This is a genomic window from Streptomyces sp. NPDC057939, assembly GCF_042887545.1.
GTDB lineage: Bacteria > Actinomycetota > Actinomycetes > Streptomycetales > Streptomycetaceae > Streptomyces.
Map to the genome: position 1 here is coordinate 57,546 of NZ_JBHVPG010000007.1, position 54,542 is coordinate 112,087.

The following is a 54,542-nucleotide window of genomic DNA, read 5'->3' on the forward strand; positions in this document are numbered from 1 at the left end:
CGGCGCCGGCCCCCGAGTCCGCTGGCAGGCGGTCGGCGGAGACGGAGACGCTGCGGGAAGCGGAGGGGGTCGGCTTCGGGAGGGTCAGCGAGGTGATCCTCACGCCGTCCCTTCCCGGGTCGTCGACCTGCGTACGGGACGTCGGATCGGAAGCGTTCGCACTCCCGGCGCCGACCTGCTCGGTCCCGCACGCCGTGAGCAGCACAGCGGTCGCGGCGAGAGCCGACAGGAAGGGAGCGGGGCGGGCACGAGCCGTACGGAGGGAAGCAGTTCTCAGCATCCGTTCATCTGATCAGGACGCGAACCCCGCGCATGTGGCGGAAGGCACAGTTCCTGTCATAGGGGTGTCACAGGTTCGGGGCGGGGCGGGTCGGGTCGGGTCGGTACATGGCCGGTGAGCGCGGTCGACGCCCGACTCCCGACTCCGGACGTCCCGTCCGCGTACCCGGGTGGCCTCTCGGCGGGGAGCTCGTACCGCACCGGGCAGGATGAGCCACATGACGAACGAGGGGAACATGGATTTCGCGCTGCTCCGTGGTGCGACGGGCTATTTCGTGCCGGCTGATGGCCCGCTTCCGGATACCGACCTGCGGGCGTTCCGAAGCGCTCTGTTCGCCGCTGCCCGAGTCGTCGGGGGCCAGGTGGGCGAGATGGAGGTCCAGACGTACCCGCGAACCTTCCACACCGCATCGGTCGTGGATCGCACGGGCGAGAGCGTCGTTCTGTGTCACGGCCATCACCCATGGATCGCCTTCGCGCAAGAACGTCGCAATTGGTACGCGGAGGAATTCCTCCACCCTCCGTCATGGGCATCGTCCTTCACCGAGGCAGGTTTCGCGGTTTTGAGCTACGAGCAACTCGCCACGCCTCTTTCCTCCATGGACACTTCGGTGCTCACTCGGGGCGAGTGGCGCCGGATTCGCTCCTACGGCATCGCCACGTTGGGCGGAGTGCTCTTCAACTCATGGGATTGATGCCCAGCCTGAGAGGGTGTCCGTGCGCGCCGATCCCCCACTTTCAACAGGGTCCGGTGCGCAGTCGTCGCCGGCAGGTGGTGGACGATCGCCGGAGGGCACGGCCCGCTCGATGCGCCGGAACGCATACGGAGCAGACGTACGCGCGCGGCCTCACACCAGGGATCTCAGCACGTCGACCTCACAGCCCGGCGCGAACGGGTCGAAGCCGTGCTCGATCAGCCAGCGGACTCCCAACAGGCTCCGCAACGACCACCACGCGTTGATCACGTCGAGGTCGACGTCGGCGCCGTAACCGGCGAGGACGTCGTCGAGGTGCTCCTCGTGTCCGAGGGTGAAGGTGGCGAGGTCGTACAGAGCATCACCCCGTCCCGCCTCGGACCAGTCGATGATGCCGGTGACTTCGTCGCCATCGACGAAGACGTGCGCGATCTGAAGGTCGCCGTGCGTGAACGCCGGAGTCCAGGGTCGGAGCGCGGCCTCGGCGACCCGGCGGCTACGGGTGACCAGGTCAGCGGGCAGGAGGCCGTTTGTCACGAGCAACCTGCATTCGTCGTCGAGCTCCGTCGCCAGGGCGACGATGCTCCGTCCGGCCCGGCCGGGGCGGGGCGGCAGCGGCGCGTCGTGCAACTGACGGATGGCGGCGCCCGCCGCGGCCCACGCCGCCGACGATCCGGTCGACGGCCCACCGAGGCGCCCGAGAGTCGCCCCCGGGAGCGCAGCGAGCGCGAGCACGGGCGGCTTGCGCCACAGGACTTCCGGGGTCGGGATCGGCGCGAGGGACATCGCCTCGACCTCGACGTCGATGCGCGCTCGATCGGCGTCCACTTTCAGGAACACGTCGCCGACGCGCAGGGTCGCGCGCGCGGAATGGGCAACGATGACCTCGACCTCATCCATGGGCGCCCAGTATCCCGGAGGTGACCACCGATGTCGCCGGATTTGTCGCATGCGCCTCCTCAGCCGGCCGCGTCCCGCTACCCGCCAACCTCATGCTCGACGCAGACCCCTTGACCGGATCAAGCGCGCCGGTTGATCAGGAACGGATGGGGCGGGAGCGCTTTTCGTTCCGTCAGAAGGGGGGCACGAGATCGCCGCGGCCATCGCTGTGGGGACCGCAGTCCCCGGGCTCATCCTGGAGAGGGTCAATGGCGGTGACCTGGTGGCCCCATGCCGTGAGGCACTTCCAGGCAACGTGCCGGTTGAAACTGTCGCTGCTGGTCTCCAGGATGCGGCGCGCGTGTCCGGCGAGGTGATCGCGACGCCGGGCAAGCGCGGGGTGTTCGGTGAGGATGAGCGCGGCGACGCCGGCGGCTTCGCGCACGTCCATGTGGCTGTCCCGCAGAAACGGCGCGACGGCACGATGGAGCATCGGACGCAGGTCCCGGAAGGCCGCCATGGTGTCGGGGGTGAGGCAGCCTGGGAAGTACTGCTCCATGCGATCGAGAGTCTCGTCGGAGGCGTCGTAGGCCGTGGAAGCAAGCCAGTTCAACATTGTCGCGCGGATGGGAACGTTCCGATAAGGCCGGAGGGTCATGGCCGCCGGGTGGGAGAGGATGCCGGCGACGTACATGGCGACCGGTGCGGCCGCTTCGTAGACGGTGTGCTGGTGACCGACCAACTCGCCAAGTTCCGACAAGGCGGCGACCTGCACCTTGGGATCAGGCTCCAGCAACCGCGCCAGGACTTCGGGAAGGTGTTCACCGTTCCCGGAGGACGTCTCGAACGAACCCCGATCAGTCTCCGCCAGGACTACCCGGTAGGGCGGCAAGTCGGCTTCGAGGGGCTCACCGTCCTTGGAACCGCTGTGATTCACGGGCCAAACCTGGACCGGCCTTCTGACACCACTCCCGTCCGGGCAGTTTGCAGCCATTCGCCCTTCCGGATGCCCGGTTCACCGGGTTCATCGCACCCGAGACACCTCCCGGGGTGGCCCGACGCGCTGACGGCTGTGACCGTCAGTGCTCCTCGTCCGGATAGTTCCAGTCCAGCACCACCTTCGCCGACGGCGCCACCTCTTTCACGTACCAAGCGACGGACTCCTCGAATTTCGGGCACCAGAGGTAGGAGCGGCTCACGATGATCGGGAAGTCGGTCTGCCCCTCGACGAACCAGCCATCACCCTCCTTTTCCACCGCCACCCGGACCTGGTCGGCGATGCTCTCGTCCCGCATCAACTCTCGGATCTCCCCGACGATCGCCTGCGCCTGTGCCTCGTCGACGACGTTCGACACCCGGAGATTGAATCCAATGTTCACTGACATGCCGGCAGGCTAACCGATCGATTCCGGTCGTCCAGTTCGCCCAGCCATGGGCGTTCCTTCGTGCTGGTGGGTGTCGCGGGGGTTGGGGCAGACGGGTTCACTCCCCACCGAGAGGCGCCCCGGTGTCAACGGACAGGCAGTCAATGGACCTTGAGGCCTATGTGGAGCGGACCCGGACCGGCCCGTGCTTCGTCTGTGCGTACCTGGCTACCGCGAGCAGCAGTTCCACGCACTGATGACGGAGAACGGGGTCCTTGCCCTGTCGCCGGACCAGGCGGTGCGATGGCCGCAGACCTGCGCGCGGCGGTCACCGCACGGGGCGTACTCAGGCCGGGATGATCGGGTCCCGTCACAGTTCAGTATTAGCGCCCCACCCGGCTCGGCGAAGGCGGGCCCGTCGGTGCACCGGCGACAGGCGGACAGTATGAAGTGCGGCAATTCCGTGACGACTTGGATGCTGCTGGGGACATCCCGCAGCAATTGGGCCCCGCAACCACCGTGGGATCGACGAGGCGGTGACGGGGCTCGCGCAGGACCTGGCGACCACCACGGGTAACGGCCTGGTGGCCCCGGCGGTACGCGAATCGAGCCGCCGACGAGCATTCGTCTCCGTCGAAGCCACCCGGGCCGTCGTCGTCGTTCAGTACCTCGGAGTGATCGCGGGGCCGGCTCTGGTTCACGGTGCCTGGCGTCGGCGTGCCCGTCGGCGCCCCTGTCCGGGTGACCTCGATGCCGCGGCCGTACCGGCACCGTCCTCCCGGCGTCGCCGCCGCGCTCGGCCTCCCGGCCGGGGGCACGTGCCGGTTCGCGGGAATTCGATGCCCGGGCACCGATGAGTTCTGCGGCATGCGGCGGTCCAACCCTATGCAAGCCCGAGATGCCCATCAGCCGCCCTGGAAGGGTGAAGAAGATGAAGTACATGATCCAGATGAACGTGCCCGCCGATCAGTGGGACGCCGTCATGTCCGGATACTCCAAGGAGGACATGGAGGCCATGTTCGCCCACATGAACGCCCTCAACGAGGACCTCACCGCCGCCGGGGAGTGGGTCGACGGGCAGGGCCTCGGCGGGCCCTCCCTGGTCAGGACGGTACGAGCCGGAAGCGACGGGCGCCCTCAGGTGACAGACGGTCCGGCTCACCCGGGCTCCATCCTGGCCGGGTACTGGGTGGTCGACGTCAAGAGCGAGGACCGCGCCCTGGAGATCGCCGCACGGGCGTCCGCGTGTCCGGGAGCAGGCGGGAAGCCCAGCAACGACCCGGTCGAAGTGCACCCGATCCCTGCGGACCCGACCCAGGCCTGAACCGGGCGCGCCCCGGAGGCGGAGGGCCCTGATCCGCGCCCGAGAACCCGAACAGCGCCCGGCACGGGCCGGCGGGGCGCGGGCTCGGGGCGGGCCGGGGCCGTACGGGGCGCAGGGGCGCGGGCTCCGGGCCGGCCGGATGGGGCCCGGGCTCCGGAGCCGGCCGACCTCCGCCGGTCTGCCGGGGTGGGTGACCGGCGGCGGCGGCACCTCGTTGTCCCGGCATGCGTGTGCGTGATGCTGCTGGGGCTCCGGAGGACGGGAGTCGCGTCGTAGCGGTGTGCCGCCGCAGGCGACGGGCGTTTCCCCCCGCGTCCCCTGGTGCTGATGCGGGTGCTGTCGGGCGGCGGGGCAACCGTGGAAATGACACACCGCGTTTGTGGGGCCGTATTGCGGCAACACTCCGTAATTGCAGGCGGTCGGAACCCGACGGAAGGCAGGAATGTGGCCCTCGTTACCCAGCTCGACCTCGTCGCACCCCGCGTCCTCCTCGCGACCCGCGCCTCCGTCGGGGCCCGCTCCCTTGTCGCGCTGCCCACCCCGGCCCTCGCTCCCCCGCGCGACGCAACCCCGTTCCCCGACCTGCCGCCACCGCCGCGCCGGCACCCCCTCACAGGGCGCGGGCGGCCGCAACGCCGCCCGCAGCCGTCGGCCCTCCTCACCCTCGACCCCACCAGGACCTCGCGATGAGCACCGTGCCCCACAGCCCGCTCCAGGTGTCGTGCGCCGTCGCTCACGACATCGTCCGTGTCCAGCTGTCCGGCAACCTCGACCACACTTCCGCCCACGTCCTCCTGGGCGCGGTCAGCCGTGTTCTCGTCGAGCATCCCGGCCTCCGCGAGCTCCGCCTGCACTTCACGGGCGTCGATGACGTCGACTCGACGGGACTGGCCGAACTTCTGATGATCCGGCGGCAGACCGACGCGTCCGGCATCCGGCTTCACCTGGAGAACCGGCCCCTGCGCCTCGAACGCCTCCTGCACCTCACCGGAACCCTCGACTACCTCACCGACGCCGACGGCCACGACGCCGCCGTGTCGGAGGAATCCCGAGGGGCCCGCTCCGGCAACGCCGACAGGCACAACTGACGGGCACAACTGACAGGCACATCCGACACCATTGGCGCGGACCGGCCCGCACCGGCGTCCGCCGGCCCGCATCGCCACGGCGCCGCGGGTCCCCGCCCGGTCAGCCGCCCGACAGGCGGTACGCGTCCCGTGCCAGGGTGAGGGCGATCAGGTCGCGGGGACGGGAGAGGGACGTCGAGGTCAGGTGTTCCAGCCGGCGCAGCCGGTTGAAGACCGTGTTGCGATGGCAGTACAGCCGGCTCGCGGCGCGGCCCGCCGAGCCCTCCGCCGCCAGCCACGCGTCGAGGGTCTCCAGCAGCATCGCCCGGTCCGCCGGGTCGAGGTCCAGCAGGGGGCCGAGGACCGCGTGGACGAGTTCCGCCGAGAGTTCGGGCTGGCGCACCACCAGCGCGGTGGGCAGCCGGTCGGCCAGCTGCACCAGTACCCGTTCCTCCTGCCCGCAGGTGCGAAGCGCGGTCTCCGCCAGTCGGCGGGCCCTGCCCAGTTCGGTCAGACCCCCCACCACCGGGCTGATTCCGCCCGGTCCCGGACAGCGGTCCGCGAGCTCCGCCGCGAGGTCGCCCGGTGAGGAGTCGCCCAACGCCACCACGGCCAGTTCCCGCTCGGTGCGCATCCGCCAGAACAGTCTCATCCCCTTCGCCGCCGCCACCCGGTGCACCGATTCGCCCCGGTCCGCCGGTAGCACCACCACCACGTACCGTCCCTGTTCGGGCAGGTCCAGGGCGAGTGCCACCTGGGCGGCCAGGGCCGGCGCGCTGTCCCCCTCCAGCAGGGCGTCCAGGAGGGCCTGCACCCTCTCGTCACTGCGCCGGCGCATCTCCACCTCCGCGGTGCGGTAGGCCTCGGCGGTCGCGGTCGCCTGCTGCTCGATGCCCGCCCACATGGCCCCGGCCGCGCGGGCCAGTACGGGCAGCGCCTCCGGGTCCTTCTCGGTGACGATGTCCAGCAGCGCGTCCCAGGTCAGCCGCCCCGCCCGGCGGTAGGCGTAGAGGAGGAGGTCCAGCGGGAGGCCCTGCTCGGCGCGCCGGCGTCCCAGCTCCTCGGCGTACGCCAGGTCCTTGCGGGGCGCCGACCGGCGGGCGGCGAAGGCCTCGATCCCGTAGTGCATGGCCTCGCTGATCTGCTGCCAGTGCTCGTCCCGCGGAACGGCCAGGTCGAACAGCGGCGAGTGCTTCGCCAAATCCTCGATCAGGTGGTCGGTGAGCCCGGGGATGTCGGCGATCAGCACGTCCGCCGCCGACAGCAGGACCGACCATTCCTCTTCCGTGCGCGTTCTGCGTCCGCCGCCCATGGCCGCCGAGAATGTCATCCGCCGCCGCTGCCGTCAGGGGCGCGCGCATCAGGTCTGTGCAGGTGCACAACGCGTTCTGGTTCCGGCTGGTCATCGGCAGCGATTCCGCATCCGGGCGTGGACGGGCGCCCCGGGCCGGTGTTGGGGTGTGCGCCAGCACACAGGCCGTACACAGCCCCTGCGGAGGCCCCTCGGAAGACCGTTGGGGGCCGTTGGGGGCCGTCGGTGGCCGTTCGGAGGAAGGAGGAGGACGTGGGTTCGCTACAGGTGCGCGCGCTGTCCGTCGGCTACGGGCCGGTCCGGGCCCTGCGCTCGGTGTCGCTCGACGTGCCGGCCGGCGCCGTGGTAGTCGTGCTCGGCGGGAACGGCGCGGGGAAGTCGACGTTGCTGCGCGCGGTGTCTCGGACGCTCGGGTTCCACCGCGGCGCCGTGACCGACGGGAGCATCACCTTCGACGGCAGGCCGCTGGACGGGCTCGGTCCGGACCGGGTCGTCGCCGCGGGAGTGGTGCAGGTCCCCGAGGGGCGACAGGTCTTCACCCGGATGACCGTCGCGGACAATCTGCGGGCCGGCGCACTGGGCGGCCGGGCGGGATCCCGGGCCGACACCGCCCGCTCCCTCGGCCGGGTCCACGAGCTGTTCCCCGTACTGGGCCGGCGGGCGCGGCAGCGCGCCGGGTTGCTCTCCGGCGGCGAGCAGCAGATGCTCGCCCTGGGTCGCGCCCTGATGGCCCGTCCACGCCTGCTGCTGCTCGACGAACCCACCCTCGGGCTGGCGCCCAGGATGGCCGCCACCATCGCGGAGACCATCACCGAGATCAACGCCTCGGGCGCCTCGGTCCTCCTCGTCGAGCAGAACGCCGCACTGGCGTTGCGGCTCTCCTCCCACGCGTACGTCCTGGAGGTCGGCGAGGTGACCCTCGACGGCCCGGCCGCCGAGCTGGCCGCCTCGGACGAGGTGCGGCGCCGCTACCTCGGCATCACCGACGGGGACGGATCGGAACCCGCTCCCGTCGGGGAGCGGCGGGAGCTGGGCAGGTGGTCGGCGTGAGCGCGCAGCCGTCCCCTCCCCCGCCGCTGACCGTCACCGACGTCACCGTCCGCTTCGCCGGCCTGACGGCGCTCGACTCCGTGTCCTTCACGGTGGAACCCGGTGGCGTCCACGCCGTCATCGGGCCCAACGGGGCGGGCAAGTCCACCTGTTTCAACGTGCTGTCCGGCGTGTACCGGGCATCCGCCGGCAGCGTCCGCTTCGGCGACGCCGAGCTCACGGGCCTCGCTCCGCACGCCGTCGCGGACCTCGGCATCGCCCGCACCTTCCAGAACCTGGCGCTGCCCCCGCACACCACCGTCGCCGACAGCCTCCTGTTGGGTCGGCACCGGCTGATGCGCTCCGGGTTCCTGGCCGCGGGTCTGCGGCTGCCGGCGGCCGCGCGGGAGGAACGCCGGCATCGCGAACGGGTCCGGGAGATAGCCGAGTTCGTCGGGCTGGAGGGGGACCTGGCGGCGCCCGCGGGTTCCCTCCCATACGGGAAGCAGAAGCTCGTCGAGCTGGCCCGGGCGCTGTGCATGGAGCCGCGGTTGCTGCTCCTCGACGAGCCCGTCGCCGGGATGACGGCGGACGAGAGGCAACGTACGGCGGCCGTCATCGCGGGCGTGCGCGACGGCCTCGGCATCTCGATCGTGCTGGTCGAACACGACATGGGGGTGGTGATGCGGCTCGCGGACGCGGTGACCGTACTCGACTTCGGCAGGCGCATCGGCGGCGGAACTCCCGCGCAGGTGCAGAACGATCCCGCGGTGGTCCGCGCGTACCTCGGGGAGGAGGAGCCGGCAGCATGACCACTTTCCTCGAACTGCTCCTCGGCGGGCTCTCCATGGGCTCCGTCTACGCGTTGATCGCCCTCGGCTTCGTGGTCATCTTCAAGGCGACCGAGGTGGTCAACTTCGCCCACGCGTCACTGCTGCTGGCGGGCGGGTACGTCACCGCGACGCTGCACGAGGCACTGGGCTTCTGGCCCGCCCTGCTGACCGGCGTCCTCGCGGCGGCGGTGGTGGGGTCGGCGATCGAGTTCCTCGTGATGCGGCGCTACCGGGGTCAGGACCAGAGCGTGCTGGCCATCGTCACCATCGGCGTCGACATCCTCCTGATCACCGACCTCACCCGGCGCATCGGCACGGACGTGCTCTCGCTCGGCGATCCGTGGGGCGATCGCGTCGTCCACCTCGGGCCGGTCACGGTGCCCCAGACGAGGATCGCCGCGATCCTCGCCGCCGCCCTGCTGATCACGGTCTTCATGCTCGTGTTCCGCCACACCTCCTGGGGCGTGGCCATGCGCGCCGCCGCCGAGCGGCCCGAGACGGCCGCGCTGATGGGCGTACGGCTGGGTCGGGTCTCGCTCGCGGCCTGGGCGGTGGCCGGAGCGCTGGCCGCCGTGGCCGCGCTCTTCCTGACGGTCTTCCCCACTCCCGGTCTGGAGCGGGCCACCTCCCTCGCCGCGCTCAAGGCCTTCCCGGCCGCGATCCTCGGAGGTCTCGACTCCACCTCGGGCGCGCTGGCGGGCGGTCTGATCGTGGGAGTCACCGAAGCTCTCGCCACCGGCTACCAGGGGCAGTTGGCCTTCCTCGGTCGCGGCATCGGCGACCTGGCCCCGTACCTGGTGATGGTCCTGGTCCTGCTGGTCCGCCCCGCCGGCCTCCTCGGCACGAAGGAGCTCGCCCGTGTCTGAGACCCGCAGCGCCGTGCGCCGCGACATGGCCGTCGCATCCGGGGCGGGTGGACGGTCGCGGTCGGTGAACGTCCGTGGCGTGTCGGCGGCAGCCGCGGGCCTGGTGCTCCTCGCGCTGCCGTTCTACCTCGACCGGTTCTGGTTGCAGGCAGGGCTGTTCGCCATCGCCGCCGCGATCGGGGCCATCGGGCTCAACCTGCTCACCGGGGCCACCGGTCAGCTGTCGATGGGGCACGCCTTCTTCCTCGCCGTCGGCGCGTACGGGTACAGCGCGCTCGCCGGGGACGGCGGCGCGGCCGGCGGCCACGCGACGGTCGGGCTCGGACTGCCCGGTTGGCTCGCCGCCGCCCTGGCCGTCGCCCTCGCCGGGGCGGCGGGCGGTCTCTTCAGCCCCATCGCCGGCCGCCTGCGCGGGGCGTACCTCGGCATCGCCACCCTCGCGCTGATCTTCATCGGCCAGCACCTGCTGTTCAACGCGACCAGTCTCACCGGCGGCTTCAACGGGCGCGCCGTGGAGCCGCTGTCCCTCTTCGGATTCACCTTCGACGACACCGAGACCGTCATCGCCTCCGTCCCCTTCCACTCCGCGGAGAAGCTCTGGTACCTGGCCCTGGCCGCTCTCCTCGGCGGCGCCCTGTTCGCGCGCGGGGTCCTGCGGGGCCGGCCCGGGCGGGCCATGAACGCGCTGCGAGACCACAGCATCGCCGCGGGGGTGATGGGGGTGGCCGTCGCCCGCTACCGGGCCGCCGTCTTCGTCCTGTCGTCCATGTACGCGGGGCTCGCCGGTGTCCTGCTCGCCCTGATCTTCCAGCGCACAGTGCCCGACTACTTCGGCATGGTCCTGTCCCTGGAGTACCTGGCCATGATCGTGATCGGCGGTCTGGGCACGGTCCGGGGCGCCGTCGTCGGAGCCGTCTTCGTCTCCCTGCTGCCCCAGCTGCTCACCCGCTACAGCGACGCCCTCCCGTTGGTGTCCGCACCCGGAACGGGTGGGGTGTCGCCGGGCGAGGCGTCCCGCTACCTCTACGGCGCGGCGGTCGTCGCGGTCGTCCTGTTCCTGCCCGGCGGCCTCACGGGCATCGCCCGGAACGTCCGGAAGCGCACCACACCCCCGAAGGAGCGAACGTGAACAGAAGAAGGCTCTCTGCCGCGGCCATGGCGGCCGCGCTCGTCCTGACCGGCGCCGCCGGGTGCAGCGGCAAGGCCAAGCCCGACGGGGGCGCCGCCGGGGACAAGCCGGCCGCGGGCGGGGTCAAGGCCGGGGTCGGGGTGAGCGACAAGAGCATCCGGCTCGGCTCGCTCACCGACATGACGGGCGTCTACGCGTCCCTCGGCAAGAGCGTGACCCAGGCCCAGCAGTTGTGGGCGAAGCAGACGAACGCCGGCGGCGGCATCTGCGGCCGCACCATCGAGTTGACGGTGCGCGACCACGGCTACGACCCGCAGAAGGCCCTCGCCGCCTACACCGAGCTGGAGCCCACGGTGCTGGGCTTCACCCAGTTCATCGGCTCCCCCTTCGTTTCGGCGGTCAAGGAGCGGATCGACGGCCGGGACAAGGGCCTGGTCATCCCGCAGGCCTGGTCCGCCTCGCTGCTGGGCAGCCCGTACATCCGTACGGTGGGCGCGACGTACGACGTGGAGACCATCAACGCCGTCGGCTTCCTCCTGGACCAGAAGCGGATCGCCTCGGGCGACCGGATCGGGCACGTGTACTTCGAGGGCGACTACGGCGAGAACGCGCTGACCGGGGCCAAGGCCGTGGCCGCGGAGTCCGGGTTGACCGTCGTCGAGCAGAAGATCAAGCCGACCGACAACGACATGACGGCGCAGGTGGCGGCGCTCAAGCAGGCCGGGGTCAAGGCCGTGGTGATCAGTGCCGGGCCCCGACAGGCCGCCTCGCTCGTCGGGGTGGCCGCGGCGGGCGGCTGGAACGTGCCGATCGTCGGCAACAACTCGGCCTTCGCCCCGCAGTTGTTGGCGACGCCGGCCGGTGCGGCCCTGCAGAAGGACTACTACGTCGCCTCCTCCGCCCTGCCGATCGGATCCACGGAGGCGGCCCCGGCCGCGCTGGCCGCCGCGTACAAGGCGGAGTACCCGGACTCGGGGCTCGACAACGGCGTGGTGGCCGGTTTCACCGCAGGCGCCCTGTTCGGCGAAGTGCTGAAGAAGGCCTGCGCCGACAAGGACCTGACCCGGGAAGGTATCCGTGCGGCGCTCCTGAGCCTGAAGTCCTACGACAACGGCTTCGGCATCACCCACGACTTCTCGGACCCGAAGGCGCCCTCCACCCGCCAGAGCGTGATCCTGAAGCCCGACGCGGGGGTTCCGGGCGGCATGAAGGTGGTGAAGGAAGCCGCGGCCGCGCCCGCAGCGACCAAGTTCACGCCCGCTCCCTGAGGTACCCGGGCGCAGGGTTGTGTGGCGGGTTCGGGCGCCGGGTGGTCGGGGTGGAGGTCCGGGCGCAGGTTCGGGCGCAGGGTCCGGCGCAGGGTCCGGCGCAGGTTCGGGTGATGCCGCTCGATCCGGCGTCCGTGAGCGCAGCCCGAGCTTCTTCGCGCCGCCGCGCGCGGCGTCCGCGGCTCGGTTGATCTCGGCGGCCCGGCGGCCCTGTTGAAACCGGCACCGACTTCCGCTGCACGGGGATTGACGATCCGTCAGGTTGGGGCGCAACTTTATATCGGAACTCCGATATAAGTCCCGGGAGCCGCCATGACCCCGCGCCGCCACGCAGCCGAGCCCTCCGCGTCCCGATCGCCCGACGACCCGCCCCGCGACCGGCCCGGCCCCGGGACCGGGACGCCGTCGGGCGGCGCGGAGCCGGGTCGGCAGGAGCGGCGGAAGGCCGAGACCCGGGGCCGGCTCATCGACGCGGCGGCCGAACTCTTCGCCCACAACGGCTACCACGCCGTCTCGGCCGAAGCCGTCGCCGACGCCGCCGGGCGGACCACCGGCGCCCTCTACAGCCACTTCGGCGGCAAGGAGGGTCTGCTCCTGGCCCTGCTGGAGGTGTGGAAGGAGCGCACCGCGCAGGATCTCACCGCGGAGATGGCCGCGAGTGCGGACCGCGAGGACCCCTCCGTGCACCACTCCGCGATGTGGCGCAGCCTGACCCGCCCGCACCCCGAGCGCGGCGACTCCTGGCTGCTCCTCGAAGCCGAACTCTGGCTGCACGGCGCCCGCGGCCCGCTCGTCGGGACCCGGCTCGCCGACCGCTACGCCGAGGTCCGCGCCCGGCTCGGCGAGGGACACGCCGAGCGGTCCCAGGCTGCGGGAACCCCGCCGGCCCGCCCGCCGCAGGAGACAGGCGCCCTGATCCTGGGACTGCTGCTCGGTCTGGCGATGCAGCACCGCCTGGACCCCCGCGCGGTCCCCGACTCGCTCGTCGTGGACGCTCTGGGCGTCCTGCTCGCGGCGCCCGCCCCGGCTCCGGACGTCCCCACGCCGCCGAAGCCCCGCAACTTTCGCAACTCCCGCAACTCCCGAAGGGACGTGGACGCGTGATACCCACCGGTGAAGTGGACCTCCTCGAAGACACCTGGGCGGCCGGGGTCCCGCACGAGCAGTTCGCCAGGCTGCGCCGTGAGGACCCGGTCCACTGGCACGAGATCCCGGGCCCCGGCAGCCACCAGGGCTTCTGGGCGGTCACCCGGCACGCCGACGTCAAGGCGGTCAGCCGCGACCCCGAGCTCTGGTCCACCGAACTCGGCTCGTTCATGGTCCGCGACCAGAGCCCGGAGTCGTTGGAGAGCCTGCGCCTGGTCCTGCTCGGTATGGACGCCCCGCGCCACTCCCGCTACCGCGCCCTGGTCAGCGCGGGTTTCACTCCCCGAGTGGTACGCCGCCTGGCGGCCAGGATCGGCGAGCGGGCCGCCCGCCTGGTGGAGGAGGCCGTCGTCCCGGGCCGCGAGATGGACTTCGTCCCCGAGGTGGCTGCCAGGCTGCCGATCCAGACGATCTGCGAGATGGTCGGCGTGCCGTCCGAGGACGAACAGCTGATCTTCGAGTGGAGCAACCGGATGGCGGGCGGCCAGGACCCGGAGCTGTCCGCCGGCCGGCACGACAGCGACCTCGCTGCCGCCGAGATCTACGCCTACTGCGACGCATTGGCCGCCGATCGTCGTGCCCACCCGCGGGACGACATCCTCTCCACGCTGGTCCACGCCGAGGTCGACGGGGACCGGCTCACCCAACACGAGATCAACATGTTCTTCGTGCTGCTCTGCGTCGCCGGCAACGAGACCACCCGCAACCTCCTCTCCCACACGGTGCTGGCCCTGGCCGAACACCCGGCCGCCCGCGCCGAGCTGGCGGCCGCCCCGCACGACGAGGCGCTGTGGGCCTCCGCGACCGAGGAGTTCCTGCGCTGGGGCGGCTCGATCCACAACTTCCGCCGCACCGCCACCCGCGACACCGTCCTGCGTGGGCGTCCGATATCGGCGGGCCAGAAGGTGGTCACGTTCTACACCTCCGCCAACCGCGACGAGGAGGTGTTCTCCGACCCGTTCACGTTCGATGTCCGCCGCACCCCCAACGAGCACCTCGCCTTCGGCGGCGGAGGACCGCACTTCTGTCTGGGGGCCGGCCTGGCCCGTACGCAGATCAAGGCCCTGATCCGTGAACTCCTCAGCCGGCAACCGGACTTCGAGGTGACGGGCGAGGTCCGCCGGCTCCGCTCCGATTTCATCAACGGCATCAAGTACCTACCCGTACGTTTCGGTTGACCCGGTTGATCATGGCCCGATGATTTGTCGAGCGCCAAGAGGTGAGTGCGCGTGAGGGTGCGGCTCCCCCTCGGACTGTCAGTGGTGAGCCGTAGCGTTCATCGGGTGAGTGATTTCCATGAGCTGATGATTGCCGTCGACCTTCGGGAGGAGATCTCCGAGGCCGAACTCGCCGACCTGCGCTGGCACCTGGGGATGGGGCCCCGGCCCGAAAGCCTGTCCATCGTGACCGACTTCCCGGTCGTGGTGGAGGACGACTCGGGTGCCCCGGTGATCGAGGACGATCCCTACCCCCTCCTGGCCGAACAGGGCCCGGCATGGCGCGTGGGTGGTGTGCTCTTCTCGGCACTGGCCAGTCGCGCGGACCTGCCGCGGAAGGGTTGGTCCCTGACGTCCCGACAGGAAATACACCCCGACCAGTTCGAGAAGGTGGGCGAGTTGCTCTGCTGGCTGGCCGGACGGGCCGACACATCACACCTGCGCGAGAACGGCGCGGTCCGGGTCGGTTTCCTCAGGTTCCAAGAAACCGATGTTCCGGCCGCGCTTCGGGTCGAGGACGGGCAGGTCAATTGGCGGGGCTGAAGGGATCGGGGACGGCCTGATGCGGGGCGTTCTCCATTGCTGCCGCAGGACGGGATCCCGTGACACGGCTGCGCCCTTTACGTGTTCGTGCCGTCGCGGTTACCTGGAGTGCACAGGTACGAGTCACGGGGGTGGCCATGGCGGGCGGGCAAGGGGGATGGGCTCGCGGGCTCCGGCGGACCGCGGTGGCGCTGACCGCGCCGCCGTTGGCCGCGGCCCTGGCCCTCGGGGTGGCCCGGGAGTCGGCGTACGGTTCGCTGGGCAGTTGGTGGTTCTTCCTCGGCGGGCTGCTGCTCCCGCTGCTCCTGCTCGGCTGGCACGCCGCCGTCGCGACGCGACGCGGAGCCTCGCTCATCGCGCTGTCCGCCCTCCCTGCCGGCCTCGGCGCCGTCCTGGCGCTCGTGTCCGTGGGGCACAGCACGCTGGAGGAGCGGGGCATCGAGATCAGCTGCATCGTGCTGAAGGTCACCGAACGCACCGAGACCGACTCCTCGATGGACGCCGAGGGCCGTTGGACCCACACGACCCGGACCTCGTACGACCACCGTCTGGACTGCCCCGCGGGCGGCCCGAAGTACCTGAACACTCCCTCACGGCTTGCGAAAGTCGGCGATTCCCTGGCCGTGGTGCACGACCCGCAGGGCAAGGTCTCGCCGCGGGCGGCCGGGGACGTCCACGGTCAGGGAATGCGTACCGCGGCCGCGGTGGCGGTCGGTACGGCCGTCCTCCTGGGACTGGTAGGCGGGATCCGGGAGGCGTACGAGAAGCGGCGCCGGGGGCCGCGTCGGCCGACAATGCGATGAAGTGCCTGCCCGACGGCGGCGCCCCTCCTCCACCCCCGCCCCGCCGCCGGCCGTCCGCGAGAATCCTTCTCAGTGCGGCTGAGGCACGCTCAGGACGACCGTCCGGCCGTCCGGGTCGGTCAGGGTATGCCTACCGGCCTTCGGTCCGGCCGCACCGGCCGCGGGCGCCGTCAGTCCGAGGCGCAGGTAGCCGGTTTCGGGCCGATGGGTGGCCGGGTACAGCTCCAGGACGGTTCCGTCGGCAAGGGTCATGGCGTAGTGCTCGACGCCGTTGCCGTGCTTTTCCGGTACGGGATCGAGGCCGAGGCCGGCGTAGAAGTCGCGGCACTCCTCCAAGCGGGTCGTGTGGATGACGAGGAGATCGATGGTCATCGAGCGTCACCGACCCCGTTCGCCCGGCTCTCGGAAGCCGAGGCGCGAACACGGGGGCGGGGCCTCCACCACCCGCGGGTCAACGCCGAGGTGGAGATCGTCATGAGGACGACGATCCCCAGCGACACTCCCCAGATGATCCACCACAGCGGGCGGACATCACCCTGGATCTCCGCCATGACGAGGGTGAACCCGCCGCAGAAGGAGGTGAACAGGGCGATCGCATTCGGGTACCGCGCAGCGAACTTGAACATTCGTCTCTTCCCCCCGGTCAGAACGCTTGCAGCGGGGTGTTGGCGCATGGCGTGAACCATGCGCGCACCGCCCGCTCTTGTGTCCGCCCCAAGGTATACATACCTTTGGCGGTATGCCAAGCAAGCAGCAGCAGGAGTCCGACGAACTCGACGACCGCGATCTCGCCTATCGGATCGCCCAGGCGGTCTTCGACCGTCGGACGGAACTCGGTTGGTCCCAGAAGCAGTTGGCGGAGGCTGCCGGTATGCGGCAGCCGCACGTCTCCCGGCTGGAAGCCGCCAGGAACCTGCCGAGCCTCGACGTCCTGAGCAGGGTCGCGGAGGCGCTGGGCACCGACCTCACGGTCTGCCTCGTGCCGCGTACGACCGGCCACGCGTCCGCACCTGCCGCCTCCGCGCCCCGGAGAACCGCAGAAGGGGTCTCGAGATGATGCACTGGCGCAGCTCCGTCCGCGAAGTGAGGCACCGTCACCACGGAGACATGTGGTACGTGGCCGCCGCCGTCACGATGCTGATGCTCGCGCTCACCTACCGGACGACGCTCGGCCTGGTGGCCTCCGCCATCGGCGGGATGCTGATGGCCACCTCCACCCTGATGCAGATCCGCCACCGGTGGGGACCGCCCTGCACGGAATGCGTGAAAGCGATGCCGCTCAACCCGGGGGAATCAGCCCGGGAGGACCTCGGCGCGCGATGGGCGCTCAAAGCGTTCCACACGGTCGTGTGCCCGCTTCCGATGTTCCTGCTGGGTTCCACCGCGCACTTCGCCCTCCTCGTCCTGGGCTGTCGTCCGCTGTACGAACTGGTCGGGATGGAGGACGCGGAGAGCATGGCGAGCGTCTTCCTCGGTCTCGGGCTGGGCTTCACGGCGATCACCAACTGGATGACCCGCACGCACAACCGCCTGTCACCTTGGTGTCCGTACTGTGAGGACGACGAGTCGGCGCCCGCCGACCCCGACGGTGGGCGAAGCCGGCCCCTGGCGACGTGAACCGCACCGGCGGGTGCGGGCTGCTCGTGTCGCGAGGGCCCGCCGCGAGGGTCGGTGGGCCGACACCGGGCGCCCGGCCGGCAGCGGCGGGGTGGCCGGCTCGGTGACGAATCCAGCGAGGGAGGCCGCCCCGGGACCCGAGCCCTGTTCTCAACCAGCGTGGCCGATGCGCTCTCGCGGCGTCACCTCGGGCGTGCGGCGCCCCTGCCGGACGAGGCCGCGAACGCCGACGGCCAACGCCCAGACCAGGAGCGGGAGGGCCGCGACCCGTTCCATACCGCCCATGCCGAGACCGAGGTAGTGGCGGGAGAGGAACAGCCCGAGGGCCGCGATCGCCGTGACTCCCAGCAGGCCGGTGCCCCACCGCAGGGGGGTCGGTACGTCATATGCCAGGGCGAACCCCGCCACGACGAGACCGATGTTGCCCGCCGCCATGATCAGGAGGGCGCCCAGGACGTGCTGGTTCTCGTTGACGTCCGCCGGAGCCAGCCCGGCCAACACGAATCCCGCACCGGCGGTGGCGAGCAGCAGACGGGCCACGCCGGCGGCCCTGCCCCCGCGCCACAGGGCACGGCCACCGGTCAGGGCGACCCCGACGACGAGCAACACTCCCAGGGCCACGAAGGAGCCGTTCATCAGGCCGTGTTCGGGGGAACAGACGTACCGCGGTTCAGGGTCCGGTTGCAGGGCGCAGTGGGCGTTTCCCAAGTCGCTGATGTTGTTCCGGGCCCAGCTGTACGGTCTGACCCAGGCCTGCTCGGCGATCGTGTGGATGGCGAAGAACTGCACCACACCCGCCACCCATGCCAAGTACCCGATCCTGCGCTTTACTTGTCCACCTTCCGTCACGCGAATCCCGTGCGGACAGCCGACCATGTGGCGCCGGGCTCAGGCACTCCGACGAACCCCCTGAAACGGGGTGGGGCAGACCCGACCGCGACACCGTCCGAACGGCCCCGAGCCCGCGATCGTCATGGGCGAGGCGATGGACGACCCGGCGACATCTCCCCGCACGCGGACGCTCGCCTCACGGCACCCAGCGCTCCGGCACCTTCTTGAACTCCCGCACCGTCCCTCGGCGTCGGGCAGCCGCCAGGCGGGCGGCCTGCTCAGCGACGGGCGCGAGGTCCGTGGAAGTGCCGCCCGTCTCCGGTGGCACGGCGCGTTCGCCCATCAGTTCCACCCGGCGGGCCTGCTCCGACAGGAACACGTCGGCGGGCAGGTACCAGGAGGCGGCGCCGGTGACGTCCACCTGGCGGAGCAGCCCCTCGGCGGCGAAGTGCAGCCGGTAACCGAGGTACTGGAGGTCGTCGTCGAAGAGCAGCGTGCCGACCACCCGTCCCCGGGCCTGTCGGGCCCAACGGGCCAGTTTGCCCACGGCGAGCGGCAAACTGCGGCCCCGGCCGATCGACGCGGCGTATCCGTCGGCCTCCACCCCACCCTCGACGAAGCGGCCCGTACCGGTCACGGTGATGGGGCCGGGCTCGACGCCGGTACGCAGTTCCAGACGTCCGTCACCACCGCCGTCCGAGGTGTGGCGGCTGCACAGATCGAAGTAGCGCGCGGTGTTGACCGCAGCTGTCTCCAGGGTGGCCGCGACCACGGTGACCCGGGCGGCCGGATTGCCGGTGAGCAGGGCCTCGGCCGTGGCCAGGGCATGGTCCCCGCCACCGGCCACGATCCAACGGTCGGCGGCCGTCGCCGCGAGGTGCCCGTACACCACCATGTCACCGAAGCAGAGCGGGCCGGCGGCGTCCGCTTTGGCCCTCAGGAAGGCGGCGATCGCTCGGATCGCTTCGATCGAAGCCGTGAAAGGGGCCAGCAGCGCCGGATCGAAGCGGTCCAGCAACGCCAGCAGGTCCGCCGGACCGCCTCCCTGGTTCAGTACGTCGACGAGTTCCGCCGTCGGCTCGCTCGCCGCCGGACCCAGCCTGACCAGATCGGTCACCAGTACACCCACGGCGGATTCGAAGGAGTGCAGCGCGGGGCTGGTGCCGGGGAACAGCTGGGCGGGCAGGCCGGGGGCCAGCGTCGGTATGCCCTCGACGTCGATGATGAGGCTGTCGGTGGCCCCCGCGGGGTGAAGGACCGCGACCAGGCGGCGCTGCTGGTCCACAGCGAGCTCAGCGGTGCCGTTCAACACCGGGCCGGAGGTTGCCAGCTGGTCGAGCCACATCCGGACCGCCATGGCGGGTACGCGCTGGGTCGGAGCGGCGTACGTATAGGGGTCGAACCCGTGGCGGTCCAGGCGTCGCAGCTGGTCGGGGGTGTGTCCGAGGTCCGCGAGAACACCTCGGTGGAACAGGCTGCCGCGGTCGTCGACCAGCAGGGCCCCCGACGGGCGGGCGAGGGCCGCGGGCCCGCCCCCGATCATGATCTCCATCGGCCGATGGACGTCGTCGCTCATCGCCGCTTCCCCCGCATCAGTGATCATGCGCACCAGGGTAGCCGCGCACCCCGATCCGCAGGCGAGCCCGGACCATCCCACCGTCCGCCACGGAGCGCGGAGTTGCTCCGCCCCGCAGAGCCCTGGGCGGGGTGGAGGGTCCGGGCGGAGGCCGGTGCGGTGCGGTGCCGTGTTCCGCTGGGGCGGGCCCGGTGGGCCGGTGGGCCGGTGGGCCGGATACAGCGCGAGGGCCCGGATCCTGTTGGGGATCCGGGCCCTCGTGAGCAGTAGCGGGGACAGGATTTGAACCTGCGACCTCTGGGTTATGAGCCCAGCGAGCTACCGAGCTGCTCCACCCCGCGTCGATGTCTCAACCATAGGGCACGTTCGGCCCGGCCGTCGCCAGGTTTCTCGCCCCGTGGGGTCGGCGGCTCGCCCGAACGGCGACCCGGCTGATCGATGTCGAGCAACAAGCGGGCGCACCGCCCACGCGGCCCGCGTGCTGCGTGCCTCGGGACGCACACCGCCGGGATCTCCGAGATGACCGTTCAAACAAGCGGTGGGCGCCCCAGACGGGTCATGCGCCACACGGTGCGCCACCTCATCGGCTTGCGGGGGCCGCACGGCTTCCTGACGCCCTCGATGAAGCCGCCCCACCACGCCCGCAGGCCGGTCAGGGACCCGATGCGCGCCATGGTGAGGAAGATCCACACGCCGAGATACAACGGAATCAAGAGGGCCGGGAGCCGCCGGCGCGCGAGCCACACCCGGTTCCGGGCCGTGAATCGGTAGTGGGCCGCGTGCCGCGCCGGGGATGTCGCCGGGTGCTGGAGGACGAGCTCGGGTTCGTAGAGGATCTTCCAACCCTCGTCGAGCGCGCGCCACGCCAGGTCGGACTCCTCGTGTCCGAAGAAGAACTCCCCCGCCCACAGGCCGGTTTCCTTGAGCATGGGCATGGAGAGGGCATGGCCGCCGCCGAGGAAGGCGGTCACCAGGCCCCGACGCATCGGATCGTCCGTGCGCAGCCGGGGCACCCAGCGGCGCTCGGTGCGTCCGTGTTCGTCGGCCACCCGGAATCCGACGATTCCGAGCCGAGGGTCCGACGCGAACAGTTGCCGCACCCTTCGGAACGTGTCCGGGTGGATGAGCAGACCGTCGTCGTCCAACTCGATGACGACGTCCACCCGGCCGGAGTCGCGCAGCATCTCCAAGCCGACGTTCCGGCCCCCCGGACAACCGAGATTGACCTCAAGCGGAACCTTGGTCACGTTCTCCGCCACCTTCACGTCGGAGAGGGGCGTCGAATTGCCGACGAGAACCACCTGCTCCGCCGGCGCGTCCTGCATCTCCACCGAAGCGAGCAGCTCCTCCAGTTCCCGTGGGCGCGTGCCCATGGTGACGATGACAACTCCGATACGAGGCAGCGGCATGGCGGCGAGCTCCAAGGGTCGGCGAAGCGCCGATGTTAGCGTCACCGGATCGGGTCGGCTCACCACCTCACCCACATGCCCGCGCCGTGCCACCGCACGTCAATCAACGCACGGGGCAGCGGCAGCGCGAGGTTCGGGGGCGGCGCGGGTTCACGGGGCGATGAAGCGGGTCGCGCCCACGAACGGGCGGTTCGCCAGGGGTTCCTCCCTGACGCTCTCCCCGGTCCTCGGGGAGTTGATCATCATCGGTTCGCCCTTGTCGTTCCTGCCCACGTAGATGCCCACGTGAGTGACGTTCGAGGTGCTGCTGCCGAAGCCCGCGATGTCGCCCGGCCGGAGGTCGGACGGCGAAGTGATCCGCTCGCCCTCGGCCGAGCCGGCAGGCGCCGCACCGCCGCCCGCGTCGAACTGTGGCTGGCTGTCGCGCGGGATGGTGATTCCGAGGGCGGAGTACACCTGACTCGTCAGCCCGGAACAGTCGTATCCGAAGCCGGCCGTGCCGGACCACAGGTACTCCAGACCCAGGAACTTGCGCGCCTCGGCGACCACGTCATCGCCGGTCACCCCCGATGTCGGAACCTTCGCGAGGTCGTCGCGCCGGAAGTAGATCGGGGTGCCGTTGTTGGCCCGGGCCTCCACGATGAACGGAGCGCCGGCGACGGGCTTCACGGCGAACTCCGTGTTGTACGAGTACTCGGTGCCTCCCTTGGACGGCGCCCCCGCCGCGAGTGCTTGACGGGAGGCGTAGCCGCGGGCCGTCGGGCCGGTGACGCGCTCCACGGTCGTGCCGGACGGTGCCTTCTTCCGGAGCTTCGTCAGCTGCCGGTCGGGCAGCCAGCCCGGGTAGCCGGCCGTGTTCCGCGGCGTGGGCTGGCCGTGGACCACCACCTTGTCCCAGAGCACGCCGTCCTTCGTCGTCGTGTCCACCACGGTGACCCTGCCCCCGTACAGGGCCTGCGTCTCGCCCGGAACGTCTCGGCGCAGATTGATGTCGTGGGCCATCGCGGCGAACCAGCCCCTGATGTCGACGGGATTGGTGAGCGCCTTCGCGTCGACCGTCCGTACCTTCTCGGGGGTCTCCCAGATCTGGGCGACGGAGACGTCCACGTAGCAGGTCCCGGCCCCCTTGCAGGCGGCGGCCGATGCCGCAGAAGGGGAGGTGTCCGCGACGGGCGCGTGGTGTGCCAGGGGAACCACGGCCATGACGGCGCTGATGGCGACGGGCAGCGTGAGGTTCGATAGGGACATACGACGATTGTCCTGCGCGGGCCGCAGGGAACCAGGGACCGATCGGCCGTCCATGCGGCTGATATCGGACGTGCGGGCCGCGCGCATCCCGGTGTCCTGGTACAGGGGCGGCCCGCCATCCCTTCGCCCTCACCTGGGCGGAGAGTGCCGGGCAGCGGTCGGTGGGGGCGTCTCCGGGACGGCCACGGCCTGGGAATCAACACCGCGCGCGGTCGATGGTCGGACCGGGCCGGCCTCTCCGCGGGTCGCGCTGTCTCACATGGTGACCTGCGGAAATGCCGACCGTTCGGACGTACGACGCGGCTCCTGGCCGTTGCCCGTGGCGAGGTATGGTCGTGCGGTCTCGGACGGCGTTCGGACCGTCCTTTCGATCCAGGGGAACCACCATGACTGATCTGAACTCGCTGCGGGCAAGCCTTGCGTCGGGTGAGCACGAGTTCGCCGACACCTTGGCGTTCGTCGCCGCGCACTACGACTACCAGCCGCAGGCCTTCCGCAACGGTGACCTGGAAAACGCGGCAGGTACGAACGAAGGGTCCTGCAAGACGCTGGGACTGGCGCTGCTGGAGGGGCTGAGCGACCAGGAGGCACTGTTGGCATTCGGCGAGTACTACCGCGGCGTGCTGGCGACCCCGGACGACACCGATCACGGGAACATTCGCAACCTCATGGCCCATGGCCTGGGCGGGGTGAGCTTCGCCGGCCGGCCGCTGACCCGCCGGAGCTGAACAGGGATATCCGGGCCGGCGCCGACGGTCACCTGCGCCGCCCGGCCCTGAAGGCCTCACCGCCTGCCGCCTTGCGCCTCACAGGGATCCGTCTTCAAGAATCGGCCGCCTGAAGGGCGTATGCCGGGTATGGGCGGATCTGCCCGTCGTGGTCTCGCTGGTCGAGTGTGCCGATGGGGGTGAAGCCGTTCTTGGTCAGAACCCGGCCGGAGGCGGGGTTCTGTGGGTGGTGCATCGCCTCCAGCCGGGACAGGCCGGCGGCCGTGAAGGCTTGGCCGACGGCGTATCGGGCGGCTTCGGTGGCGTATCCGCGGCCCCAGGTGTCATCGCGGAGAACGTAGCTCAGGGAGGCCGCCCGGAGGACGCTTTTCAGACGGTAAGTGCCCTGGCGTAGGAAAACAGCCGGTCCACTTCCACGAACCCTGACGTGTCGTAGAGGGCGTTGGCCGCCGTGCGGTCCCTTTCCTCACCGGGCGCGGCATCGTCGTCGACGTAGAGGATCACCTCCGTGGCACCGAGGTCGGCCGCCACGTCGAGGGCCGAACCCAACATGGCCCGGCCCAGGCCTCGCCCCCGCGCCGCGGTTGCCACCTCGATCCACCACAACACGGCGGTCCCCTGGAGCGGCAGGCCCACCACGGCTTCGACGCACACGAGGCCCCGCTCTTCCACCTCCAGTCTCCGGGCCTGTCGGCCCTCCGGATCCGGTCCCACACGAACGTGGGCCAGACGGGGCAGGCCCTGGGCGGGAAGGGCGGCGCGCATGTACCGCCACAGCCGCTCGCCGGTGAACCCGGCGCGCTCCAACGCCGCTGCGGTTGAAGGACGGTGGACCGTCGGGAGGGCCTCAAGACCATGCGAGAGGGCGGAGGCGAACTGGAACGCCTCCACGCGGCGCGCCCCGAACACCCTCAGGACATGACGGACCAGCCGTTCGGCCAGGGGTCCGTCCTCTCGGCAGTGCAGCCACAGGAGCTGACCAGTGTCGTCCTCGGGTCGGAGCGCGTACGACACGACACCCGTCACGGCCCGATCGCGGTCCACCGCGACCCAGGTCTGCGGCTGCTCCAGTGCGGCCCACCACGCACCGTCGACCGGGGAACGGCCCGCAAGGGCCTCGGCGAGCATGGCCGGGTCCGGTACCGGTTGGCCTGGCAGTCCCTCGGCCGTCGACAGCCGCAGCACCGCCGCCTCGTCACCGGGATCGTAGGGACGCAGGACCACCTCGCGCACGGAACTCATGAGTCCAGACCCTGGCCAAGTCCAGCTCCCGTGTCCAGAAGGCCGCGCGGGCGCGTCCTCACGGCGTCCGCACCCGGCTCGGCCGACGAGTTACGGATCGGAACCAAGCGCCGACGCCCGCGCCACGGACGCGGCGTCGCCCCGCCCCTGCGGATCGCGGCGGGGGCGACGTCGCCCTCAGCGTGTCGGGCCGATGCCCGCAGGGTCTGTCGGGCTGCGTCATGGCGGCTCGCCGGCCGACCAGGGGGTGCCGGTGCCGTCCTCGCGCCTCACCGGGCGGCCGGAGCGTTGACGCCCCGGCCGCCCTGCCGGCTACCGTCGGGTGTGTCAGGCGGACAGCGCCGCCGAGACGACGGAGCGTGCCTCTTCCTGGACCTCCGCGAGGTGCTCGGGTCCGCGGAACGACTCCGCGTAGATCTTGTACACGTCCTCGGTGCCCGAGGGGCGGGCGGCGAACCAGGCGCGTTCGGTGCTCACCTTGATCCCGCCGAAGGCCGCGCCGTTGCCCGGGGCACTCGTCAGCACTCCCGTGACCGGGTCTCCGGCCAGCGCGTCAGCGGTGACCTGGTCCGGGGACAGTCGGCCGAGCACGGCCTTCTCCTCGCGCGTGGCCGGTGCGTCGATCCGCGCGTACGCGGGTTCGCCGAACTTCGCCGTCAGCGCGGCGTACCGCTCGGAGGGGCTCTGTTGCGTCACCGCCAGGATCTCCGAGGCGAGCAGGGCGAGGAGGATGCCGTCCTTGTCGGTCGTCCACACCGAGCCGTCGCGGCGCAGGAACGACGCGCCCGCGGACTCCTCGCCGCCGAAGCCGAGTGCGCCGTCGGCCAGTCCGTCCACGAACCACTTGAAGCCGACGGGTACTTCGACCAGTTCGCGGCCGAGGTCGGCGGCCACCCGGTCGATCATCCCGGAGGACACGAGCGTCTTGCCGATGGCCGCGGCTCGCGGCCATCCCTCGCGGTGGCGGTAGAGGTAGTCGATCGCGGTGGCGAGGTAGTGGTTGGGGTTCATCAGGCCGCCGTCCGGCGTGACGATGCCGTGCCGGTCGGCGTCCGCGTCGTTGCCGGTCGTGATGTCGAAGCGGTTCCTTCCCTCGATCAGCGAGGCCATCGCGTACGGGGAGGAGCAGTCCATCCGGATCTTCCCGTCCCAGTCCAGCGTCATGAACCGCCAGGTGGGGTCGGTCTCCGGGTTGATGACGGTCAGGTCCAGGCGGTGCTCCTCGGCGATGCGCCCCCAGTAGGCCACGGAGGCCCCGCCCAGGGGGTCGGCGCCGATGCGTACGCCCGCCGCGCGGACGGCGTCGAGGTCCAGCACCGAGGGGAGGTCGCGGACGTAGGCACCGAGGAAGTCGTACCTGCCGGTGGTGGCGGCCGCGAGGGCCCGTGCGTAGGGAATCCTCCGCACCTCCTTCGAGCCGGCGGCGATGATCTCGTTGGCCCGCTCCTGGATCCAGCCGGTCGCCTCGGAACCGGCGGGGCCGCCGTGGGGCGGGTTGTACTTGAACCCGCCGTCTCCGGGCGGGTTGTGGGAAGGCGTGACGACCACTCCGTCGGCCAGAGCCCCGGCACGGCCGCGGTTGTGGGTCAGGATGGCGTGGGAGACAGCGGGGGTGGGGGTGTAGTGGTCGTCGGCGTCGATCAGGACGCTCACGCCGTTCGCGGCGAACACCTCGATGGCGGTGACCTTCGCGGGTTCGGACAGCGCGTGCGTATCGGCGCCGAGGAACAGCGGTCCGTCGACGCCGCGGTGAGCCCGGTATTCGCAGATGGCCTGGCTCGTCGCGGCGATGTGGTCCTCGTTGAAGGCCGTGTCGAGGGACGAGCCCCGGTGACCCGACGTTCCGAAACTGACGCGTTGGGCCGGATCGGCGGTATCGGGGTGCAGGGCGTAGTACGCGGTCACCAGGCGGGACACGTCGATGAGGTCTTCCGCCCTCGCCAACTGCCCGGCTCGCTCGTTCGGCATCCGTTCGCTCCTACGGTTTCGGTCGGGACTCCGGACGGGGTCCGCACGGCTCCATGATCGTCCGGGCGGGCCATCGGGCCGGGCCCGACGCCCCGCCACATCGTCACTCGACCTACCCAGGAATCCGGTGCCGGCACGCCCCGGATCCGGATCGATTGCCCTGTGTACGTTTTGCGGAGTATGTGACGGTAATAACGCCTATGCGTTTACGTATGTCCTTGCTGCCCGATCGTGGGTCGAAGCACCGTACGCATCACGAGTGTCACACCGCGTACAGAACGGGGACCGGCGCTCACCATCAGTTCCGAGGGAGGAACCCCATGGGCAAGATCCGCAGCGGAGTCAAGGTGCTTCGCGGCATGAAGCAGGAGGCCGACGGCAAAGCGCTGATGGACCCCCGACTTCGCACGGCGGGACGGCGGCTCATCGATCAGGGGCGCAGCGAGATGCACCGCAGGCCCTACGGAACCGAGCAAGCGGGGCTGTGAGCCCGCCCCCGGAGAACGGCCGCGAAGGGCAACCGGACCTGCCGACCGGGGCCGGGACGGCAGGTGAAGCCGCTCCAGCCGGCGTGGAGCCGGTGCAGAGCATCGGCGCTCCGCAGCCCGCCCTGGCATCCGAGCTGCCCCCTCATCGGACCCCTTCGTCCGCCCGGAGCCGCCGAGCCCGCCCCAAAGCCGCCGGCAGTCGCCCTAGGCGGATCGGTCACCCCGGGCCGGGGCGCCCGTAGGTCCGCTTGGCGTCGGTGTCGGCGCCCCTGAGCATGATCTCGAAGCCGTCGTCGGCGAATTGGCGGACGATGGTGGATTCGAAGTCGCCGACCTTGAGCTGCTGGATCACCCGGTTCCCGTCGCGGCGGCAGATCCCCTTGTACGGGCGGCCGTCGTCGTACGTCGCCACGTACTCCTGGCCCAGGGTGAACTGCTCGACGTGCGTCCTGGCGGGGGTGGTGGTCGTCAGCGTGTAGTGGTCGCCTTCCTGCTTGATCTCCACCGTCTGCCGGGACGATGCCATGGCCTTCCGGTCGGCCGGGTCGACGCCGATGGATTCCAGGTACTCCTCGTAGCCCTCGCTGCTGGTCAGCCCGTACGTACCGGTGACATTCAAGAACGCGCCGCTGCCGGACAAATTCGGCCCCTCCATCGTGATCATGACGAGTGCGGCGGTGGTCGGGCCGCCTCGACCGTCATGATCCGACCACCGAAGCCGGTGGGAACAGAGGGAAACGGGCCCAAGTCGGGCAGGGTCCGTCGGCCACGGCGCGGCGACTCCGGCGGGCGGCCGGGCGGGGTCGGGCCTGACGTCAGGCCGGAGGTCAGGCCGGAGGTCAGTCCCTGAGTCAGGGCGGGAGTCAGGGCGGGAGTCAGGCCCGACGCAGTGGCGCTCGTGCGGGTTCGCGTGCCGCTGCCGTACGCGGACGTCTCACCCGCACGGGGGCGCGCTCGGCGGACCTCATCCGGCTCACCGTACGAAAGGAGGACACCGTCGCGCTCCCTCCGTTCCTAGCGTGGCGGAGGAACACCGAGAGAGCTGCCCGCCCCGGCGGGCCGAAAGGAGATCCGATGAACGCATTCGACCTGGCCGAGGCCTTCCGGTTCGCCCCCCGCGTCGACACGGTGGGGTCCCGCGCGGCCGATTCCGCGGCTTCCGGTACCCGCGACCTGTCCATCCCCGACTGGATGACCACGGGGTGTGCCGACCCGGGCGCCGACCGTCGGCGGCAGGACGGCCGATAGGGCGCCGGCTCCGGGAATCGGGGCGCGGCGCCACCACGCTCCGTGCACACGCGCTCCGATCCCGGAGAGACCAGGAGGGACGGGGAGGAGTTGGGATGGGGGTGACACGGGGAGGCCTGGCGACAGGACAGGGACAGGGACAGGACCACCGAACGACATGCGACGACGAGTGTTCGACCCCGCGCCGGGCGCACAGGCCCGCATTCCCCTGAGGCCCTTCACCGCGCGTCCCGGAGCCTGCGGGGGGCTGCTGGAGGAAGCCGTGTTCCTGGCCGCCTCGGACCTCCTGGAGCCACGGGGCACGGACGGCCGTGGGGGTGCAGCGAGCAACGGGAGCACCGGCCGTGAGCGGTCGCTGCGCTCCTACGAGATCCGCTCACGCACCCGCCCCACGCCCAGCGGTGTCTTCAGCGGCATCGCACCCGTGCGCTTCACCCGCGTACCGACGGGCGCCGAGCGGCTGGTGCTGGGCACGGCCCACCGGGCCGTGACCGCCCCGAGCGGGCTCTGGCTCGCTCAGATCGCGGACCGGATGCTCGACGACCCGGACGTCCTGGACCGCGTCGGCGTCACCACCGACAACACCGTCCGTGCCGTCGACGGCAGGTTCGAAGTCGAACACGCTCCCGTGGGAGGCGTCGTCGGCGTGCACAGCGTCCGCGACACCCCGGTCTCCCGGATGCTGCTGCGAACCTGCGCGGACGGCAGACCGGCCTCCGACGTACTCGCCCACCTGCGCGGGCTCCTCGCCGGCACCACCGATCCGGCCCCGGAGCGCACACCCGGCGACCGAGCGGCGAACCACCTCCCGACGGAACACCGGCCGACGGAGCACCGACTGGCAGAACACCGGTCGACGGAACACCGACCGGCAGAACACCGGTCGACGGAACACCGACCGAGGGAGCAGCGGCCGACGGGACAGCGGCCTGCCGGGGATCGGGCAGCGGACCGCCGGTCGGCCCACGACCGCACCGCCCGTCAGGTGCTGCTCCAGATGATTCGGTCCGGTCTCCTCCTGACCGACCTGACCGCCGGCGGGCCGCCGTCGCTGACGCTCGCCCGGATCGCCTCGTTCACGCGCCCCGGCGACGCCTGGTCCGTCCTGCCCCAGGTCCGCGACCTGCTCGCGCGGGCCGACGCGCATCCTCCCGGAGGGACGCGTCGCATCGAACTGCTGCGCCGGGCGGAGGAGTTGCTGAAGGATCCGGACCCGCGCGGTCGGCCCCTGACGGCCGACACCCGGGCCGACGCCACCATCGTGCTGCCGCGGCGGCTGGCCGAGCAGGCCGCCGAAGCCGCCGGCGTGCTGTGGCGGACGGCGCACACGAAGCCCCCGCTGGCCGAGTACCACCGGCGCTTCGTCGGGGCGTTCGGCATCCACCGCATGGTGCCCCTGACCGACCTCCTGGATGCCGCTGCGGGCCTGGGCCCGCCGGAGCCCGGCGACGGGCTCGGCGCCTCCGACGAGGCCGCGCCCGGCCGCTGGGCGGCCCTGGCCCGGCTTGCAGCGCATCCCTGGCCGGACAACGAGGTGGTACTCACCGAGGAGCTGGTGGATCGGCTCGCCTCGCCCCGCACCGAGCCCCCGCCGCGGTCGGCGGAGATCCACGTCCGCGTCGTCCGCGACGGTACGGGGCCGTTGCGGCTGGCCGTCTGCCCGGGCGCGGGATCCCAGGAGGCTGGCTCCGCGGCCGGCCGGTTCGCCGCGCTCGGACTCATGGACGATGCCCCGGGGTCGCCGCCCGACCGGCGGGCCGTCGGGGACGGGATCGGCGCACTCGTCGCCCGCGTCGCGTGTCGACCGCTGACCCCCGCGGCGGCGGCTCTCGCGCCTCCCGCCGACGCCCCCGGGCCGCGCATCGTCGTGGGCGTCCCGGCGCGGCCCGGCGACCTCACCCCCGCCGACCTGTACGTCGCGTCCGACGGGCGCCGTCTCGTCCTCTGGTCGCCGCGGCACGGCCGCCGCGTCGTCCCCGTCGTGCCGCACCGCCTGACCCCCGACCTGCTGCCCGCCCCGGTCCGGCTGCTGCGGCTGCTCGGGCAGGCGGGCACCCGCCCCTGGCGCACCTGGTCGTGGGGACCGTACGCCGAACTGCCCTCGACTCCGCGCGTCCGGCACGGGGACGTGATCCTCGCCCCGGCTCGCTGGACGCTGCCCTGGACACTCGCCGAAGCGGTCGACCGACCGGCGGAGTTCGCCGCCCGGCTGGACGAATGGCGTACGGACACCCGGCCGCGCCCGCCCCGGTACGTGACGGTGGAGGAGGCCGACCGGTTGCTGCCGCTGGATCTGGACGACCCTCGCGACCGGGAGATCCTGCGCACCCGGACACGGCACGGGGTACGGGCGGTGCTGGAGCCGCTCGGAGCCGCCACCGACCCGGCGGTCGTACGGGGTCCCGACGGCGCGCACCTGCTCGAAGTGGTGATCCCGCTGCGCCGGGTCGCGACCGGGAACGGCCCGGTACGCCTCGACCCGCGCTGCGCGCCCCGCTCCCGGGCCCGCGACGGCCGTGAAACCGGCGACCGCCAACCCGGCGGCCATGAAACCGATGGCCGTGAACCCGATGGCTGCGAAACCGGCGGCCGTGAACCCGACCGCGCGACGGCCCCATGGCTGTCGCTGGCCGTCCAGGTGCCGGGTGAGCGGCAGGACGCCGCGCTTCGCCGGCTCGGCGACACCCTGGGAGGTCTGCCCGCGCAGGACGCCGCCCGGTGCTTCTGGATCCGCTACGCGACCCCCGGTTTCGGCCCACACCTCAGGGTCCGCTTCGGCGGCCGGCCCGAGGTCCTGGAGGACGTCCTGCGGCCGGCGGCGGAACGCTGGGCACGGGAGCTGCGAGCCTGCGGACTGGCCGGTTCGACGCGGTGGGAAACGTACGTTCCGGAGGTCGAGCGGTACGGCGGCCCCGCGTGCCTGGCGGCCGCCGAAGCCGTGTTCGCGGCCGACAGCGCCCTGTCCCTGGCCGCGCTCGACGCCGACGCGTTCGGCGGCGCCGCGATCCCCGCGGAGGACCGGCGGATCCTGCTCGCCGCGGCGGGTGCCGTGTCCGTGGCCCGTCTGGTGGCCGACGGTTCCCCGCGGGCCGTCGCTACGGCCGGGCTGAGCCGTGACGTGCGCCTGCGCCGCGAGGCGCTCCGCGGTCCCTTCCACGCCCTCCTGCCCGAGCCCACGGTCGGGGGCACGGCCCTGAGAGGGGCTTGGCTCGCCCGTGACACCGCGCTCGCCGGCTACGGTGCGGCGCTGACGGGGGCTCGCCCCGCCGGCGGTCCGACCGCGGCGGGGGCTTCCCCCGGCATCGCGGAACTCTGCGCCTCCGATGTGGTCCACATGCACGTGAACCGGCTGCTCGGCCCGGACCCCGCGACGGAGCGCCTCGTACGCTCCCTCGCCTCGGACGCCCTGCACCGGGCGTGACCGGGTGAGCGCCGTCCGCGAGAGCGCCGCCACGACCGTACTGGAGGTCGCCGACGCGCTGGCCGATCCGGTCCCGATCGCACGGACCCTGCCGGCCGAGCGCGTCCACACCCTCGGCGACGGGCTCGCGGGCACCGCCCTGCTCCATGCCCGCCTCAGCACGGTCGACCCGGCCGGCGTTCCGCGCGCCCTCGCGCACTGGGAGGCGGCGGCCGCCGCACTGCGTCGCTGCGGTTCGCTCGGTGTGGACGGCGCGTTCCGGGGCCGTGGCGGCCTCGCCGCGTCCCTGATCGTCGGAACCGGATGCCTGCCCCGGGGCACGGTCCCCGCCGACGCGGTCCGCGAGGGGACGCGTTGGCTGTCCGCCCGTGCCGAGGCGCTCGCGGCGTGGGGCCCGCCGCCGCACCCGGCTCCGGTGTACGACGTCGTCCGCGGGCTCAGCGGCATCGGTCGGCTGCTGCTCGCAGCGTCGGAGGGCGGCTGGGCGGACGACGCGGCTCCGGGACTGACGGCGGCCCTGACCCTGCTGACCGGGATGGTCCTCGACGCAACGTCGAACCGGCCGGGCAGGTCGACCGGGGCTCCGGACCCCCGTGTCGACACCGGCATGGCCCACGGGATCGCCGGCCCGCTGGCCCTGCTCTCCCTCGCCGGGTCCGGAGGCGTTTCCGTACCCGGCCGGCGCGACGCGGTCGAGTCCGCCGCCGACTGGCTGTCGGCCCACCGGGCGGGCGCGTCCTGGCCGCCCTGGGCACCCGGAGGCCCGCCGGACGGTCGCCGCGACGCCTGGTGCTACGGGGCGCCGGGCATCGCCCGCGCCCTGGACCTGGCCGCGAACGCCATCGGACGGACCCGGTACGCGGACGCGGGACGGGCCTCGCTGCGGGCACTCGCGGACCGGGCTCCCGACTCCTGGGACACGCAGGGGCCCGGTCTGTGCCACGGCGCCGCCGGAGTGCTCCAGGCCGCGCTGCGGGTCCGCTGTGGCGTGCTCGCCGACACGGCCGCCGAACGGACCGTGCGCCTGCTCGCCGAGGAGCGTCGGACGGGCCCCGACGGCCACCGGGACAGCGGTTTCCTCACGGGCGCGGCCGGAGCGGCCCTGGCCCTGGCGCAGTACGCGGACCTCCCGACCCGCCCCGCACGCACCCCCTGGGACTGCTTGCTGCTCCTGGCCTGACGAACCTGCGGCGGACGGGAGGCCCGCCGGCCCGCAAGGTCGTCAGGCCGGGAACTCGTCAGGCCGGATGGTCGTCAGGCCGGATGGTCGTCAAGTCCGACCTGCTACGACTGCAGCAGCTCCGCCTGCAGTTGGGGTGCCAGACGCTGCTGGGAGCCCGGGTCGAAGCCCGGTTCGGAGGTGGCGGTCGTCCCGGTCGTCTGGAAGGCGCTGAGAGCGATGGAGTCGCCCGCGTTGAGCTGGAGGATGGTGGACACCGCCTGCGAGGGGTTCTCGTAGGTCCCGATGGCCTGGTCGTCCTCGGCGTAGACACCGCCGTTGACGGTGATGCTCAGTGAGCGGGACGCCAGGGCCGGCTGGCTGCCGAAGCCCCACACGATGCGGCCCTGGATGAGGTAGCGGCCGGCGGTGTTGACCGTGAGGGTCGACGTGCCCGGATCGAACATCGCGTCGGTGTCGTAGGTGACCCCGGTGAAAGTGATCCGGGTCGGAATACCGTTGGGGACGGCCTGCGTCTCGGTGCCGTAGACACTCGCTCCGACGTCCACGGTCTCCCCGATGGGCCCGCCCGGGTCGGTGGGGCCGCCGGGGCCCGGATCCAGACGGTGGCCCGCGGCGACGGACCCGTGGGGGGCGGCGGTGGCCGTGGTCCCGGTCATGACGGGCACGGTCACGATCAGTGACGCCAGGGCGCAGCCCAGGACCCACTTCCTCCTTCCGGCGCGCGGTCCGAACACCGGCCGACGGGTCTGTGCGGAAGCCATGCTCCACCTCTCGATCGCATCTGTTGAGGGCTGTCGCTCATTGGCGCATTCGCGCACTCGCTCATTCGCGGTTCATGCGTTCATGCGTTTGTACGTCCACGCATTCGTGCCATCGGCCGGGACACCGGCTTTCTTGATGCGATGTCCGTCGATTCATCCGAGTGGATCCACGCTCTTCGGGCGCCGGGTGCGTCGACGGGACGACACGCCGTCCTCCCGCTTCTCCCCCGTTCCGTCGATTTGCGCCGGCGTCCTGAGGGGCTTACCTGGAGGGGAGGGGGAATCGAGCGCGTCCGCAACCAGAAGGAGCGGAGCATGGAGACCATGTTGGCCGCACGGCTGTCCGTCGAAGGTGGCGGCCTGACCGTCGAGGAAGTACCCGTGCCCGCCCCCGGTCCGGGACAGGTGCTGGTCGAGGTGCGGGCCGCCGGGGTCTGCCTGTCGGACGTGCACCTCATCCAGGGCATGCTCAAGCCACGGCCCCTGGTCGGCGACAAGGTGACGTTGGGACACGAGACCGCAGGGGTGGTCCATGCCCTCGGCGAGGGCGTGACCTCCCTGGGCGTCGGTGACCACGTCGTCCTCCAGGCCGGCGAGCTGCGCGACGGGGTCCGCTGCACCCGGGGGGTGAACTGCGACGGAGGTTGGGCCGAGTACGCGCTCGCCGCCGCCGACGCGGTGGTGCCGCTGCCCCCGGAGATCCCCTTCGAGGTGGCCTGCATCATCCCCGACGCGGTCTCCACCCCGTGGGCGGCGATCACCTCGCGCGCCGCGGTGCGGCCCGCGGAGGCGGTGGGCGTGTGGGGCGTCGGGGGGCTCGGAGCCCACGCGGTCCAGTTGCTGCGTCTGGTCGGGGCCTGCCCGGTCATCGCGGTGGACCCGCTCGCCGAGGCCCGTGAGCGGGCCCTGCGGCTCGGGGCGGACGCCGCCCTGGACCCCACCGACCCGGATTTCGGCGCCGGGCTCCGTGCCGTCACCGGCCCGCAGGGCATCACCACGGCCTTCGACTTCGCGGGTGTCCCGGCGGCTCGGGACCAGGCACTGGGCAGTCTCGCGGACCAGGGCAAGCTGGTGCTGGTGGGGCTCACCGACCAGCCGCTGACGGTCAAGGACAGCACCTGGTTCTGCCGGTTCGGGCAGCAGGTCATCGGCCACTACGGGTCGCGCCCCGAACACCTCGCCGAACTGGTCGGTCTCGTGAGCAGGGGGCGGCTGGATCTCTCCACGTCGGTCAGTGGCGTCTTCCCCCTGGCCGACGCGGCACGGGCCGTCGAGGCGCTGGAGAACAAGGAGGGCAGTCCGATCCGGCTGATCCTCAAGCCCTGACGGCGGGCCTGCGACTACTTCAGGAGCCGGAAGCCGGGCTGCCGGGCCCACGCCCGGAGGAACTCCGCCGAACCGTAGACGCCGGGCCACGGGTCCGTCAGCGTCGCGACGATCCCGGGAAGGCCGGTCACGATCGGGATTTGATCCTCGAGGAGTTCGACATTGGCGATGCCACCGATCACGTCCATGACGGCGGCGGTCAACAGGGCCGTGACCACGTGGTCGACCGGCTTGTTGCAGCAGGCGATGACGTCGACGGCGTGCGTCGGGGTGAAGCCGATGAGGGACTCCTGGTCGCCTTCGTCGGCGTGCTCGGACTCGAAGATGTTCTCGTCGCCGATGCCGGGGCCCATGAGCGAGACCATCACGGGCCGACGTCCGTCGACGCCCCCCGTGTCCGCCACACCGAGGCTCTCCGCGCGAACGTTCAGGTCATACCCACCGACCCGCTTCTCCTCGAAGTGGGATGCGGATCGGACAAGGAGTTCCCGGAGCCTCTGGATCCCCGTGGGTGGGACCGGCCCCGGCAACTCGATCACCAACACCGGTCCGCCCATGGAAAGAGCCTAGCCGGCCCGGGTGCCCGTCCCCAACCGGTTTGGACTTGTCCGCCGGCCGATCGTGGTCCGGGCTGCTGAAGCATGGTGGCGGGCGCGGCCCGTCGAGGGCATGGTCGGCCCGCGATGCCATGTGCCAGGGTGGCGCTATGAATTGGCAGTCCGAGAGCCCTGAACTCTGGGCGTTTTTGGGGTCCCTGCGCCGCGGCGACATCCTGTCCGGCACCGTCGCGGCGATCGAGCGGTTCGGAGTCTTCGTGGCCCTGGACGACGGGCCCGCCCATCCCCTCTTCCCCGGCGTCGGGTTCATCGTCGTTCCCGAACTGTCCTGGCGGCACATCGACGCTCCCACCGATGTCGTTCGGGTGGGCGGGCGTGTGGCGTGCGAGTTCCTGCAGTTCGACACCCACAACGCGGAGGCAAGACTGTCCTTGAGGGCACTGGAGCCCGACCCCTTCCGGAGTTTCGCCGACCGCACGACGGTGGGCCAGGAACTCCGCGGGACGGTCGCGAAGGTGCTTCCCTTCGGCATCATCGTCGGCCTCGGGGACGGGATTGCCGGGCTGGTCCCCTTCGGAGAAGGCCCGGGCTGCCCTGCGGTGAGCCCGGTGGAAGACGTCGAGGTCGGCGAGAGCATCGCCGTCGTCGTCACGAAGATCGACCCGCCGACCCGACGGGTTCTCCTCTCCAGGCCAAGGACGCCACGACCGTGGCCCGACGTCCTTCGCTGCCGATTACGGGCAGTCGCCCCGGCTGCCGGGGTGCCGAGTTCGTCCCATGACGCCGACTCCCCGCGGATGTAGCGTTTTCAGCAGAACGAAGCCGGGCGCGATCAACGTTGTGACACGGCGCGCCCACCGAAACGGGGAGAGCGTGGGCGGCATGGTCGAAGCAATCACCTCCAACACTTCCCGACGCGGCCTGAAGCACCGTACCGGTATCGCAGTGCCCTTGTTGCTCGCGCTGCTCCTGGGCGCGTTGGCGGCCCTGGTCCTGCTTCCCCAGGCGCAGCATCTGCGTTCCCTGCGCGACGGCGTGCGGGCTGATGCCACCGTGCACTCGGGGGGTACGTGCGTGCTGGGAAGGTGCAAGGTCAGGTTCGAGGCCGACGGCCGCACCGTGGTGGCGAACCTGCCGCCGGGTAGCGGTGGCGGTAAGAATCCCGCGGGCACGCCGGTCGCCGTCCGGTATCGGGCGGGCGATCCGCAGACGGTCGCCGCTGCGAACGACGTCGACGGCGGTGCGAGTGTTCTCGTGGCAGCCGTGGCCGGCGGCGCCGCACTGCTCTTCCTCGCGCTGTCGGCCCACCAGGCAGTCACCCTGGCGCGGCGGAAAAGGAAGGCTTAGGAGCTGCTCGGCTCAGTCCTTGCGCGCGGCGATGCAGTGCGTGAGCGCAGTGGACGCGACAAGGACACCGGCGGCGACGGCGAGCATGCGTCCGGCGGGTGCGACGAGTTCGCCGGAGTTCGTCGACGTGGCCATGAGTCGGAACAGTTGGTTCACCGGCGGCAGGTTCTTGGTGAAGACGGCGAACATCAGCAGGGCGAGTGCTGCGGCAAGGGCGTAGCCCTGGCGTCGGAAGACCGGTCGGGAACACAGCACGCCGATCGCGATGCCGGTGAGTGCGCAGGTGAGCTGGGCCTCCGTGCCCAGCAGGAGGTCGACCGGCCGTACGTCGTAACTGCCCAACCACAAAGGGAGGAACAGGCCGACCGCCATGAGGGCGAGGCTGCTCAGGAGAGTGGTGCCGATGGCCGCGAGCAGGACCTTGAGGGATCGGCCGGCGGTGACGACCATGATCGCCCGTTGGGCTGCGTCGTCGAGGCTCATCAGCGCCACGGTCAGCCAGGTCGAGCAGATGAACAGGGCTCCGGCCGAGGAGGCGTAGGCCGGGGGCAGCGGACCGCTGCCGCTGACGGTCAGCACGCCCATGAGTCCCATGAACAGAAGCACCGGTGCGAGATAGCGCTGGGTATGGAGCGCGATGGCGAACGTGTAGCGGATGAGCGCGATCAATGCCTGTCCCCGTCCTGGTGCATGGAGGTGTGCGTGCGAGGGCCGGCCACGGATCCCTCGGCCACCCATACGACGGACCAACCGTGCTGGAGAGCGGTGAACAGCACGGCGTCCGACCCGTCCCGGTCGACCCGCAGAGTGACTCCCGTCGGCTCTCGGTGCGCGGACAGCACGCCGTCCAACTGCTCCCAGGCCGGGCTCCGGGGATCGGGCCGCCCGGCGGGGAGGGTGAGGACGATGTCCGCCGTGGGACGGAGCGCCTGCGGCGGCTCGGCCTCGGCCGGAGCAGGCGTCACCCGCCCCTGGTCGACGACGTAGGTCCGCGTGGCGCGGGCCCGGGTGACCGATTCCCGATGGTCGGTGAACAGTACGGTGCCGCCCGCGCCCGCCACCTCGGACATGGTCTCGGCCAGAACCGTGTGAGCATCGGTGTCCAGGCCCGACCACGGCTCGTCGAGGACGAGCAGGCCCGGGTCGACCATCAGGGCCTGGGCCAGGGCCACCTTCTGTGCGTTGCCCTTGGACAGGCTGCGCAGTGGGGCGGCTTTGCCCCCGACGAGGGAGAACCGGTCCAGCAGGGCGTGCGCACGCCGCACGGCGGCCGCCGTGGTCAGGCCGCGCACCCTGCCGATGTGCGTCAGGTACGCCATCGCGGACATGCTCTCGTTCGGGGAGAAGCGGTCCGGGACGTAACCGACGACCGCGGGTCTTCCGAACACGGCGCCGCACGTCGGCCGGGACAGCCCGACCGCGACCCTCAACAGCGTTGACTTCCCGGAACCGTTGCCGCCCGTGAGGGCCACGATCTCGCCCGGGGAAGCCGACACGTCGACGTCCTGGAGTATCCAACGCCCCCTGCCGTAACGCTTTCCCACGGCCTCAAGACGAAACAACGCTTCTCCTCTCCGGGCACCGACCACTCCGGTGACGCGCAGGCTACAAGGCCGGGGGTCGTTCAGCGGCCGAGTGCGACGCGCAGCGTGACTCCGTGGCGGCTGCCCAGGCGCCGTACCTCCCAGATCGAGAGCGCCGTCACCGAAAGAGGCCCGCCGAGCAGGAAGGTGTACAGCACTTCGGCAGGCGCGGCGACGTCGGGGCCGATGAAGAGTTGGAAGGCGAGGTGCGACCAGACCAGCAGGGGCGGGAGCAGCGCCGGAAGCAGCTGGTGCACGTCCGAGACCCGGAGACAGTTGATGAGACAGAGGTAGGAGGCCAGGAAGGAGAAGGGGATCGAGCCGAGCAGCAGGACGAGCGCTGCGACCCAGCCGATGGCAATGGTCAGGACGGTGAGCAGGGAGGAGGGGAATCCCCTGCCGATGAACGCGGAGTAGAAGTCCATCAGGTCGTCACCGGTGATCAGGTCGCCCTGGAGGGTCTCGAAGGAGACCCACGTGCAGATGGGGCCTATGAACAGCATGAAGCCCGCGCTGATCGGCCGGCGCAGGCGCTCGGCGAAGTCACGACGCCGGCGACGCCCAGCACCTCGACCGAGGCCGGTTCGGTACCGCCGCAGTCCGGTGCGTCCGAGGCGGTGGTTCCCAGGTCGCCCGTCCCTGTGACGAGGGCGCCGGCCGGGGCGAGGAGGCCTTCAGCGTCCCCTGACACGTCCACCCCCTCGTCGTGGGAGAGGAACAGGATCCTCATTCGCCACACCCCCCATTCGTTCCACGGCATCGAACTCGACGATGCGATGCGGTTCCGTCCGATCCGGAAGGTTACTCACCGCTGAACGAGCCCGTGGGGGCCCCTGCCCGGACGTCGTGCTCGGTGGGGACCGCGCGGGTCCCTGCCATGTCGTCCCGTCTGGGGCCGATCGAAGGACGCCACGTGGGTGGTTCGGTGGTTTCACTGGACGGGTCGGTGCAACGGCCCCCGACCCCTGGGGCCCACCAACGAAGCAGGGCACCGGCGGGTTCCATCGTCCGGGAGGACATCCGTCGTCCCGGAGGACCTGACCATGCGCGCCAGGGCGGTGGGATCGAGTGGAGCGCCGCCCGAAGGGCGGCTGGGCCGAGATGTGGGACGCGTGGGCATCCGCCTCCGTTCCGTGCCCGATCTCCCTGCCCGCGGCCACCCGCGCGCGGGGCTTTCGGCGTACCCGAAACCCGTACGGCCCGGCCATCCGTGCAATGACCGAAAGGCAATGAGTCACATGCAGTACGAGACCGACACCGAAGAAGCTCGCACGCCCGCTCCGGCAGGGCCGGGGACCGATGGCGCCGTCGCCATGGCGCGGACCACCGTCACCGTCGGCTCCCACGTCCACACCGCCCTCGCCGCCGGTCCGCCCGGTGGCGAGAAGGTCCTGCTCCTGCACGGCTTCCCACAGTTCGCCGACTCGTGGTCGGATCAGCTCACCAGCCTCGCCCGGGCCGGGTACCGGGCACTCGCCGTCGACCAGCGGGGCTATGCGTCGGGCGCGCGGCCGGAGGGTGTGGCCGACTACGCCGTCGACCTCCTCGTCGCGGACGCCCTCGCGTTCGGCCAGAGCCTCGGCGGCGGACGGTTCCACCTGGTGGGCCACGACTGGGGCGGTCTGGTCGCCTGGGCCTTCGCGACCGAGCATCCGGAGCTGCTGGCCTCGCTGACCGTCCTGTCCACCCCGCACCCACGAGCCCTGGACGCGGCCCTGCGGTCCGATCCCGACCAGGCCCGCCGCAGCTCCTACGTCCAGCGTTTTCGGCAGCCCGCGGGAGTCGCGGAGAACGATCTGCTGGCCGATAACGCCTCCGCTCTGCGACGTGCCTACGGAGACTCGCTACCGCCGCACCGCGTCGACTCCTACGTCGCCCGGTTCGGTGAGCCGGGCGCGCTGACCGCCGCGCTGAACTGGTACCGGGCGCTTCCCGAGGCGCTTGCCGTCCCCGGCGACCGCATCCGCGTCCCGACGTTGTTCGTGTGGGGTGACCAGGACGGCGCGTTGGGACGGACGGCTGCCGAAGGCACCGGGGCGTGGGTCGACGCCCGCTACCGGTTCGAGGTACTCGAAGGCGCGGGACACTGGCTGCCCGACGCGCACGCCGACCGCGTCGATCCTCTCCTCCTGGCACACCTCGCGGCCAACGCCGCCGGTTCCTGAACCGTGCGGCCCCACGTGAGGCGCCCCCGCACATGGTGCGGGGGCGCCTTCTCCTCCCGGCCGTCCGAAAGGAGGTGCTCCGATCCGTTGTCGCCTCGGACGTGGTCGAGTCACCGGGAGGTGACGTCGCTCAGGCCCTGCGACGAGGGACCGGCCGGGACGCGTCGTCGGAGTTGCGGTTGCATTGGCAGTAGGGGCAGGCACGTCGGTCTCGTGCGGGGAGCGCGGGCATCGCCACGGGCTGCATGGTGAGGAGTGTCGCTGCGCCCCTTCGAGGGCCGGCGGCGAGGGTGGTGGTTGTCATGGTGGCCTCCCGGGAGAGGGTATGGAAACACCTCCACAACACCACGAACCGGTTCGCCCGGCGTCGCCCCATCGGACGACGCCATGGATGACCCGGGAGAGCGGACGGACTCGGAGGCGTTCGGCGCGGTGATCGGCGAACTCGTCGCCGGGGCCGGTGCCGGTGCCGGTGTCAGTGCCACCCGTGGGCAAGCAGTGCGACGTGCGGCAACCGCAGTTCGCCGTTCGGGGCGAGGAACGGGGCACTGAGCTCGGTGGCCTGCCGCACGATGCGGGTGACCGCCACCGGATCCGCCGGCGGGGTCAGCAATCCGGTCTCCAGCATCCGGGTGAGCCCGTCCGACCAGGAGGCCTGGCCGACCCGGTGGTCCCAGGCCAACCTCCGGCAGGCCGCGCCCCGCAGCCCTGCCCCCGCCAGGAGTTCCACCATCCCGGCAATGTCTCCGGGGTAGCCGGAGTCCGGTGGCCGCATGCGTGCGAGCGGCACTCGTGGGGCGCCGGCGGCGCGGAGGGCGCGCCCCAGGATGGTCTGCCCGGCAGCCGGGATGTCCGTCCAGCAGGTCAGGGCCACCCGTCCTCCGGGGCGTACGACGCGGCGCAGCTCGGCCAGCACGGCCCGGGTCGGGCCGGCGTGTCCGAGCACGAAGTTGCCGACGGCCGCGTCGAAGGTCGCGTCCCGGAACGGGAGCAGGGGCAGCGCCGCGACCAGTGTTCGGGCCCGGGGGGCCGCCTCGCGGGCGAGCCGCGCCATCGTCGCCGAGGAGTCGACGGCCGTCACCCTGGCCCCGCGGTCCGTGGCGGCTCCGGCCACGGTCCCCGGCCCGGTGCCGACGTCCAGGACCCGGGTCCCGGGACCCACTTGGGCGGCATCGAGGAGGGAGGTAACGGGCCCGGCACATGCGGCTCCGAGGGTGCGTGCGTACAGCGCGGCGTGTTCCTCCCAGATGTCCGGGGTACGGGAGTCCTGTCGCGTGTCCGCCATGGCCATCCTCCGTCCGGCCGGCGCGCGGGTGACCTCCCGCGGGGTGCGGGGCCCGGTCCTGCCGCCTCCGCCAGCACACCAGGCGCGGGCGCCCGGCCGTAACGACCTACTGGAGGAACGGGCGGAGGAACGCCGGAGGAACGGGCGGGGGAACGGGCGAGCGGACAGGCCGGCGGACGGCTTCGGTCGTACGGGTCAGCCGACGATGCCGACGATGGCCGCGTTGCTGAGGTTGGCCAGCGTGCCCGCGAGCAGGGCCAGGAGGCCGAGGCGGGCGACGTCGGCCCGCCGCTCCGGAGCCAGCGCGCCGAAGGAGCCCAGTTGGATGGCGATCGATCCGAAGTTGGCGAACCCGGCGAGGGCGAAGGTGGTGATGAGCACCGTCTTGGGTTCGAGCGAGGAGATCTGCGGGCCGAACGAGGCGTACGCGACGAACTCGTTGATCACCGTCTTCTGCCCGAGCAGGCTACCCACCGTGGAGGCTTCGTCCCAAGGCACTCCGATGAGCCATGCGACCGGTGCGAAGATCCACCCGAGTACCTCCTGGAACGTCAGGCCATCGACGCCGAACCAGCTTCCGACCACGCCGAGGATGCCGTTGGCCAGGGCGATGAGCGCGACGAACGCGATGAGCAGGCAGCCCACGATGACCGCGAGGCGCCCGCCGCTGAGCGCGCCGCGTGCGAGGGCGTCGATGACGTTGGCCGACTCCGTGTCGCGGACGCCCCGGATGTCGCCCTGCTGCTCCGCCTGCTCGGTCTCCGGGTAGATCGCCTTGGCGATGACCAGCATGGCGGGCGCGTTCATGACGCTCGCCGCCAACAGGTAGGGCAGTGGGGCGCCGAGCAGCGAGTATCCGACCAAGGTGGAGCCGGCCACGGACGCGAAACCGCCCGTCATGCAGGTGAACAGCTCCGAGCGGGTGAGCCGTCGCAGGTACGGCGCGATGAGCAGCGGTGCCTCGGACTGGCCGAGGAAGATCACCGTCGTGGCCCAGATCGACTCGACCCGGCTGGTCCCGAGTAGCCGGGAGATGGCCCCGCCGACGATCTGCACGATCCACTGGATGACGCCGACGTAGTAGAGCAGCCCGACGAGCGCGCCGAGGAAGATGATGACCGGCAGCACGCCGATGGCGAAGGGGACGGAGGAGCCCTTGGCCAGCGATCCGAAGAGGAACTCCGTTCCCGCGGTCGTGTAGCCGATCACCTTCGCGATCAGGTCGGCGAACCAGCGCAGGGCTTCGCGGCCCGGTTCCCACTTCAGCACCAGCAGGGCGAACCCCACTTGCAGGGCGAGGCCGAGGCCGAGCGTGCGCCATTTGATCTGTCGCCGGTGGCGCGAGATGGCGTAGCACAGGCCGTAGATCACGAGAAGGCCGAGCAGGCCCTGCAGCCGAGTCATCGGACGCGAACTCCCCCATCGGGCCGAGCAGGCCCCTCGTGGCCCGACGGGCTCGTGTGTTTGCGTGCTTGTGCACTTGCTTGCTTGCGTGCGTGTTTGCCTGCGTGCTTGCGTGTGTGTTTGCCTGCGTGCGTGCTTGCTTGTGGCGGGCCGGAAGGCAGCGGGCACACCGGGTGGTCACACGGCATGCACGGCCGGTCGGGCCCGCACATTCGGAACCTACGAGACAAACCACCCTCGGGGTCTCAGGACACGCCCGACTCCTCCCCGGGCAGGTCGGTACAGGACACGATGGGCCGCCGATCGGTGTCGCTCGTCGCGGCGCCGCCGGTGGGCGGGGTGCCGTCGGCCGGGGCGCGCCGACCGGGGCCTCACCCGTGGCCTCTCAGGCCGGGCCTCTCAAGCCGGGCCTCTCAAGCCGGGCCTCTCTCGGGTGAGGTGTCCGGCGTCCTCGACCAGGGCGAGGGAGGCGTGGCGCCCGTCACGGGATCACGCGGCAAGCCCGCCGATCCGGATCCTCTCAGGGTTCGCCGTTCCGTCGGCGGGCTCCGGGGAAATGCCGACGGCCTGCTCCAGGGCCCCGCGCACGGCGCGCTCCGCGGCCGTCCGTGTGTGCGGCGCCCTGTCCCACCGGCGGGCGACGTACCCGTCGGGCCGGACCAGGACGGCCCCGCCGGGGCCGATGCCGTACCGGGCGGGGAACGTCGCGCGGGGATCGCGCAGCGTGCCGTTCGGGCCGCCGATCCGGTGCACGGCGAGCGGAACGCCGAGTCCGGCAGCCGCCCGCCGTCCGGCGGACGGCCAGCATGCGCCGAGGGGACCGGCGAGCAGGGTGAATCCCGTCCCGAAGAGGTCGAGCACCGATAGCCGCCCGCTGTCGTTCCGCAGCCACAGGTGCGGGGCCCGGCTGCCGGGCCGCCCGGTGGGGTGGTACGGGTCCTCGCAGGGGCCGGCGTCCGGGCCGCCCGCGGGGTCGGGGTACAGGTAGCCGAGTTGGAGGGTCTCCGGGTGCAGTGCCTCGGGACGGCCGCGGGCGGTGGCGAGGACGTGCCACAGCGTGTGGGCCGCCACGCGGCTCCGCTCGACGTCGTAGGTGTCGAGGAGGCGCTCGCCCGCTCGCCCGTGCAGCACGGCGGCGAGTTTCCAGGCGAGGTTGTGGGCGTCCTGGATCCCCGTGTTGCCGCCGAGTCCGCCGATCACGGGCATGGTGTGGGCGGCGTCGCCCAGGAGCAGGACCCGGCCCTCGCGGAACCGTTCGGCCACGACGGCCGAGGCTCCCCAGCGCAGCACGCTGCGCACGTCGGGTTCCACGTCGGGCAGGCCGGTGACCTGGCGGATCCGTTCCCGGGCGAACCGGTGGAGCGCCTCGTCCTCCGCTCCGTCGACGAACGGGCTGTCGGGGATGCCGTACTCCCACAGGGGTGCCTGCGGTGTGCCGCGGGCGAAGAGCACCTGGCTGCCGGGGAACACGACGGCGGTGGGGCGGCGGCCGTGCAGTACGGGGTCGAGGTCCGCGGCGAAGACGGTGCTGAGGAAGCGCGGTTCACCGCGGCGGCCGTGCAGTTCGATGCCGAGTGCCTCCCGGACGGGGCTGCGCGTGCCGTCCGCGGCGAGGAGGTAGGCGCACCGGACGGTGCTGGACCGGCCGGTGGCGCGGTCGAGGATGCGGGCGGTGACGCCGTGGGGATCCTGGTCGAAGGCGGTGAGTTCGCAGCCGAAGAGCACCCGCGCGCCGCTGCTGCGGGCATCGGCCAGCAGGATCGGTTCGAGGTGGTTCTGGTCGCAGAGGCGGCTACCGGCGGGGCTGATGGGCCGGGTCGGGTCGCCCGCGGGGCCGAGGGGGGCGTACGACGTGTCGGCGAGGGTGTCCGCCCGGTACCAGCCGCTGGGGCGGCGGCTCACGGCGTCGACGGCGGCTTCCAGGCCCACGGATCGGAGCACCTCGCCCGAGCGGGCGGTGAGGACCCGTGACCGGGGGTGGGTACCGATGCCGGGGTGGCGTTCCACGACGAGGCATTCCACGCCGTGGTGGGCGAGCAGCACCGCGGCCGACAGGCCGCTGAGGCTTCCGCCGACCACGAGCACGGGCACGTGGTCGGGTACGGCCCGCGTGTCACCCGTGGGTCGCAGGGCCGGGCCGGGGCCGGTGGCGGTGTTCATACGGGCAGCAGCTCAGCGGACGATCGGGGTCGCCGCGAGGGCCGGGGCGCGGAGCCGGCCGTCGGCGCGCAGCGTGCTGCGGGTCCGGAGGTCGGTCAGGGCAAGCCGGTCGGGTTCCCTCCGGGCACGGGTGGTCGCGTTCGCCCGGTCGCCATGGTTCCTCATCGTGTTCGTCCCTCTCCTGCGGTCGGTCCCCGCCCGCACGTGCCCGGCGGGGCGTGCGTGCGTGCGTTCGGGGCTTCGGGCCGGGTGGTGCGGGGCCGCATCACCCCTCCAGTGCAGCCCGGGAGCTCCCGCGCCGGTGTCCTCCGACCGGCCGAACCTCGGGACGACCGGCCGGGACGACCGCCGGGGAGGGCGCGGGAAGGGCGCCGGGAAGGGCGGTGCGCCGACGGCGTCATGTCGTCCCCTGAATGGCCCGACCGCAGGAAGGGCCGGCCGCGACCGCGCTCCTACGGTGGCGGCAGGAGGGCGAAGGAGACCGCAGGAGGCCGCCTCAGGAACTCCGGCCCGCATCGTGAGAGGACCCGTCCATGACCACCGCACCTTCGAGTCCCGCCCCGGTCGCCGCCGCCACTGCCGTGCCGGTGACCGGCCTGCCGTACCTCGGCTCGGGAATCGGCTACCGCACCGAGATCAAGGACGCCATCGGCTCCCCGGCGAGCCGCGTCGACTGGCTCGAAGTGATCTCCGAGCACTACCTGTTCGCGCCGCCCGACGTCCGCGACGTCCTGCACCGTCTGCGACGCCGGTTCCGGATCGTGCCGCACGGACTGGAGCTGTCGATCGGTGGCCCGCACGAGCCGTCCCCCCGTTACGTGGACGCTCTGGCGCAGCTGGTCGAGGAGATCGACGCGCCCTGGTTCAGTGACCACCTGTGCTTCACCCGGGCCGCGGGCGTGGCCCTGAGCACGCTGACACCGCTGCCACGGACCCGGGAGATCGCCCGTGAGGTGGGTCGTCGCGCGCAGCGCGTCCAGGCCGCCGTCGGCAGGCCGCTCATCCTGGAGAACGTCACGTACTACATCGATCTGCTGTCACCGTTGTCCGAGGCGCAGTTCATCGCCGAGGTGATGGAGCACTGCGAGTGCGGGCTGCTGCTGGACCTGACGAACCTCGACATCAACGCGCGCAACCACGGGTATTCGGCGATGGAGTTCCTCGACACGATCCCGGTGGAGCGGGTCGTCCAGGTTCACCTGGCGGGCGGGACCGGCGGCGAGGACGACCGGATGGACCTGGACACGCACAGCGAGCCGGTGCCGCCCGCGGTCTGGGACCTGCTCGCGGAGTTGGTGGACAGGGCCCCGTTGCGCGCCACGCTGCTGGAACGCGACCAGAACTTCCCCGACGACTTCGGCGTGCTGCAGGCGGAGCTCGACCACGCCCGGCAGATACTCGACGGCGCCCGGAGCGCGCGGGCGGGGGTGCGGTGATGGGCCTGCGCGAGGCGTTCGCCTCGGTCATCGCCTCCCCCGGCACCCTGCTGCCCGTGCTGCGCGAGGACCCCGGTCGGGTCCAGGGATGGTTCGGCCTGTCCGACGCGGAGCTGGCGGCGCTGGCCGGGGTCGACGGGGACAGCTACTCGTTCATGGCCGAGGAGAGCGGCGCCAAGCGGCGCATCCACCTCTCGGTCGGCATCCCCCGGACGGTGAGCGAGCTCACGGAACACCATCCGGATGTGCTCGAAGCGTTCCTGACCACGACCACGCTCGCGGAGGACCCCGACGATCCGACGGGAATCGTCCGGGCCTGCGAGCGCCTGCTGGAGTTCGACCGGATGCCGGCCGCCACGGCCGACTTCGGCCGGTTCGAACTCGACCAGTACCTGCTGCTCAACGATTCGGTGGCCGCCGAGGCCTGCCGCCCGGCGCCCGCGGCGCAGCTTCCCCCCGCACCGCCTCCCGCACAGCTCGCGCACGCCGTGGAACAACAGCTCGTCCTGTCGCCGGCCGTTCGCGTGGCGACGTACGAGCACGACGTGACGGACCCCGAAGCTCCGGTCCGGATGCCCCGGGAGGTGGTGACCGTCCTGCTGCAGCGGGCGTGGGACGCGCCTCTGCGGGCGTACCGGATCGGGGCCGGTACCGGACTCCTCCTGTCCTGCTGCGACGGCACCCGCACGGGCCGGGAGGCCGCCCGCGAGGCCGACCTGCCGGAGGCCGAGGCCTTGGAACTGCTGGAGCGGCTGGTGAGCGTCGACATCGTGCGCGTGGCGCCCGCGATCGTCCACCAGGGTCGCCCGATCGTATGACGCGGCCTCCCCCGCCCGTCCGGTGTCCTGGAAGAGGAACCTTCCATCCGCTCCGACAAGGAGGAAGCACCATGAAAAGCTCGATGCGCGAAACGCACGTCGACGTGGGCCAGGCTCTCTCGCTGGCTCCGTTGCCGGACGCCGTGGTGGCCCGCCGGTCCGGCCCGCCCCGGGACTTCAACTGCTTCTGCGTCTTCTGCAACCGGGCGGACGACACGTCCATGTCCCACCCGAGGCGTGCCGCGGACCGCCGGTCCGGCTGAACCGCGGCCCTGTCGCCCGCCCGACGAAGCCGCTCGAACCGCAAGGGATACCGGAACCGGGCGGCGCGCCGGGAGCGCGCCGCCGTCCGCGGAGACCGTCCGCAGGGGCCGGCGGATCACTCCTCGTTCCACTGGCCGGTCTCACTCCTGGTTGAGCCAGCCGCATACGTAGTACTGCTGGTTCGAGTCCCGCTCGATGATCCACTGGTTGAGGACGTCGCCGGCGGGCTTCCCCGTCTCGATGTCGCGCCGGGTGATCCTCGCCTCCACGCTGAGCTGGTCCATGTTCGGGGGGATCTCGTAGGGCTGGAGTTCCCAGCGGTCCACGAAGTAGCCGTTGAGGACGAATCCGAGCAGGCCCGCTCGCATCCGGGGGCAGGTGCCCCGGCGCAACGACGTCATGTCGTGGTCGGCCAGGCCGTTCATGTAGAGCGCGAAGACGCTCTCGATGGCTTGGCGATCGAGGGGCGCGCGTACGGGCTCAGGGGTTGGAGTGGGGGTTGGGGTTGGGGTTGGGGTTGGGGTCCGGGTCGGGCTGGACGGTACGGACGGGGTCGGTGCGGGAGGAGAAGGGGACGGGGTACGGGGGTTGGGCGTCGTGGAGTCGGTCGCGCGAGTGCGGCCGGGGTCGTCGTCCGGGGATCCGGACTCCGGTAACCACCAGGGCACCGCGACCATCGCGGCCACGACGACGCCCACCAGACGGGCCGCCCAGTACACCCTCCGCCGGGTCGGACGGGCGGGACCCTGCCCCGGCGGGGCCACCTCGGGTGCGGGTTCCCGTGCCGGTGGGGCCGCCCCGGGTGCGGCGTCCGCCTCCGCGCCGAGCCGCAGCGTGGACGCCGAGGTCGGCTCGGGCTCCGGCCCTGGGGGCCCCGCCCCGCCCGCCGGTCCGGCGAGGAGGTCGTACGCCTCCTCGGCGGTGAGACGCTCCGCAGGGTCCTTGCGGAGGAGACCCATCAGCACGGGGGTGAGCCCACCGGCGCGGACCGCGATGGCGGGTTCCTCGGTGGCGACCGCGACGAAGACGGCCCAGGACCCGGAGCCACTGAACGGGGGGTGCCCCTCGACAGCGGTGAACAGGGTCGCCCCGAGGGACCACAGGTCGGATTCGGCGGTCGCCGGCAGACCGCGCACCTGCTCCGGGGACATGTAGGTCGGGGTCCCCATGAGGGCCCCCGTCCGGGTCAGACCGGGCTCGCCCTCCACGGCGGCGATCCCGAAGTCGGTCAGCACCACCCGTTCGCCTTCGAGCAGCACGTTCGCGGGCTTGATGTCCCGGTGGGTGACTCCCGTGGCGTGCACGGCGCGCAGCGCGTCCAGGATCTGTCGGCCGATCCCGGCCACCCGGGCCGGCGGTAACGGGCCTTCCTCCTTGACCAGGTCGTCCAGGGAACGGCCGTGGACGAGTTCCATCACGATCCACGGGCGGCCGTCGTCGCCCGCTATCCGGTCGTGGACGGTGATGACACCCGGATGCTTCAGCCTGGCGGCCGCGCGGGCCTCGCGATCGAGGCGGCCGATCCAGGCCCGGCGCAGGGAGGCGTCGAGGTCGTCCGGGAGCCGAAGCTCCTTGAGGGCGACCTCCCGGTCGAGTTGCTCGTCGTGGGCCCGCCACACGGTCCCCATGCCGCCCTGGCCGAGCAGTTCGGCCAGCCGGTACCGGCCGGCCAGCAGTCGTCCGCGATCGTCAGTCACGCCCGGAACCTAACCCAACGCACCCGGGCATGAGAACGCACCCCTCCTCCCGACCCGCGCCCGAGGCCGCCGGTGCCCGAAAGCGCAACCGGCGCGCCGGCCGGAACACGCGGCCGCTCACACGGCGGCCGGTGACCATACGGTGGGAGGCCGACCTCGCGAGTCGGCGTCGAACGGGCGGTACCGGGCGTCCTGGAAGCCCTCCCACGGCCGCTGCGAACTCATGGGGTCGGACTGCGCGGCCGACGGACGCGGCTTCCTTCAGGCCCAGTTCGGCAGGTCGGTGCCCCACCGGGTGGATGCACGGCTCCAGTTCGCGGGTGCGCCGTCGTAGTGGAGCGGGGACAGGGCATGACGCAGCGGACCGTAGGGCGATCCGGTGTCGGTGAGCCAGGATTCGGGGTCGTAGGTGTCGGCATCGCCGCGTGCGGGAGTGGGGCGGATGCCGTGCATCAGCCAGGACGCCGTGCCTGCCAAGGAGAGGCGGAGATGCCGTCCACCGCCGCTGATCCGGCGGTCGCTCAGTGCACGAAGGACGGCGGCGGCGAGCAGATACCCGGTGCCGTGGTCCAGTGCCTGTGCGGGCAGTACGCCCGGGCGTCCGTCGGCCGTGGCCTCGATCGCGGCGATGCCGGTGCCGGCCTGGACCAGGCTGTCGAAGCCGCGTCGCTCCGCCCAGGGGCCGGACCAGCCCCACGCACACAGTTGGGCGACGATCAGGTCGGGATGCCGGGCCAGGAGTGCGTCGGGGCTCAGTCCGTGCCGGTCCAGGGCTCCGGGGCGGTAGCCGGTCACCACGACGTCGGCCTGGCCGAGGAGGTCCTCGAACGTGTGCCGATCGCCGGTGCGGGTGAGGTCCAGCAACGTGGAGCGCTTGCCCATGCCCGTATCGGCATGGGCATCCGCGTCCTCGGGGAGCTGCGGGGCGTCCACGCGCAGTACGTCGGCTCCGAGCAGCGCCAGCGTGCGGGTGCCGACGGGGCCGGCGATGACGCGGGTCAGGTCCAGGACCCGTACTCCATGCGCGGGCGTGGATGCGGGAGCCTGCGGTCGGGGGTTGCTCCGTCCCACGTGCCGCGTCTCGATCAGGGCGGGACCGGTGGGGGTGGGAACGTCAGGGGTGGGTGCAGCCGGGCCAGGACCGCCGGGCGCGGCCGGGGCTGGTGCGGAGGCCACGGCCACGGCCAGGCCGCCCGCCGCGTAGACGGTCTCCTGGACCTCCCGGGCCGGGCGCGAAGCCAGCTCTTCGGCAAGCACGCCCACCAGCGCCCGGTCCTGCCCGGTGTCCCTGATGCCCAGGGCACCGAGCAGCCGGGCACGGTGATGCGGATAGTTGGCATGGGTGCGCACCCATCCGTCGGCCGTCTGCCAGAACCCGGACAGCGGAGCGAAGGACGTCGGGACCCGACCGTCGATCCGCAGGTGGCGTTCGCTGACGAACGCGGTGGCGACCGCGGCCTCGTTCACCCGCACCGCGGGCACCCGCACGTCGTTGCGCAGCGCGAGCAGTTCGGCCGCCGCCAGCGAGGACACTCCCACCACGGCCCGCGCCAGCTCCCGCACCGGCAGACGCGACGGCAGGAGCTCGCCCGCCTCCTCGAAGGACACGTTCCGAACCAGTTCGCCCCGACCCCCCAGCGCCGCCCAGGCGTGTGCGGTGGCCGCGTCCTCGGTGTACGTCACCCGCTCATTGTGCGACACCTACAGCACGACGCCGTGGAGCGGGGCCGCATCGGAACCGGTCCCGGATGCATCTCCTCCACGACCCTCGCGCGAACGATCTCCGGCCCGCCGCACGCCCGTTGCTCGGATTGGCAGGCCTGTGCCCGGGGCACACCGGTCGACGCTTCGGGCGCCTGACGCCGACCACTGCCGTAGCGCCCGCATGGCTGCTCCCGCGCGCGCTGGGGGTTGGCGGCGGCTCCGGAACACCTCGCGGTCCCCCAAGCGCACAACGTGGCTCGGAGGTTGCCCCCAAGGATCAACCCACGGCCTCCCGCCCGGAACGGAGTTCGCCGTTCACCGGTGGTCGTGCGGCGGCCGGGTGCTCGGGGCGAGTTGGGTGGCCAGGAGGGTCAGGCCGCGGCGGAGCCTGCGGAAGTAGGTGGCGCGGCTGAGGTGCAGGGCGCGGGCGATCTGGTGGTGGGTGCGGGGCCGGCCCAGGTAGTACGCGGCCAGGATGGCGCCCGCCTCCCTGTCCGTGGGGGCCGAGGAGGCGGCGAGGGCGGCCACGCCGTCGGTCAGCCAGGCGCGCAGCCGGGGCGGGGACGACAGCTCGGGCAGGGCCAGCAGAGGGTTCCCGGCGAGGCCGCCCGGCTCCCTGAGCGCGGCCAGGGCCCGGCCGACGAGGGCCGGCAGGTTCTGGTCGGTCAGGGCCGCGAGCCCTCCCCCGCTCGGCGGTACCGTCCCGGGGGCCGCGGGCGGGCCCGCGCCGAGACGGCGGACCCACCCGGCGAGGCCGGTGGCGGTGAACTCCTGGCTGTAGACCTCCGGGCGGCGCCCGCACCGGTAGACGTCGTCCCGGATGCCGCCGTGCCGGCGGAAGCTCAGCGCGTGCAGCAGGCTCTGGTAGTCCGGGCTCGCCGTGGAGACGAGGAGGTGTCCGGCGAGGGTCGCCTGCACCAGGATGTGGCGCAGCATCTGCGCGTGCGCGCCCGCGTCCGCCCCGTACGCCGCCCCCAGGAACAGCCCGGCGCCGCTCCCGGCCCCGATCCCGCCGCCCGACCCGCCGCCGTCGTCGCCGTCGTCGTCGGCCGCCGGTCCGGGGGTGAGGAGGCCGGGTGCGTGCTGCTGGAGCAGCGGTTCGATTCCGTCGGCGGTGTCCGGGCCGACGGGTACGAGGGCGGCGAGCGCCACGGGCGCCCCGTCGCGGTCCCGGGCGAGGTGGAACGCGGTCGGGGCGGACGCCAGCCAGCCTTCCGTGACCCGCTCCGAACGCCGTGGGTCGAAGCCGTTGCGGACCGCCCAGCGATGCATCAACCGTCCGATGTCATCGGCGTCGCCGGAGCGGGCGGGCCGGATCAGGGCATCGTCCTCGACGGGCGGGAACAGCGAACGTCGCAGGGCGGGTTCGCCGGACAGGAACAGCCCCTGCTCGACGATCCGGGCCTGCTCTCGCGGGTCCCGGCGTTCGGTGAGCAGCGTCTGCCGGTAGCCGGCCGCGCGCGTCCGGACGTCCCGGTGGGCCTGTGGTCTGCGCCAGGCGTAGGCGAGTTCGAACAGCGACCGGTACGGTTCGCGCACCGCCAGCCCGAGCGGCCCCCGCCGGACCAGGCTCAACGCGGCCAGCGCGGAGAACACCTCCGGCCCCGCGGTGAGCAGCCGCTCGTCGCCGGCGCCCACGGTGGCCAGTAGCCGCAGCGCGTGCCGGTCCCGGCCCCCGGACCGCGGCCGTTCGCGGTCGAGGCGCGCGAGCACTTCCTCGGTCACCGCGTCGGCGACGGCGCCTGGCGCGTCGGCGGGGGTTCCGGCGAGGAGCTCCCGGGCGGCGAGGGTGGCCGGCAACGGGTACCCGCCGGCCAGGCGCACCGCCAGCGCGACCGTCTCCTCGTCCTCCAGCCCGGTCGCCCTGACGAGGGCTTCGATGTCCTCGGTCGGCCACGGCTTCAACGCCACGACGGACGGCGAGTGCCGGTCAGCCCAGCCGGACAGTCCCCGCAGCGGCCGCCGACTCACCACCAGCACCGACGGCGTCCCCGGAGCCCGCCTCCGACCTCCCGAGGAGCCCGCGAACCCGGCGAATCCCGCGAACCCCGTGGCCGCAGGCAGCCCCGTGGCTCCCGGATGGTCGAAGGGGCGGGGCTCGGCCAGGGCCGCGGTCACGGCATCGGCCTGGCCCGGGCCGTCCGCGCTGTCGACCAGCAGGAGCCCGTCCCCTTCCACGCCGCGGGCGAGCAGCTCCCGTACCCGGTCCCCGGCGACGGCGGCCGACATTCCGCACAGGTCGACCATGGCGCACAGGTCGACGCCGGCGGCCACGGGCAGTTGCCGGGCCAGGGTGCTCTTCCCACTGCCGAGGGGGCCGCAGAGGTTGACCACGGAGTGCGAGGCGAGGGCGGCGGACAGGGCGCCGAGGCCCGGGGGGATCTTCACGGTCCCCGGACGATACCCATCCGGCGCCCGCCGGGGTCAGCGGTCAACCAGCCGAACCATGGCTGGACTTGATACCTCCGTGAGACTCCGCGATCGCGGCCCGCGGCTAGGGTCTGAACGACCGCGGGGCCCCGGCGGCGCACGTTCCTGCACGGCCACCACCTACCCGAATGGAGTCCGGAGTGAAGCTGGTTCGATGGCTGTCGACCACGGCCACCGCCCTCCTCGCCGCGACCACCCTGCTCACCGCGCCCGCCGCGGCGAGCAGCACCGCGAGTGCCACCGCGGTCACCCCCGCGCGCACCACCGCCGGCGCGGCCGCCGCCCTGGCGCCCACCGCCCCCAAGTACTTCCTCGGCACCGGCTACGGTCCGTACAACATCGCCGTCGACGCCGCCTGGAACACCGCCTACGCAGCGGCCGTGAACGAGGGTTACCTGGCCTCCCGCTGCGCCCGCTCGGCCGGCCCGGCCGCCAACCCGATCGGCGGCAACGGGTACTACCAGGTGCTCGTCGAGATCTACTGCAGCGTGCCGCCGCCTCCGGGCTCCGGCCAGATCACCGGCGTCCACTCCGGCAAGTGCGTCGACGTCAAGGGCGGCAGCCTCAAGGACGGCGCACCGATCCAGCTGTACCAGTGCAACGGAACCGATGCCCAGGCCTGGCGGCTGGAGAGCGACGGTACGGTGCGCGCCCTCGGCCGCTGCATGGACGTCCAGTACGCCAAGACGGAGAACGGCTCCCACATCGGGCTCAACACCTGCCACCAGGGCCTGAACCAGAAGTGGGAGCTCCTGCCGGACGGCCTGCTGCGCAGCGTCCACTCGGGCAAGTGTCTGGACGCCCTCGGTTGGGCCACGGGCAACGGCACCCGCCTCGGAATCTGGGACTGCGCCCCGCAGCACACCAACCAGCAGTGGCGCGGCGCCCCCCT

55 protein-coding genes and 1 tRNA gene (2 of these 56 cut by a window edge) are annotated in these 54,542 nt (G+C 72.0%); 28 read left to right on the top strand and 28 right to left on the bottom strand.

Features of this window, described 5'->3' with window-relative positions; all coding sequences use genetic code 11:
* Nucleotides 1–280 carry the 5' portion of a DUF4232 domain-containing protein gene (locus ACFVS6_RS10765; RefSeq protein WP_389702611.1) on the bottom strand. 671 nt of this gene lie to the left of the window's left edge, so the window shows 280 of its 951 coding nt (coding positions 1–280); its start codon is at nucleotides 278–280; the stop codon falls past the left edge of the window.
* 217 nt (nucleotides 281–497) lie between these two features.
* Here ACFVS6_RS10765 and ACFVS6_RS10770 point away from each other — a divergent pair, with 217 nt between their 5' ends.
* Nucleotides 498–974 (top strand): hypothetical protein, encoded by a 477-nt coding sequence (locus ACFVS6_RS10770; RefSeq protein WP_389702613.1) that lies wholly within the window; start codon nucleotides 498–500, stop codon nucleotides 972–974.
* 153 nt (nucleotides 975–1,127) lie between these two features.
* Here the strand turns inward: ACFVS6_RS10770 and ACFVS6_RS10775 are convergent, their stop codons facing one another.
* From ACFVS6_RS10775 to ACFVS6_RS10785, 3 genes are all read right to left on the bottom strand, one after another.
* A complete protein-coding gene (locus tag ACFVS6_RS10775; RefSeq protein ID WP_389702615.1) occupies nucleotides 1,128–1,874 on the bottom strand; it encodes a phosphotransferase family protein in 747 nt (248 codons plus the stop codon).
* Nucleotides 1,875–2,046: 172 nt separating this feature from the next.
* Nucleotides 2,047–2,790, bottom strand: a complete 744-nt coding sequence (locus ACFVS6_RS10780) for a hypothetical protein (protein WP_389702617.1) — start codon at nucleotides 2,788–2,790, stop codon at nucleotides 2,047–2,049.
* A 142-nt stretch (nucleotides 2,791–2,932) separates the two neighbouring features.
* The gene (locus ACFVS6_RS10785) at nucleotides 2,933–3,238 is read right to left on the bottom strand and encodes a hypothetical protein (protein WP_389702619.1); all 306 of its coding nucleotides are present in this window, start codon (nucleotides 3,236–3,238) and stop codon (nucleotides 2,933–2,935) included.
* Between the two features lie 910 nt (nucleotides 3,239–4,148).
* Here ACFVS6_RS10785 and ACFVS6_RS10790 point away from each other — a divergent pair.
* The 3 genes from ACFVS6_RS10790 (at nucleotide 4,149) to ACFVS6_RS10800 (ending at nucleotide 5,629) form a co-directional block, all read left to right on the top strand.
* Complete coding sequence (locus ACFVS6_RS10790) at nucleotides 4,149–4,541, top strand: YciI family protein (protein ID WP_389702621.1); 393 nt, start codon at nucleotides 4,149–4,151, stop codon at nucleotides 4,539–4,541.
* 444 nt (nucleotides 4,542–4,985) lie between these two features.
* Complete coding sequence (locus tag ACFVS6_RS10795) at nucleotides 4,986–5,231, top strand: hypothetical protein (protein ID WP_389702623.1); 246 nt, start codon at nucleotides 4,986–4,988, stop codon at nucleotides 5,229–5,231.
* Complete coding sequence (locus ACFVS6_RS10800; protein ID WP_389702624.1) at nucleotides 5,228–5,629, top strand: STAS domain-containing protein; 402 nt, start codon at nucleotides 5,228–5,230, stop codon at nucleotides 5,627–5,629. Before ACFVS6_RS10795 ends, ACFVS6_RS10800 begins: the two co-directional genes overlap by 4 nt.
* A gap of 100 nt (nucleotides 5,630–5,729) precedes the next feature.
* Here the strand turns inward: ACFVS6_RS10800 and ACFVS6_RS10805 are convergent, their stop codons facing one another.
* Nucleotides 5,730–6,938, bottom strand: a complete 1,209-nt coding sequence (locus tag ACFVS6_RS10805) for a PucR family transcriptional regulator (RefSeq protein ID WP_389702626.1) — start codon at nucleotides 6,936–6,938, stop codon at nucleotides 5,730–5,732.
* Nucleotides 6,939–7,172: 234 nt separating this feature from the next.
* On the opposite strand from ACFVS6_RS10805, the gene ACFVS6_RS10810 reads away from it, so the two are divergent.
* The 9 genes from ACFVS6_RS10810 to ACFVS6_RS10850 all read left to right on the top strand — a co-directional run bounded on the left by ACFVS6_RS10810 (nucleotide 7,173) and on the right by ACFVS6_RS10850 (nucleotide 15,754).
* On the top strand, nucleotides 7,173–7,970 hold the full coding sequence (locus tag ACFVS6_RS10810; RefSeq protein WP_389702628.1) for an ABC transporter ATP-binding protein: 798 nt from the start codon (nucleotides 7,173–7,175) through the stop codon (nucleotides 7,968–7,970).
* Nucleotides 7,958–8,761, top strand: coding sequence for an ABC transporter ATP-binding protein (locus tag ACFVS6_RS10815; RefSeq protein ID WP_389702629.1), 804 nt, complete (start codon nucleotides 7,958–7,960; stop codon nucleotides 8,759–8,761). The genes ACFVS6_RS10810 and ACFVS6_RS10815 overlap by 13 nt, the downstream gene beginning before the upstream one ends.
* Nucleotides 8,758–9,648: a branched-chain amino acid ABC transporter permease gene (locus tag ACFVS6_RS10820; protein WP_389702631.1), complete on the top strand. Its 891-nt coding sequence runs from the start codon at nucleotides 8,758–8,760 to the stop codon at nucleotides 9,646–9,648. Before ACFVS6_RS10815 ends, ACFVS6_RS10820 begins: the two co-directional genes overlap by 4 nt.
* Complete coding sequence (locus ACFVS6_RS10825) at nucleotides 9,641–10,777, top strand: branched-chain amino acid ABC transporter permease (RefSeq protein WP_389702633.1); 1,137 nt, start codon at nucleotides 9,641–9,643, stop codon at nucleotides 10,775–10,777. The genes ACFVS6_RS10820 and ACFVS6_RS10825 overlap by 8 nt, the downstream gene beginning before the upstream one ends.
* Before the next feature lie 26 nt (nucleotides 10,778–10,803).
* Nucleotides 10,804–12,045 (top strand): ABC transporter substrate-binding protein, encoded by a 1,242-nt coding sequence (locus ACFVS6_RS10830; protein ID WP_389702933.1) that lies wholly within the window; start codon nucleotides 10,804–10,806, stop codon nucleotides 12,043–12,045.
* A 312-nt stretch (nucleotides 12,046–12,357) separates the two neighbouring features.
* Nucleotides 12,358–13,149 (top strand): TetR/AcrR family transcriptional regulator, encoded by a 792-nt coding sequence (locus ACFVS6_RS10835; protein ID WP_389702634.1) that lies wholly within the window; start codon nucleotides 12,358–12,360, stop codon nucleotides 13,147–13,149.
* Complete coding sequence (locus tag ACFVS6_RS10840) at nucleotides 13,146–14,369, top strand: cytochrome P450 (protein ID WP_389702636.1); 1,224 nt, start codon at nucleotides 13,146–13,148, stop codon at nucleotides 14,367–14,369. The genes ACFVS6_RS10835 and ACFVS6_RS10840 overlap by 4 nt, the downstream gene beginning before the upstream one ends.
* A gap of 105 nt (nucleotides 14,370–14,474) precedes the next feature.
* Nucleotides 14,475–14,951 carry a hypothetical protein gene (locus ACFVS6_RS10845; protein WP_389702638.1) on the top strand — a complete coding sequence of 159 codons (477 nt, stop codon included), beginning with the start codon at nucleotides 14,475–14,477 and terminating at the stop codon, nucleotides 14,949–14,951.
* A gap of 185 nt (nucleotides 14,952–15,136) precedes the next feature.
* On the top strand, nucleotides 15,137–15,754 hold the full coding sequence (locus ACFVS6_RS10850) for a hypothetical protein (protein WP_389702639.1): 618 nt from the start codon (nucleotides 15,137–15,139) through the stop codon (nucleotides 15,752–15,754).
* A gap of 69 nt (nucleotides 15,755–15,823) precedes the next feature.
* Here the strand turns inward: ACFVS6_RS10850 and ACFVS6_RS10855 are convergent, their stop codons facing one another.
* Nucleotides 15,824–16,126, bottom strand: coding sequence for a VOC family protein (locus tag ACFVS6_RS10855; protein ID WP_389702640.1), 303 nt, complete (start codon nucleotides 16,124–16,126; stop codon nucleotides 15,824–15,826).
* Nucleotides 16,123–16,380 carry a hypothetical protein gene (locus tag ACFVS6_RS10860; protein WP_389702641.1) on the bottom strand — a complete coding sequence of 86 codons (258 nt, stop codon included), beginning with the start codon at nucleotides 16,378–16,380 and terminating at the stop codon, nucleotides 16,123–16,125. The genes ACFVS6_RS10855 and ACFVS6_RS10860 overlap by 4 nt, the downstream gene beginning before the upstream one ends.
* 113 nt (nucleotides 16,381–16,493) lie before the next feature.
* Here ACFVS6_RS10860 and ACFVS6_RS10865 point away from each other — a divergent pair, with 113 nt between their 5' ends.
* Both ACFVS6_RS10865 and ACFVS6_RS10870 read left to right on the top strand, forming a co-directional pair.
* The gene (locus ACFVS6_RS10865) at nucleotides 16,494–16,811 is read left to right on the top strand and encodes a helix-turn-helix domain-containing protein (protein ID WP_389702643.1); all 318 of its coding nucleotides are present in this window, start codon (nucleotides 16,494–16,496) and stop codon (nucleotides 16,809–16,811) included.
* Between the two features lie 50 nt (nucleotides 16,812–16,861).
* Entirely contained in the window at nucleotides 16,862–17,371 is a 510-nt protein-coding gene (locus tag ACFVS6_RS10870) for a hypothetical protein (protein WP_389702645.1), read from the top strand.
* Nucleotides 17,372–17,521: 150 nt separating this feature from the next.
* On the opposite strand, the gene ACFVS6_RS10875 is transcribed toward ACFVS6_RS10870, so the two are convergent.
* The 5 genes from ACFVS6_RS10875 to ACFVS6_RS10895 form a co-directional block, all read right to left on the bottom strand.
* Nucleotides 17,522–18,172 (bottom strand): DUF998 domain-containing protein, encoded by a 651-nt coding sequence (locus ACFVS6_RS10875; protein ID WP_389702935.1) that lies wholly within the window; start codon nucleotides 18,170–18,172, stop codon nucleotides 17,522–17,524.
* 226 nt (nucleotides 18,173–18,398) lie between these two features.
* Nucleotides 18,399–19,805 (bottom strand): hypothetical protein, encoded by a 1,407-nt coding sequence (locus tag ACFVS6_RS10880; protein ID WP_389702647.1) that lies wholly within the window; start codon nucleotides 19,803–19,805, stop codon nucleotides 18,399–18,401.
* Nucleotides 19,806–20,045: 240 nt separating this feature from the next.
* Nucleotides 20,046–20,119: transfer RNA gene (locus ACFVS6_RS10885), tRNA-Met, on the bottom strand.
* A 186-nt stretch (nucleotides 20,120–20,305) separates the two neighbouring features.
* On the bottom strand, nucleotides 20,306–21,187 hold the full coding sequence (locus ACFVS6_RS10890) for a glycosyltransferase family 2 protein (protein WP_389702648.1): 882 nt from the start codon (nucleotides 21,185–21,187) through the stop codon (nucleotides 20,306–20,308).
* Between the two features lie 150 nt (nucleotides 21,188–21,337).
* A complete protein-coding gene (locus ACFVS6_RS10895) occupies nucleotides 21,338–22,435 on the bottom strand; it encodes a C40 family peptidase (protein ID WP_389702650.1) in 1,098 nt (365 codons plus the stop codon).
* Nucleotides 22,436–22,821: 386 nt separating this feature from the next.
* Between ACFVS6_RS10895 and ACFVS6_RS10900 the strand changes: the two genes are divergently transcribed.
* Nucleotides 22,822–23,163 carry a HopJ type III effector protein gene (locus tag ACFVS6_RS10900; protein WP_389702651.1) on the top strand — a complete coding sequence of 114 codons (342 nt, stop codon included), beginning with the start codon at nucleotides 22,822–22,824 and terminating at the stop codon, nucleotides 23,161–23,163.
* A 94-nt stretch (nucleotides 23,164–23,257) separates the two neighbouring features.
* On the opposite strand, the gene ACFVS6_RS10905 is transcribed toward ACFVS6_RS10900, so the two are convergent.
* From ACFVS6_RS10905 to pgm, 3 genes are all read right to left on the bottom strand, one after another.
* Nucleotides 23,258–23,536, bottom strand: a complete 279-nt coding sequence (locus ACFVS6_RS10905) for a GNAT family N-acetyltransferase (RefSeq protein WP_389702937.1) — start codon at nucleotides 23,534–23,536, stop codon at nucleotides 23,258–23,260.
* Complete coding sequence (locus ACFVS6_RS10910) at nucleotides 23,533–24,405, bottom strand: GNAT family N-acetyltransferase (RefSeq protein ID WP_389702653.1); 873 nt, start codon at nucleotides 24,403–24,405, stop codon at nucleotides 23,533–23,535. Before ACFVS6_RS10910 ends, ACFVS6_RS10905 begins: the two co-directional genes overlap by 4 nt.
* A 327-nt stretch (nucleotides 24,406–24,732) precedes the next feature.
* A complete protein-coding gene (gene pgm / locus ACFVS6_RS10915) occupies nucleotides 24,733–26,373 on the bottom strand; it encodes a phosphoglucomutase (alpha-D-glucose-1,6-bisphosphate-dependent) (protein WP_389702655.1) in 1,641 nt (546 codons plus the stop codon).
* A gap of 320 nt (nucleotides 26,374–26,693) precedes the next feature.
* On the opposite strand from pgm, the gene ACFVS6_RS10920 reads away from it, so the two are divergent.
* The gene (locus ACFVS6_RS10920; protein WP_389702656.1) at nucleotides 26,694–26,861 is read left to right on the top strand and encodes a hypothetical protein; all 168 of its coding nucleotides are present in this window, start codon (nucleotides 26,694–26,696) and stop codon (nucleotides 26,859–26,861) included.
* Nucleotides 26,862–27,078: 217 nt separating this feature from the next.
* Here the strand turns inward: ACFVS6_RS10920 and ACFVS6_RS10925 are convergent, their stop codons facing one another.
* Nucleotides 27,079–27,501, bottom strand: a complete 423-nt coding sequence (locus tag ACFVS6_RS10925; protein WP_389702658.1) for a lipocalin/fatty-acid binding family protein — start codon at nucleotides 27,499–27,501, stop codon at nucleotides 27,079–27,081.
* Nucleotides 27,502–27,935: 434 nt separating this feature from the next.
* On the opposite strand from ACFVS6_RS10925, the gene ACFVS6_RS10930 reads away from it, so the two are divergent.
* From ACFVS6_RS10930 to ACFVS6_RS10940, 3 genes are all read left to right on the top strand, one after another.
* Nucleotides 27,936–28,109, top strand: a complete 174-nt coding sequence (locus ACFVS6_RS10930) for a hypothetical protein (RefSeq protein WP_389702660.1) — start codon at nucleotides 27,936–27,938, stop codon at nucleotides 28,107–28,109.
* A 157-nt stretch (nucleotides 28,110–28,266) separates the two neighbouring features.
* The gene (locus tag ACFVS6_RS10935) at nucleotides 28,267–31,530 is read left to right on the top strand and encodes a lantibiotic dehydratase (RefSeq protein ID WP_389702661.1); all 3,264 of its coding nucleotides are present in this window, start codon (nucleotides 28,267–28,269) and stop codon (nucleotides 31,528–31,530) included.
* 4 nt (nucleotides 31,531–31,534) lie between these two features.
* Nucleotides 31,535–32,710 (top strand): lanthionine synthetase LanC family protein, encoded by a 1,176-nt coding sequence (locus ACFVS6_RS10940; protein WP_389702663.1) that lies wholly within the window; start codon nucleotides 31,535–31,537, stop codon nucleotides 32,708–32,710.
* A 104-nt stretch (nucleotides 32,711–32,814) separates the two neighbouring features.
* On the opposite strand, the gene ACFVS6_RS10945 is transcribed toward ACFVS6_RS10940, so the two are convergent.
* The gene (locus tag ACFVS6_RS10945) at nucleotides 32,815–33,474 is read right to left on the bottom strand and encodes a hypothetical protein (protein ID WP_389702665.1); all 660 of its coding nucleotides are present in this window, start codon (nucleotides 33,472–33,474) and stop codon (nucleotides 32,815–32,817) included.
* 315 nt (nucleotides 33,475–33,789) lie between these two features.
* Between ACFVS6_RS10945 and ACFVS6_RS10950 the strand changes: the two genes are divergently transcribed.
* Complete coding sequence (locus tag ACFVS6_RS10950; RefSeq protein ID WP_389702667.1) at nucleotides 33,790–34,800, top strand: zinc-binding dehydrogenase; 1,011 nt, start codon at nucleotides 33,790–33,792, stop codon at nucleotides 34,798–34,800.
* A gap of 14 nt (nucleotides 34,801–34,814) precedes the next feature.
* On the opposite strand, the gene ACFVS6_RS10955 is transcribed toward ACFVS6_RS10950, so the two are convergent.
* Nucleotides 34,815–35,357, bottom strand: a complete 543-nt coding sequence (locus ACFVS6_RS10955) for a DUF6368 family protein (RefSeq protein ID WP_389702669.1) — start codon at nucleotides 35,355–35,357, stop codon at nucleotides 34,815–34,817.
* Nucleotides 35,358–35,506: 149 nt separating this feature from the next.
* Between ACFVS6_RS10955 and ACFVS6_RS10960 the strand changes: the two genes are divergently transcribed.
* Together ACFVS6_RS10960 and ACFVS6_RS10965 are read left to right on the top strand one after the other, a co-directional pair.
* Nucleotides 35,507–36,160 carry a S1 RNA-binding domain-containing protein gene (locus ACFVS6_RS10960; protein WP_389702671.1) on the top strand — a complete coding sequence of 218 codons (654 nt, stop codon included), beginning with the start codon at nucleotides 35,507–35,509 and terminating at the stop codon, nucleotides 36,158–36,160.
* 79 nt (nucleotides 36,161–36,239) lie between these two features.
* A complete protein-coding gene (locus tag ACFVS6_RS10965) occupies nucleotides 36,240–36,704 on the top strand; it encodes a hypothetical protein (RefSeq protein WP_389702673.1) in 465 nt (154 codons plus the stop codon).
* A 12-nt stretch (nucleotides 36,705–36,716) separates the two neighbouring features.
* Here ACFVS6_RS10965 and ACFVS6_RS10970 read toward each other — a convergent pair whose 3' ends face one another.
* From ACFVS6_RS10970 to ACFVS6_RS10980, 3 genes are all read right to left on the bottom strand, one after another.
* Nucleotides 36,717–37,373, bottom strand: a complete 657-nt coding sequence (locus tag ACFVS6_RS10970) for a hypothetical protein (RefSeq protein WP_389702675.1) — start codon at nucleotides 37,371–37,373, stop codon at nucleotides 36,717–36,719.
* On the bottom strand, nucleotides 37,370–38,266 hold the full coding sequence (locus tag ACFVS6_RS10975; RefSeq protein ID WP_389702677.1) for an ATP-binding cassette domain-containing protein: 897 nt from the start codon (nucleotides 38,264–38,266) through the stop codon (nucleotides 37,370–37,372). The genes ACFVS6_RS10970 and ACFVS6_RS10975 overlap by 4 nt, the downstream gene beginning before the upstream one ends.
* A gap of 62 nt (nucleotides 38,267–38,328) precedes the next feature.
* Nucleotides 38,329–38,790: a hypothetical protein gene (locus tag ACFVS6_RS10980; protein WP_389702678.1), complete on the bottom strand. Its 462-nt coding sequence runs from the start codon at nucleotides 38,788–38,790 to the stop codon at nucleotides 38,329–38,331.
* Between the two features lie 726 nt (nucleotides 38,791–39,516).
* On the opposite strand from ACFVS6_RS10980, the gene ACFVS6_RS10985 reads away from it, so the two are divergent.
* Complete coding sequence (locus ACFVS6_RS10985; RefSeq protein WP_389702680.1) at nucleotides 39,517–40,452, top strand: alpha/beta fold hydrolase; 936 nt, start codon at nucleotides 39,517–39,519, stop codon at nucleotides 40,450–40,452.
* Nucleotides 40,453–40,927: 475 nt separating this feature from the next.
* Here ACFVS6_RS10985 and ACFVS6_RS10990 read toward each other — a convergent pair whose 3' ends face one another.
* From ACFVS6_RS10990 to ACFVS6_RS11005, 4 genes are all read right to left on the bottom strand, one after another.
* Nucleotides 40,928–41,737 carry a class I SAM-dependent methyltransferase gene (locus ACFVS6_RS10990; protein ID WP_389702681.1) on the bottom strand — a complete coding sequence of 270 codons (810 nt, stop codon included), beginning with the start codon at nucleotides 41,735–41,737 and terminating at the stop codon, nucleotides 40,928–40,930.
* Nucleotides 41,738–41,932: 195 nt separating this feature from the next.
* Nucleotides 41,933–43,141, bottom strand: coding sequence for a NupC/NupG family nucleoside CNT transporter (locus tag ACFVS6_RS10995; RefSeq protein WP_389702683.1), 1,209 nt, complete (start codon nucleotides 43,139–43,141; stop codon nucleotides 41,933–41,935).
* Nucleotides 43,142–43,630: 489 nt separating this feature from the next.
* Nucleotides 43,631–45,301 carry an FAD-dependent monooxygenase gene (locus tag ACFVS6_RS11000; protein WP_389702685.1) on the bottom strand — a complete coding sequence of 557 codons (1,671 nt, stop codon included), beginning with the start codon at nucleotides 45,299–45,301 and terminating at the stop codon, nucleotides 43,631–43,633.
* Between the two features lie 12 nt (nucleotides 45,302–45,313).
* The gene (locus tag ACFVS6_RS11005; RefSeq protein ID WP_389702686.1) at nucleotides 45,314–45,466 is read right to left on the bottom strand and encodes a hypothetical protein; all 153 of its coding nucleotides are present in this window, start codon (nucleotides 45,464–45,466) and stop codon (nucleotides 45,314–45,316) included.
* A gap of 368 nt (nucleotides 45,467–45,834) precedes the next feature.
* Between ACFVS6_RS11005 and ACFVS6_RS11010 the strand changes: the two genes are divergently transcribed.
* The 3 genes from ACFVS6_RS11010 to ACFVS6_RS11020 all read left to right on the top strand — a co-directional run bounded on the left by ACFVS6_RS11010 (nucleotide 45,835) and on the right by ACFVS6_RS11020 (nucleotide 47,818).
* On the top strand, nucleotides 45,835–46,737 hold the full coding sequence (locus tag ACFVS6_RS11010; RefSeq protein ID WP_389702688.1) for a DUF692 family multinuclear iron-containing protein: 903 nt from the start codon (nucleotides 45,835–45,837) through the stop codon (nucleotides 46,735–46,737).
* Nucleotides 46,737–47,555 (top strand): hypothetical protein, encoded by an 819-nt coding sequence (locus ACFVS6_RS11015; protein WP_389702690.1) that lies wholly within the window; start codon nucleotides 46,737–46,739, stop codon nucleotides 47,553–47,555. Before ACFVS6_RS11010 ends, ACFVS6_RS11015 begins: the two co-directional genes overlap by 1 nt.
* A 71-nt stretch (nucleotides 47,556–47,626) precedes the next feature.
* The gene (locus ACFVS6_RS11020; protein ID WP_389702692.1) at nucleotides 47,627–47,818 is read left to right on the top strand and encodes a hypothetical protein; all 192 of its coding nucleotides are present in this window, start codon (nucleotides 47,627–47,629) and stop codon (nucleotides 47,816–47,818) included.
* Between the two features lie 141 nt (nucleotides 47,819–47,959).
* Here ACFVS6_RS11020 and ACFVS6_RS11025 read toward each other — a convergent pair whose 3' ends face one another.
* From ACFVS6_RS11025 to ACFVS6_RS11035, 3 genes are all read right to left on the bottom strand, one after another.
* On the bottom strand, nucleotides 47,960–49,516 hold the full coding sequence (locus ACFVS6_RS11025; RefSeq protein WP_389702694.1) for a serine/threonine-protein kinase: 1,557 nt from the start codon (nucleotides 49,514–49,516) through the stop codon (nucleotides 47,960–47,962).
* Nucleotides 49,517–49,777: 261 nt separating this feature from the next.
* Entirely contained in the window at nucleotides 49,778–51,049 is a 1,272-nt protein-coding gene (locus ACFVS6_RS11030) for a CoA transferase (RefSeq protein ID WP_389702938.1), read from the bottom strand.
* A 486-nt stretch (nucleotides 51,050–51,535) separates the two neighbouring features.
* Nucleotides 51,536–53,608, bottom strand: a complete 2,073-nt coding sequence (locus tag ACFVS6_RS11035; RefSeq protein WP_389702695.1) for a hypothetical protein — start codon at nucleotides 53,606–53,608, stop codon at nucleotides 51,536–51,538.
* 182 nt (nucleotides 53,609–53,790) lie between these two features.
* Here ACFVS6_RS11035 and ACFVS6_RS11040 point away from each other — a divergent pair, with 182 nt between their 5' ends.
* A protein-coding gene (locus tag ACFVS6_RS11040) for a ricin-type beta-trefoil lectin domain protein (RefSeq protein WP_389702696.1) crosses the window boundary here: on the top strand, nucleotides 53,791–54,542 show its 5' portion. 10 nt of this gene lie beyond the right edge of the window; 752 of the gene's 762 nt are visible here — the first part of the coding sequence; the start codon lies at nucleotides 53,791–53,793; its stop codon lies off the right edge, out of view.

Excerpts from the sequence above, each read along its gene's own strand:
- ACFVS6_RS10770 (WP_389702613.1), top strand. The coding sequence starts at position 498 with ATGACGAACGAGGGGAACATGGATTTCGCGCTGCTCCGTGGTGCGACG.
- ACFVS6_RS10775 (WP_389702615.1), bottom strand. The coding sequence starts at position 1,874 with ATGGATGAGGTCGAGGTCATCGTTGCCCATTCCGCGCGCGCGACCCTG.
- ACFVS6_RS10785 (WP_389702619.1), bottom strand. The coding sequence starts at position 3,238 with ATGTCAGTGAACATTGGATTCAATCTCCGGGTGTCGAACGTCGTCGAC.
- ACFVS6_RS10790 (WP_389702621.1), top strand. The coding sequence starts at position 4,149 with ATGAAGTACATGATCCAGATGAACGTGCCCGCCGATCAGTGGGACGCC.
- ACFVS6_RS10800 (WP_389702624.1), top strand. The coding sequence starts at position 5,228 with ATGAGCACCGTGCCCCACAGCCCGCTCCAGGTGTCGTGCGCCGTCGCT.
- ACFVS6_RS10805 (WP_389702626.1), bottom strand. The coding sequence starts at position 6,938 with ATGACATTCTCGGCGGCCATGGGCGGCGGACGCAGAACGCGCACGGAA.
- ACFVS6_RS10820 (WP_389702631.1), top strand. The coding sequence starts at position 8,758 with ATGACCACTTTCCTCGAACTGCTCCTCGGCGGGCTCTCCATGGGCTCC.
- ACFVS6_RS10830 (WP_389702933.1), top strand. The coding sequence starts at position 10,804 with ATGGCGGCCGCGCTCGTCCTGACCGGCGCCGCCGGGTGCAGCGGCAAG.
- ACFVS6_RS10835 (WP_389702634.1), top strand. The coding sequence starts at position 12,358 with ATGACCCCGCGCCGCCACGCAGCCGAGCCCTCCGCGTCCCGATCGCCC.
- ACFVS6_RS10855 (WP_389702640.1), bottom strand. The coding sequence starts at position 16,126 with ATGACCATCGATCTCCTCGTCATCCACACGACCCGCTTGGAGGAGTGC.
- ACFVS6_RS10860 (WP_389702641.1), bottom strand. The coding sequence starts at position 16,380 with ATGTTCAAGTTCGCTGCGCGGTACCCGAATGCGATCGCCCTGTTCACC.
- ACFVS6_RS10865 (WP_389702643.1), top strand. The coding sequence starts at position 16,494 with ATGCCAAGCAAGCAGCAGCAGGAGTCCGACGAACTCGACGACCGCGAT.
- ACFVS6_RS10870 (WP_389702645.1), top strand. The coding sequence starts at position 16,862 with ATGTGGTACGTGGCCGCCGCCGTCACGATGCTGATGCTCGCGCTCACC.
- ACFVS6_RS10880 (WP_389702647.1), bottom strand. The coding sequence starts at position 19,805 with ATGATCACTGATGCGGGGGAAGCGGCGATGAGCGACGACGTCCATCGG.
- ACFVS6_RS10890 (WP_389702648.1), bottom strand. The coding sequence starts at position 21,187 with ATGCCGCTGCCTCGTATCGGAGTTGTCATCGTCACCATGGGCACGCGC.
- ACFVS6_RS10895 (WP_389702650.1), bottom strand. The coding sequence starts at position 22,435 with ATGTCCCTATCGAACCTCACGCTGCCCGTCGCCATCAGCGCCGTCATG.
- ACFVS6_RS10900 (WP_389702651.1), top strand. The coding sequence starts at position 22,822 with ATGACTGATCTGAACTCGCTGCGGGCAAGCCTTGCGTCGGGTGAGCAC.
- ACFVS6_RS10910 (WP_389702653.1), bottom strand. The coding sequence starts at position 24,405 with ATGAGTTCCGTGCGCGAGGTGGTCCTGCGTCCCTACGATCCCGGTGAC.
- pgm (WP_389702655.1), bottom strand. The coding sequence starts at position 26,373 with ATGCCGAACGAGCGAGCCGGGCAGTTGGCGAGGGCGGAAGACCTCATC.
- ACFVS6_RS10920 (WP_389702656.1), top strand. The coding sequence starts at position 26,694 with ATGGGCAAGATCCGCAGCGGAGTCAAGGTGCTTCGCGGCATGAAGCAG.
- ACFVS6_RS10930 (WP_389702660.1), top strand. The coding sequence starts at position 27,936 with ATGAACGCATTCGACCTGGCCGAGGCCTTCCGGTTCGCCCCCCGCGTC.
- ACFVS6_RS10935 (WP_389702661.1), top strand. The coding sequence starts at position 28,267 with ATGCGACGACGAGTGTTCGACCCCGCGCCGGGCGCACAGGCCCGCATT.
- ACFVS6_RS10945 (WP_389702665.1), bottom strand. The coding sequence starts at position 33,474 with ATGGCTTCCGCACAGACCCGTCGGCCGGTGTTCGGACCGCGCGCCGGA.
- ACFVS6_RS10950 (WP_389702667.1), top strand. The coding sequence starts at position 33,790 with ATGGAGACCATGTTGGCCGCACGGCTGTCCGTCGAAGGTGGCGGCCTG.
- ACFVS6_RS10955 (WP_389702669.1), bottom strand. The coding sequence starts at position 35,357 with ATGGGCGGACCGGTGTTGGTGATCGAGTTGCCGGGGCCGGTCCCACCC.
- ACFVS6_RS10960 (WP_389702671.1), top strand. The coding sequence starts at position 35,507 with ATGAATTGGCAGTCCGAGAGCCCTGAACTCTGGGCGTTTTTGGGGTCC.
- ACFVS6_RS10965 (WP_389702673.1), top strand. The coding sequence starts at position 36,240 with ATGGTCGAAGCAATCACCTCCAACACTTCCCGACGCGGCCTGAAGCAC.
- ACFVS6_RS10980 (WP_389702678.1), bottom strand. The coding sequence starts at position 38,790 with ATGCTGTTCATAGGCCCCATCTGCACGTGGGTCTCCTTCGAGACCCTC.
- ACFVS6_RS10985 (WP_389702680.1), top strand. The coding sequence starts at position 39,517 with ATGAGTCACATGCAGTACGAGACCGACACCGAAGAAGCTCGCACGCCC.
- ACFVS6_RS10990 (WP_389702681.1), bottom strand. The coding sequence starts at position 41,737 with ATGGCGGACACGCGACAGGACTCCCGTACCCCGGACATCTGGGAGGAA.
- ACFVS6_RS10995 (WP_389702683.1), bottom strand. The coding sequence starts at position 43,141 with ATGACTCGGCTGCAGGGCCTGCTCGGCCTTCTCGTGATCTACGGCCTG.
- ACFVS6_RS11000 (WP_389702685.1), bottom strand. The coding sequence starts at position 45,301 with ATGAACACCGCCACCGGCCCCGGCCCGGCCCTGCGACCCACGGGTGAC.
- ACFVS6_RS11005 (WP_389702686.1), bottom strand. The coding sequence starts at position 45,466 with ATGAGGAACCATGGCGACCGGGCGAACGCGACCACCCGTGCCCGGAGG.
- ACFVS6_RS11010 (WP_389702688.1), top strand. The coding sequence starts at position 45,835 with ATGACCACCGCACCTTCGAGTCCCGCCCCGGTCGCCGCCGCCACTGCC.
- ACFVS6_RS11015 (WP_389702690.1), top strand. The coding sequence starts at position 46,737 with ATGGGCCTGCGCGAGGCGTTCGCCTCGGTCATCGCCTCCCCCGGCACC.
- ACFVS6_RS11020 (WP_389702692.1), top strand. The coding sequence starts at position 47,627 with ATGAAAAGCTCGATGCGCGAAACGCACGTCGACGTGGGCCAGGCTCTC.